General features: G+C 73.7%; 47 protein-coding genes, 2 tRNA genes and 1 pseudogene (2 of these 50 running past the window's edge). 42 read left to right on the top strand and 8 right to left on the bottom strand.

Features of this window, described 5'->3' with window-relative positions; genetic code table 11:
* The 6 genes from R4Z62_RS10415 to R4Z62_RS10390 all read left to right on the top strand — a co-directional run.
* Nucleotides 1–1,827 carry the 3' portion of a hypothetical protein gene (locus R4Z62_RS10415; protein WP_491519646.1) on the top strand. It extends 273 nt beyond the left edge of the window, so 1,827 of the gene's 2,100 nt are visible here — the last part of the coding sequence; its start codon lies beyond the left edge, outside the window; its stop codon occupies nucleotides 1,825–1,827.
* 172 nt (nucleotides 1,828–1,999) lie between these two features.
* The gene (proB, locus tag R4Z62_RS10410; protein WP_491519645.1) at nucleotides 2,000–3,127 is read left to right on the top strand and encodes a glutamate 5-kinase; all 1,128 of its coding nucleotides are present in this window, start codon (nucleotides 2,000–2,002) and stop codon (nucleotides 3,125–3,127) included.
* 143 nt (nucleotides 3,128–3,270) lie between these two features.
* Complete coding sequence (locus R4Z62_RS10405; protein WP_382846805.1) at nucleotides 3,271–3,807, top strand: DUF8830 family protein; 537 nt, start codon at nucleotides 3,271–3,273, stop codon at nucleotides 3,805–3,807.
* A 550-nt stretch (nucleotides 3,808–4,357) separates the two neighbouring features.
* Nucleotides 4,358–5,644, top strand: a complete 1,287-nt coding sequence (locus tag R4Z62_RS10400; protein ID WP_491519644.1) for a glutamate-5-semialdehyde dehydrogenase — start codon at nucleotides 4,358–4,360, stop codon at nucleotides 5,642–5,644.
* A gap of 105 nt (nucleotides 5,645–5,749) precedes the next feature.
* Complete coding sequence (locus tag R4Z62_RS10395; protein ID WP_064533122.1) at nucleotides 5,750–6,331, top strand: SCO2584 family spore wall biosynthesis protein; 582 nt, start codon at nucleotides 5,750–5,752, stop codon at nucleotides 6,329–6,331.
* Nucleotides 6,332–6,454: 123 nt separating this feature from the next.
* Nucleotides 6,455–7,537 carry an SCO2583 family membrane protein gene (locus R4Z62_RS10390; protein ID WP_491519643.1) on the top strand — a complete coding sequence of 361 codons (1,083 nt, stop codon included), beginning with the start codon at nucleotides 6,455–6,457 and terminating at the stop codon, nucleotides 7,535–7,537.
* 114 nt (nucleotides 7,538–7,651) lie between these two features.
* Here the strand turns inward: R4Z62_RS10390 and R4Z62_RS10385 are convergent, their stop codons facing one another.
* A complete protein-coding gene (locus R4Z62_RS10385) occupies nucleotides 7,652–8,800 on the bottom strand; it encodes a M48 family metallopeptidase (RefSeq protein ID WP_389597976.1) in 1,149 nt (382 codons plus the stop codon).
* A gap of 99 nt (nucleotides 8,801–8,899) precedes the next feature.
* Here R4Z62_RS10385 and R4Z62_RS10380 point away from each other — a divergent pair, with 99 nt between their 5' ends.
* The 18 genes from R4Z62_RS10380 (at nucleotide 8,900) to holA (ending at nucleotide 25,970) form a co-directional block, all read left to right on the top strand.
* The gene (locus R4Z62_RS10380; protein ID WP_018570793.1) at nucleotides 8,900–9,064 is read left to right on the top strand and encodes a hypothetical protein; all 165 of its coding nucleotides are present in this window, start codon (nucleotides 8,900–8,902) and stop codon (nucleotides 9,062–9,064) included.
* A gap of 181 nt (nucleotides 9,065–9,245) precedes the next feature.
* Nucleotides 9,246–9,401 (top strand): hypothetical protein, encoded by a 156-nt coding sequence (locus tag R4Z62_RS10375; RefSeq protein WP_173860829.1) that lies wholly within the window; start codon nucleotides 9,246–9,248, stop codon nucleotides 9,399–9,401.
* A 43-nt stretch (nucleotides 9,402–9,444) separates the two neighbouring features.
* Entirely contained in the window at nucleotides 9,445–10,119 is a 675-nt protein-coding gene (gene nadD / locus R4Z62_RS10370) for a nicotinate-nucleotide adenylyltransferase (RefSeq protein ID WP_064533119.1), read from the top strand.
* 16 nt (nucleotides 10,120–10,135) lie between these two features.
* Nucleotides 10,136–12,019 carry an LCP family protein gene (locus R4Z62_RS10365; RefSeq protein ID WP_491519642.1) on the top strand — a complete coding sequence of 628 codons (1,884 nt, stop codon included), beginning with the start codon at nucleotides 10,136–10,138 and terminating at the stop codon, nucleotides 12,017–12,019.
* Nucleotides 12,020–12,095: 76 nt separating this feature from the next.
* A complete protein-coding gene (gene rsfS, locus R4Z62_RS10360) occupies nucleotides 12,096–12,542 on the top strand; it encodes a ribosome silencing factor (RefSeq protein ID WP_064533117.1) in 447 nt (148 codons plus the stop codon).
* Complete coding sequence (locus R4Z62_RS10355; protein WP_064533116.1) at nucleotides 12,533–13,210, top strand: histidine phosphatase family protein; 678 nt, start codon at nucleotides 12,533–12,535, stop codon at nucleotides 13,208–13,210. Before rsfS ends, R4Z62_RS10355 begins: the two co-directional genes overlap by 10 nt.
* A 105-nt stretch (nucleotides 13,211–13,315) precedes the next feature.
* Nucleotides 13,316–13,388: transfer RNA gene (locus tag R4Z62_RS10350), tRNA-Ala, on the top strand.
* 208 nt (nucleotides 13,389–13,596) lie between these two features.
* Nucleotides 13,597–13,776 carry a hypothetical protein gene (locus R4Z62_RS10345; protein WP_018570787.1) on the top strand — a complete coding sequence of 60 codons (180 nt, stop codon included), beginning with the start codon at nucleotides 13,597–13,599 and terminating at the stop codon, nucleotides 13,774–13,776.
* A 3-nt stretch (nucleotides 13,777–13,779) separates the two neighbouring features.
* Nucleotides 13,780–14,013, top strand: a complete 234-nt coding sequence (locus tag R4Z62_RS10340; protein WP_006136074.1) for a hypothetical protein — start codon at nucleotides 13,780–13,782, stop codon at nucleotides 14,011–14,013.
* 160 nt (nucleotides 14,014–14,173) lie between these two features.
* A tRNA-Ala gene (locus R4Z62_RS10335) sits at nucleotides 14,174–14,246 on the top strand.
* A 375-nt stretch (nucleotides 14,247–14,621) separates the two neighbouring features.
* The gene (gene leuS, locus R4Z62_RS10330) at nucleotides 14,622–17,501 is read left to right on the top strand and encodes a leucine--tRNA ligase (RefSeq protein ID WP_491519641.1); all 2,880 of its coding nucleotides are present in this window, start codon (nucleotides 14,622–14,624) and stop codon (nucleotides 17,499–17,501) included.
* 128 nt (nucleotides 17,502–17,629) lie between these two features.
* Entirely contained in the window at nucleotides 17,630–18,400 is a 771-nt protein-coding gene (locus R4Z62_RS10325) for a hypothetical protein (protein ID WP_064533114.1), read from the top strand.
* Between the two features lie 119 nt (nucleotides 18,401–18,519).
* Complete coding sequence (locus R4Z62_RS10320) at nucleotides 18,520–19,365, top strand: DegV family protein (RefSeq protein WP_491519640.1); 846 nt, start codon at nucleotides 18,520–18,522, stop codon at nucleotides 19,363–19,365.
* A 95-nt stretch (nucleotides 19,366–19,460) separates the two neighbouring features.
* Nucleotides 19,461–20,681 (top strand): ComEA family DNA-binding protein, encoded by a 1,221-nt coding sequence (locus R4Z62_RS10315; protein ID WP_491519639.1) that lies wholly within the window; start codon nucleotides 19,461–19,463, stop codon nucleotides 20,679–20,681.
* Between the two features lie 170 nt (nucleotides 20,682–20,851).
* Nucleotides 20,852–23,377 carry a ComEC/Rec2 family competence protein gene (locus tag R4Z62_RS10310; RefSeq protein WP_491519638.1) on the top strand — a complete coding sequence of 842 codons (2,526 nt, stop codon included), beginning with the start codon at nucleotides 20,852–20,854 and terminating at the stop codon, nucleotides 23,375–23,377.
* 221 nt (nucleotides 23,378–23,598) lie between these two features.
* Nucleotides 23,599–24,480 (top strand): YceI family protein, encoded by an 882-nt coding sequence (locus R4Z62_RS10305; RefSeq protein WP_382846779.1) that lies wholly within the window; start codon nucleotides 23,599–23,601, stop codon nucleotides 24,478–24,480.
* Nucleotides 24,481–24,643: 163 nt separating this feature from the next.
* The gene (locus R4Z62_RS10300; RefSeq protein WP_037874304.1) at nucleotides 24,644–24,898 is read left to right on the top strand and encodes a hypothetical protein; all 255 of its coding nucleotides are present in this window, start codon (nucleotides 24,644–24,646) and stop codon (nucleotides 24,896–24,898) included.
* 82 nt (nucleotides 24,899–24,980) lie between these two features.
* On the top strand, nucleotides 24,981–25,970 hold the full coding sequence (holA, locus tag R4Z62_RS10295) for a DNA polymerase III subunit delta (RefSeq protein WP_216826768.1): 990 nt from the start codon (nucleotides 24,981–24,983) through the stop codon (nucleotides 25,968–25,970).
* 168 nt (nucleotides 25,971–26,138) lie between these two features.
* Here holA and R4Z62_RS10290 read toward each other — a convergent pair whose 3' ends face one another.
* Nucleotides 26,139–26,378, bottom strand: a complete 240-nt coding sequence (locus R4Z62_RS10290) for a MerR family transcriptional regulator (protein ID WP_382846782.1) — start codon at nucleotides 26,376–26,378, stop codon at nucleotides 26,139–26,141.
* On the opposite strand from R4Z62_RS10290, the gene R4Z62_RS10285 reads away from it, so the two are divergent.
* Nucleotides 26,368–26,706 (top strand): EthD domain-containing protein, encoded by a 339-nt coding sequence (locus R4Z62_RS10285; protein WP_491519637.1) that lies wholly within the window; start codon nucleotides 26,368–26,370, stop codon nucleotides 26,704–26,706. The genes R4Z62_RS10290 and R4Z62_RS10285 overlap by 11 nt on opposite strands.
* 256 nt (nucleotides 26,707–26,962) lie before the next feature.
* On the opposite strand, the gene rpsT is transcribed toward R4Z62_RS10285, so the two are convergent.
* Nucleotides 26,963–27,229 carry a 30S ribosomal protein S20 gene (gene rpsT, locus R4Z62_RS10280; protein WP_381743205.1) on the bottom strand — a complete coding sequence of 89 codons (267 nt, stop codon included), beginning with the start codon at nucleotides 27,227–27,229 and terminating at the stop codon, nucleotides 26,963–26,965.
* A 222-nt stretch (nucleotides 27,230–27,451) separates the two neighbouring features.
* On the opposite strand from rpsT, the gene lepA reads away from it, so the two are divergent.
* The 4 genes from lepA (at nucleotide 27,452) to hemW (ending at nucleotide 35,689) form a co-directional block, all read left to right on the top strand.
* Nucleotides 27,452–29,320, top strand: a complete 1,869-nt coding sequence (lepA, locus tag R4Z62_RS10275; protein WP_064533107.1) for a translation elongation factor 4 — start codon at nucleotides 27,452–27,454, stop codon at nucleotides 29,318–29,320.
* Between the two features lie 308 nt (nucleotides 29,321–29,628).
* A complete protein-coding gene (locus R4Z62_RS10270) occupies nucleotides 29,629–31,503 on the top strand; it encodes an AMP-dependent synthetase/ligase (protein ID WP_064533106.1) in 1,875 nt (624 codons plus the stop codon).
* Between the two features lie 261 nt (nucleotides 31,504–31,764).
* A complete protein-coding gene (locus tag R4Z62_RS10265) occupies nucleotides 31,765–33,657 on the top strand; it encodes a SpoIIE family protein phosphatase (protein WP_491519636.1) in 1,893 nt (630 codons plus the stop codon).
* Between the two features lie 799 nt (nucleotides 33,658–34,456).
* The gene (gene hemW / locus R4Z62_RS10260; protein ID WP_491519635.1) at nucleotides 34,457–35,689 is read left to right on the top strand and encodes a radical SAM family heme chaperone HemW; all 1,233 of its coding nucleotides are present in this window, start codon (nucleotides 34,457–34,459) and stop codon (nucleotides 35,687–35,689) included.
* Between the two features lie 24 nt (nucleotides 35,690–35,713).
* On the opposite strand, the gene R4Z62_RS10255 is transcribed toward hemW, so the two are convergent.
* Nucleotides 35,714–36,517, bottom strand: coding sequence for a DUF3097 domain-containing protein (locus R4Z62_RS10255; RefSeq protein ID WP_491519634.1), 804 nt, complete (start codon nucleotides 36,515–36,517; stop codon nucleotides 35,714–35,716).
* A 32-nt stretch (nucleotides 36,518–36,549) separates the two neighbouring features.
* Nucleotides 36,550–37,287: an MBL fold metallo-hydrolase gene (locus R4Z62_RS10250; RefSeq protein ID WP_491519633.1), complete on the bottom strand. Its 738-nt coding sequence runs from the start codon at nucleotides 37,285–37,287 to the stop codon at nucleotides 36,550–36,552.
* Between the two features lie 311 nt (nucleotides 37,288–37,598).
* On the opposite strand from R4Z62_RS10250, the gene hrcA reads away from it, so the two are divergent.
* The 13 genes from hrcA to R4Z62_RS10185 all read left to right on the top strand — a co-directional run bounded on the left by hrcA (nucleotide 37,599) and on the right by R4Z62_RS10185 (nucleotide 54,793).
* Nucleotides 37,599–38,615 (top strand): heat-inducible transcriptional repressor HrcA, encoded by a 1,017-nt coding sequence (gene hrcA / locus R4Z62_RS10245; protein WP_491519632.1) that lies wholly within the window; start codon nucleotides 37,599–37,601, stop codon nucleotides 38,613–38,615.
* Entirely contained in the window at nucleotides 38,616–39,752 is a 1,137-nt protein-coding gene (gene dnaJ, locus R4Z62_RS10240) for a molecular chaperone DnaJ (RefSeq protein ID WP_064533101.1), read from the top strand.
* A 132-nt stretch (nucleotides 39,753–39,884) separates the two neighbouring features.
* Nucleotides 39,885–40,982 carry a nitronate monooxygenase gene (locus R4Z62_RS10235; RefSeq protein WP_491519631.1) on the top strand — a complete coding sequence of 366 codons (1,098 nt, stop codon included), beginning with the start codon at nucleotides 39,885–39,887 and terminating at the stop codon, nucleotides 40,980–40,982.
* The gene (locus R4Z62_RS10230) at nucleotides 40,979–41,728 is read left to right on the top strand and encodes a 16S rRNA (uracil(1498)-N(3))-methyltransferase (RefSeq protein ID WP_064533099.1); all 750 of its coding nucleotides are present in this window, start codon (nucleotides 40,979–40,981) and stop codon (nucleotides 41,726–41,728) included. Before R4Z62_RS10235 ends, R4Z62_RS10230 begins: the two co-directional genes overlap by 4 nt.
* Nucleotides 41,729–41,763: 35 nt before the next feature.
* A complete protein-coding gene (locus tag R4Z62_RS10225) occupies nucleotides 41,764–42,156 on the top strand; it encodes a VOC family protein (RefSeq protein ID WP_491521857.1) in 393 nt (130 codons plus the stop codon).
* A gap of 144 nt (nucleotides 42,157–42,300) precedes the next feature.
* Entirely contained in the window at nucleotides 42,301–42,963 is a 663-nt protein-coding gene (locus tag R4Z62_RS10220; RefSeq protein ID WP_491519630.1) for a hypothetical protein, read from the top strand.
* Between the two features lie 114 nt (nucleotides 42,964–43,077).
* Entirely contained in the window at nucleotides 43,078–46,335 is a 3,258-nt protein-coding gene (locus R4Z62_RS10215; protein ID WP_491519629.1) for a S41 family peptidase, read from the top strand.
* Between the two features lie 148 nt (nucleotides 46,336–46,483).
* A complete protein-coding gene (locus tag R4Z62_RS10210; protein ID WP_491519628.1) occupies nucleotides 46,484–46,837 on the top strand; it encodes a histidine triad nucleotide-binding protein in 354 nt (117 codons plus the stop codon).
* Between the two features lie 10 nt (nucleotides 46,838–46,847).
* Nucleotides 46,848–47,753 (top strand): ribonuclease Z, encoded by a 906-nt coding sequence (locus R4Z62_RS10205; RefSeq protein ID WP_355475666.1) that lies wholly within the window; start codon nucleotides 46,848–46,850, stop codon nucleotides 47,751–47,753.
* Between the two features lie 20 nt (nucleotides 47,754–47,773).
* Nucleotides 47,774–48,775: an adenosine deaminase gene (locus tag R4Z62_RS10200; RefSeq protein ID WP_491519627.1), complete on the top strand. Its 1,002-nt coding sequence runs from the start codon at nucleotides 47,774–47,776 to the stop codon at nucleotides 48,773–48,775.
* Nucleotides 48,776–49,697: 922 nt separating this feature from the next.
* The gene (locus tag R4Z62_RS10195; protein WP_385490226.1) at nucleotides 49,698–51,002 is read left to right on the top strand and encodes a glucarate dehydratase family protein; all 1,305 of its coding nucleotides are present in this window, start codon (nucleotides 49,698–49,700) and stop codon (nucleotides 51,000–51,002) included.
* A gap of 428 nt (nucleotides 51,003–51,430) precedes the next feature.
* Complete coding sequence (locus R4Z62_RS10190) at nucleotides 51,431–52,516, top strand: carbohydrate kinase family protein (protein WP_237305535.1); 1,086 nt, start codon at nucleotides 51,431–51,433, stop codon at nucleotides 52,514–52,516.
* Between the two features lie 177 nt (nucleotides 52,517–52,693).
* Nucleotides 52,694–54,793, top strand: a complete 2,100-nt coding sequence (locus R4Z62_RS10185) for a glycoside hydrolase family 31 protein (protein WP_491519626.1) — start codon at nucleotides 52,694–52,696, stop codon at nucleotides 54,791–54,793.
* 814 nt (nucleotides 54,794–55,607) lie between these two features.
* Here R4Z62_RS10185 and era read toward each other — a convergent pair.
* The 3 genes and pseudogenes from era to R4Z62_RS10170 all read right to left on the bottom strand — a co-directional run.
* Entirely contained in the window at nucleotides 55,608–56,561 is a 954-nt protein-coding gene (gene era, locus R4Z62_RS10180) for a GTPase Era (protein WP_064533091.1), read from the bottom strand.
* A 129-nt stretch (nucleotides 56,562–56,690) separates the two neighbouring features.
* Nucleotides 56,691–57,080: a cytidine deaminase gene (locus R4Z62_RS10175; RefSeq protein WP_491519625.1), complete on the bottom strand. Its 390-nt coding sequence runs from the start codon at nucleotides 57,078–57,080 to the stop codon at nucleotides 56,691–56,693.
* A 118-nt stretch (nucleotides 57,081–57,198) separates the two neighbouring features.
* Nucleotides 57,199–57,671 (bottom strand): annotated as a pseudogene (locus R4Z62_RS10170) (helix-turn-helix transcriptional regulator); it runs 350 nt beyond the window's last position.

Raw genomic sequence — 57,671 nt, 5'->3', positions numbered from 1 at the left:
ATGTCGCTCACGAGCGATGTGCCGTTCTACGGCGCGGTCGCCTGCTTCATCGCCTTCTACGCCCTCCAGGTCCCGCACGGAGCGCTGGCCGCCCTGATCCGGCACCGCCGCACCATGCCGGTCGCCACCCGCAACGTCGACCTGGGCTCGCACATACGCATCCCGGACGCGCCGCCGCGCCGGCTGCTGCGCCGCTCCGGCGAGAAGATGCTCCACCTCGACCTCGCCGCCGTCATCGGCCTGCTGGTCGCCGCCGCCACCGACTCGGCCCAGGCCGCCGTCGTCGGCATCTCCGTCACCCTCGGCCTGGGCGCCCTGTACACGCTGGCGCTGCTGCCGTACGCCGGCCGCCGGCGGATGCCCCCCAAGGGCGACAAGGTCAGGGCCGGCCTCGACGCCTGGCTGCGCCAGTACCGGCCCGAGACGGTGCTGTACTTCTCCGGTTCCGACGACGCCGCCTACCAGGTCAACATGTGGCTCGACATGCTGAAGCAGCTGGACACCCGGCCGCTGATCATCCTGCGCGAGCGGGCGATCCTGGAGAACCTCGCGCCCACCACGGTCCCCGTCGTCTGCGTGCCCGGCGGCGTGCACCTGATGAACATGGACCTGCCCACCGTGCGGGTCGCCCTCTACCCGGCCAACGCGGGCAAGAACATCCACATGCTGCGCCTGCCCACCATGAAGCACGTCTTCATCGGCCACGGCGACAGCGACAAGGCCGCCAGCGTCAACCCGTTCAGCAAGGCCTACGACGAGATCTGGACGGCGGGCCGGGCCGGCCGCGACCGCTACGCCGTGGCCGACGTCGGCGTGCGCGACGAGGACATCGTCGAGGTCGGCCGCCCGCAGCTGGCCCCGATCCAGGTGCGCGACGGCGTACCCGAGGGGCGCGTACCCACCGTCCTGTACGCCCCGACCTGGGAGGGCTGGGACGACAACCCGGGCAACACCTCCCTGGTCCTCGCGGGCGAGAACATCGTGCGGCACCTCCTGCGCGCCGACCCGCCGGTCCGGGTGCTGTACAAGCCGCACCCGTTCACCGGCAACCGCAGCGCACGGGCCCGGACCGCGCACCAGCGGATCACCGCCCTGATCGAGAAGGCCGCCGCCGAGCGCGCCGCCGACCCGCGGTTCACCGCCGACACGGCCGCGCACGCCGCGGAGAAGGCCGCCGCCCGCGCCGAGCTGGCCCGGCTGGAGGCGCGGCTCGCCGTGCTGGCCGCCAGCGTCAAGGACAAGGGCGACGAGGCCGAGGCCACCCGCGACAGCCTCGTCGACATCCCTCGGCACGAGGAGGCCGACGAGCTGCGGGCCCGCTGGAACGACGCCTACTGGCGGTCCGTCGGCAGTTGGCAGCACCGCGTCATCACCGGCGCCGCACCGCGGCTGTACGACTGCTTCAACGTCGCCGACGCGATGGTCTCCGACATCTCCAGCGTGGTCTCCGACTACATCGCCAGCGGCAGGCCCTACGCCGTCACCGACTCCGCGGGCCTGGGCCCCGAGGAGTTCAAGCGGCAGAACACCGCGGTCCGCGCCGCCGTGATCCTCTCCAACGACGCGGCCGAACTGGACGAACTGCTGGCCGCGGTGCGGGACCCGGCCGCCGACCGGCTGGCCGAGGACCGCAAGGAGCTCCGGCGCTATCTGCTCGGCCCGGAGAAGCCGACGTCCATCGAGCGGTTCAACGCCGCGGTGGCGCGGCTCGCCCTCAAGGCCGAGACCCGCAACATCGGCCAGGCGATGCGCGCGGAGGCGGCGGCCGGCGTGCCGGGACAGCGCGTCGACTCCGCCGGGGGGACGGGCGGCGTGCCCACCGGCTGACGTCCGTACGGGCGGCTCCGGCCCCGTGAGCCGCCCGTGCCTGCCCACCCGCGGGCCGCCCGCGGTCGGGATCCGCGAGCCGTCCGCAGGCTGGACCGGTGCGCCCTCTGCGCATCGCCTCGCGTAGATTCGTGCTCTCGGACCGGATCTGCGCGAGGGGACGGACAGCAAGGTGGCAGGGGCAAGGCAGGCCGTGCGCGAGGCCCGCAGGATCGTCGTCAAGGTGGGCTCCTCCTCGCTGACCACCGCCACCGGCGGCCTGGACGCCGACCGGGTGGACGCCCTCGTCGACGTCCTCGCCAAGAGCAGCGGCCCGGAGAACAAGGAGGTCGTCCTCGTCTCCTCCGGTGCCATCGCCGCCGGCCTCGCCCCGCTCGGCCTGGCCCGCCGCCCCAAGGACCTCGCCCGCCAGCAGGCCGCGGCCAGCGTCGGCCAGGGGCTGCTGGTCGCCCGCTACACCGCCTCCTTCGCCCGCTACGGCATCCGCGTCGGCCAGGTCCTGCTGACCGGCGACGACACCAGCCGCCGCGCCCACCACCGCAACGCCTCGCGCACCCTCGACAAGCTGCTCGCCATGGGCGCCCTGCCGGTCGTCAACGAGAACGACACGGTCGCCACCGACGAGATCCGCTTCGGCGACAACGACCGCCTCGCCGCCCTCGTCGCCCACCTGGTCCACGCCGACCTGCTGGTCCTGCTCTCCGACGTGGACGGCGTCTACGACGGCGACCCGAGCCGGCCGGGCACCTCCCGCATCACCGAGGTGCGCGGCCCGGCCGACCTCGCGGGCGTCGAGATCGGCAGCGCGGGCAAGGCGGGCGTCGGCACCGGCGGCATGGTCACCAAGGTCGAGGCGGCCCGGATCGCCGCCGCCGCGGGCATCCCCGTGGTCCTCACCAGCGCGGTGCACGCCGCCGACGCCCTGTCCGGCGAGGACACCGGCACCTACTTCCACCCCACCGGGCGGCGCTCCGCCGACCGGCTGCTGTGGCTCCAGCACGCCTCCGCCCCGCAGGGCGCCCTCACCCTCGACGACGGCGCGGTGCGCGCGGTCGTCGAGGGCCGCAAGTCGCTGCTCCCGGCGGGCATCGCCGCCGTCGAGGGCGACTTCACCGCGGGCGACCCCGTCGAACTGCGCGACGCGGGCGGCCACGCCGTCGCCCGCGGCCTCGTCAACTTCGACGCCCGGGAGATCCCCCGGCTGCTCGGCCGCTCCACCCGGGAACTCGCCCGCGAGCTGGGACCGGCGTACGAACGCGAGGTCGTACACAGGGACGATCTGGTGATCCTGGAGCCGTAATGGGCCGAAACGTCCGGCCGGCCGGTCCCTGAAGGTGGGGGACCTTCCGCAAAACCGCCCCACGGAGCCGTACGGCCTGCTGCACTTTGTCCCAGGGACACATTCCGCACGAGCACTGGGTGAAGGAGGCCGTCGTGAGACGAGTGCGCCCTGGGGCGGCGGGGTCCCGCGGTGGTGGCGGCCCGTCCCCCTCCCGCGCGCCCGGTGAGGAGCGGACCCTGACCAGCGTCGCGGCCGGCGACCGCTACGAGCGCGAGCACCGGGAGCACGAAGGCGCGGAGCGCGGGCGGGAGCACGGCACGCGCCGGGCGCACGACGGGCGCCCGGAACCGGCGGACCAGCCCCGGCTGTGGCACATCACCCTGCGGGTCTCCGGAGCCGGCACCCCGCTCCAGGAGGTACGGCGCGGGCTCGAACAGCTCGCCCACGACCACCCCTTCCTGCTGACCAGCCGCTACGCCGACGACCACGCCGAGATCCGCTACTGGGAGGAGGCCCGCGACCTGCACGACGCCGCGGCCGTCGCCTTGCGGCTGTGGGGCGAGCACCGCCAGAGCGCCCAGCTCCCGCCCTGGGAGATCGTCGGCCTGGAAGTCATCGACCGCGAGACCTACCACCAACGCCTCGCCGAGGGCTACGGCCCACCCCCGGCGACCCCGATCGGCGTCCACCCCTTCTGAGGCGACGCGACCGGGCCCGCGGGCATCTGTCCGTTCGAGGCCGATCCGGTCCCGGCCCGTCGCCGGGCGTCTCGTCAGGATCACCGGGCCGCCCAGGTCCGGCCCCGTCCTGCCCAGACCGGGGCCGGCCGGGCGCCCGTCGGGGGCCGGGTCCGCTCCGGGGAGCGAGGCGGGGGCCCGGTCGCAGCACGGCCGGTGTCTCTTCCCCGGTCGGGAGGGAGGGACGCCGGACCGGCAGGTCGGCCGCCCGGCTCAGGAGGGTCCGCCGCTCCAGCCCGGCGACCGGCCGGAGGCGCGAGGCGGACGGCATCGTCGGCCCTCGCCTGTCCGGACTGCCGGTCCCTGCCACCCGGGCCGGGGCCTGTTCCCCGGCGCCGGCCGGTCCGGGCCCGGGACCGGGTACGCGCGGGCCGCCCCGGGCCCGGAGGCACAGGGCCCGCGCCCCCATAGACCCGCGACCCGCGCCCTGCGGACCGCACCCCGCCCCGCCCACGTCTCGCGCTGTGGAACAGCGCGTGAACGCCGCAGCACGGCGCACTACGCTGCCCCCATGACCACGCTCTCGCCGTACGACTCCATGTCCCCGGTGACCCAGGCCGCCTACCGGGCCAAGGCCGCCGCCGCCGACCTCGCGCCGCTGCCGCGCGCCGAGAAGGACGACGCGCTGCTCGCCGTCGCGGACGCCCTGGAGGTCCGTACCAGCGAGATCGTCGAGGCCAATGCGCAGGACGTCGCCGGGGCGCGCGCCGCCGGGACCAGCGAGGCGATCGTCGACCGGCTCACCCTCACCCCGAAGCGGGTGCGGGCCATCGCCGCCGACGTACGGGACGTGGTCGCGCTGCCCGACCCGGTCGGCGAGGTGGTCCGCGGCTCCACGCTGCCCAACGGGCTCGACCTGCGCCAGGTCCGCGTCCCGCTCGGCGTGGTCGGCATCATCTACGAGGCCCGCCCCAACGTCACCGTGGACGCCGCCGCCCTCTGCCTGAAGTCGGGCAACGCGGTGCTGCTGCGCGGCTCCGCCTCCGCCTACGCGTCGAACACCGCCCTGGTCCGAGTGATCCGCGACGCCGTCGGCGGCGCCGGGCTGCCCGCCGACGCCGTCCAGCTCGTGCCCGGCGAGAGCCGCGAGAGCGTACGCGAGCTGATGCGTGCCCGCGGCCTGGTCGACGTCCTCATCCCGCGCGGCGGCGCCTCCCTGATCCGCACCGTGGTCAACGAGTCCACCGTCCCCGTCATCGAGACCGGCACCGGCAACTGCCACGTCTACGTCGACGCCCAGGCCGACCTCGACATGGCCGTCGGCATCCTCGTCAACTCCAAGGCCCAGCGCCCCAGCGTCTGCAACGCCGCCGAGACCCTCCTCGTCCACCAGGACATCGCCGCCGAGTTCCTGCCGCGCGCCCTGGACGCCCTCGCCGACGCCGGGGTCACCGTGCACGCCGACGAGCGCGTCATGGCGTACGCCAAGGACTCCCGCGCCACCGTCGTGGAGGCCACCCCGGAGGACTGGGACACCGAGTACCTCTCCTACGACATCGCCGCCGCCGTCGTCGACTCCCTGGACCGGGCCGTCGCCCACATCCGGCTGTGGAGCTCCGGCCACACCGAGGCCATCGTCACCACCTCGCAGCAGGCCGCCCGCCGCTTCACCCAGTTGGTCGACTCCACCACCGTCGCCGTGAACGCCTCCACCCGCTTCACCGACGGCAGCCAGTTCGGCTTCGGCGCCGAGATCGGCATCTCCACGCAGAAGCTGCACGCCCGCGGCCCCATGGGGCTGCCCGAGCTGACCAGCACCAAGTACATCGTCACCGGCGACGGGCACGTCCGCCGCTGAACCCGGACCGCGCCGGTCGCCCCTGGCGGGCCGGTGCCGTCTCAGCAGGCGGATGAATCTCCCCGCGGTCTGCCCAAAATGACCCCCCAGGTCTACTCTGGATCCGTGCCGGAGGACGTGGGGGGCACGCCGTTCCCTGACGGCTGGGAGCCCGACGACGACCACGACCGCGGGGTGTCGGACGAAGAGTTCGCCTCCGTGGTCTTCGACGAGGCGTTCGTACGGGCGGCCGTGGTGCACGAGCCGACCGCCGTCGAACGCCTGCTGGCCGCGGCCCAGGCAAGAGCCGAGGCGTCCGAGGCGGAGGCGCGCCGCGCCCGCACCAGAGGCGAGCGCCACGACGACCGCTTCGGCGCCGACCGGCACGGCTTCGCCACCCGGCACGGCGCCGACGACCTCGATGACCCGGAGGACGCCGACGACCGCGACGGTCTCGCACACCGCTTCGGCGGTCCCCGGGCCTTCGGCAGACAGGTCCGCTGGCACCGCCCCGTCGCCTGGGTGCTCGCGGTCGTCATGGGCATCGGCATGGTCGCCCTGGCCTTCGCCGCGGTCTACCGCGGCGGCTCCTCCGGCAGCCGCGACCAGGTGCCGCCGCCCGCCTCCACCGGCCTGGAGCAGGGCAGCGCCGCCGCCCCCGCCGAGCACTCCCGGCCGCCGGTGTCCGCGGCCCCCGGCGGCCACTGAGCACCCACCGGCCACCCACCGGCCGCCGACCGGCCGCCGACCGGCCGCCCACGGTGAGCGGCTGTCACAACTTGGCGCAGAGCAGCGCGTTTACCGGCGCTCCGCGCGACCTACCCTGAAAGTATGGGAGGGCCTGGCGACCCGCCTGAAGGGACACCCGAAGGCATCCCCTCAGGCGCGGAGGACGAGTACCGATCCGTCGTCTTCGACGAGTCGTTCGTGCGCGCTGCCCGCCTCCAGGAGTACTCCGCCCAGGAGCGGATGACCGACCACACGCCCGCCGTGCGCCGCCGCCCGCACCTGCGCCGCTCGCTGCCGCGCCAGGCGCTGTTCCTGCTGCTGCTGATCGTGGTCGCCTTCGCCACCGCGATCTACCTGGGCGTGCGCACCCCCTACCGGGACGCGCGGACCCTGCGCCCCGTCGAACAGCTGCGGACGACCGTGATCCCGCTGGCCCCCACCGGAAGGGTGCCCGGGGACAGCGATCCCGCCCGGCTGTACGCGCGCAGTCCCGCCGCCCCGTACGCCACCGGCGCCGAGGGCATCCCCCTGCCCGCCCACCGCGGCACCGCGCACTTCTCGGACAGCCAGGTCGTCGCCGCGCTGACCGGCGCCCGGGACTACATCGTCGCCTCCTCCCTCGACCCGGAGGTGCTCCACGGCGACCGGACCGAGGCGGTGCGGACGCTGCTCGACCCGGACCAACTCGACCAGTTCGACCGCAGCACCGGCGGCCACGCCCCCGCCGACGGACGGCACGAGGCCACCGGCTGGCTGGTCCGCTTCGACCCGCGCCGGGTGGAGCCGGCCGGCGCCCCCATCCGGGCCCAGGGCAGCCTCCAGGTCGTCGAGACCGACCCCTCCACCCTGGAGGTCACCGCCGACCCCGTCCTCGTCTACGCCCTCAGGCCGGCCGGTTCCGCCGCCACGGCGGCGGCCTCGCTCTTCACCGTCCGGCGGGAACTGCGGTTCCGCTTCGACCGCGACGACCTCAGGCTGCACCAGGTGCAACTGGTCACGTCCACCGTCCAGGCGGGCCCGCTGTCCTGCTCCGAGGACGCCACCGCCCGCTTCCGGCCACTGCTGGCCGGCCAGAGCGCCCGGCCCGGGGGCCCCGCCGGAACGGACCCGTACGCGCCGGACGGCACCGCGGCCGTGTGCGGCTCCCTGGCCCCCGACGCCCAGCCCATGGCCCCCAGGAGCTGAGCCGCCGAGGGCCCTGGCACCGGGCCGCCGAGGCCCTGAGACACCGGGCCACCGGGGTTCTGAGACACCGGGCCCCGCCCGAGCCGCCCGCGGCGCCCCCGCGCGGGGGAGGGCTCAGTCCTCCTCGCGGGCCGCCCCACCGGCGGGCGGTTCGTCCCCGCCGCCCTTCGTACCCTTCGTACCCTCGGCGCCCTCGGGGGCGTCCTTGCGCGGCCCCGAGCCGCCGGTGAACCCGCTGAATCCGCGTCGCACCTTCTCGCCGAGGTCGCCCGCGCCGCCCGCCAGATCGGTCACCAGCTTCATCAGCGGGTCCTTGGAGTTCTTCACATGGCCCGCGTAGTGCGCGGCCGACTCGCGGAAGGAGTCGGTGACGGAGGTGTCCTTGTCCTCCTCGCGGCGCGGATAGTGGCCGTCCACGATCCGCTGGTAGTCGCGCGACTCGGCCCATTTCTTCAGCTCGGCCGCCCGCACGGTGGTGAAGGGGTGGGTGCGCGGCAGGACGTTCAGGATCTTCAGGACCGAGTCGCGCAGGTCGCCCGCCGACTCGTACTCCTCGGCCTGGCGCAGGAAGGCGTCCACGTTCATCTCGTGCAGGTGGTTGCCGCCCGCGATCTTCATCAGCCCGCGCATGGAGGCCCGCAGGTCCTGCCCGACCAGCAGCCCCGCCCGGTCCGCCGACAGCTCCGACTTGCGGAACCACTCGCGCAGCGCCGTCACGATGGCCATGATCGCTATGTTGCCCAGCGGGATCCACGCCACCCGCACCGCCAGGCTGGTCAGGAACAGCAGGATCGTGCGGTACACCGCGTGACCGGACAGGGCGTGGCCCACCTCGTGGCCGACGACCGCCCGCATCTCCTCCTCGTCGAGCAGCTCGACCAGACCCGTGGTCACCACGATGATCGGCTCGTCCAGGCCGATGCACATCGCGTTGGGCTGCGGGTCCTGGTTGACGTACATCGGCGGGACCTTGTCCAGGTCCAGGATGTAGCAGGCGTCGCGCAGCATGTCGTGCAGGTGTGAGAACTGCTCGTCCGAGACGCGTACCGAGTCGGACAGGAAGAGCAGCCGCAGGCTGCGCTCGGGCAGCAGGCCGCTGAGGGCCTTGAACACCGTGTCGAAACCGCTCAGCTTGCGCAGCGCGACCAGCGCGGAGCGGTCAGCCGGATGCTCATAGGCACGCGAGGAGATCCCCGGGAAGCGCGCGCGGCGCCGGCCCGGCACCTGCTCGCGCCCGTCGTGCTGGTGGCCGTCGTCGGACATGTCATCCCCCATGCGTCGGTGTCGCCCCATGTGCCCCCGAGGCGGGAGCCAGCCTAGGCGGAGATACCGTGGCGGGCAGTACACCGAAGGAGTCCCGCCATGGAGCACCATCCTCTGGCCGTGCGGCTGGTCGAGGCCGCGAACACCACCTCCCAGCACCAGGGATCGGGCTATCTGCTCAAGGTCGTCCTGGTCGTGATGGTCCTGGGCTGTGCGCTCACCGGCTGGTTCCTGCTGCGCGGCTACAAACGCAACGACGACTGACCCCGCCGGAAGGTTCCCGGCCCGTCCGCCGCCAGGTGCGGAGCACGGCCCGGCGCGCGCCCGCGCACCACCGCGGGGTCCCCCGCGCACAACGGTGGAGTCGGGGTGGGGCACGGGAAGCCGGGCGCTTACGATGGGCGCACATCTTTATCCCGCCCACACCCGGATAGGTCTGCCGAAGATGAGCATCCCCAGCACCGCTGCCCAGTTGGCCACCCTCGCCGAGGCCGAGGGCGGCCACCACGACAGCCTCAACCCCGCGGTGACGGGCGGGGCCGCCTTCATCATCCTGCTGCTCCTGCTGTGGGTCACCACCCGCTTCAACCGCGACCGCTGAGCCCGGCGGGAGCACTCGGGCCGGGCCGGTAGGGTCTGCACGCATGGGAGAGCAGGACACGCCTACCGGTCCGGTGAGCGACACGGTGAAGCACCTCGGGTACGGCCCCGGCAGCGGCCCCTCGTTCACGGGCAAGCGGCGCCTCGGCGTCATGGGCGGCACGTTCGACCCGATCCACCACGGGCACCTCGTGGCGGCCAGCGAGGTCGCCGCGCAGTTCGAGCTGGACGAGGTGGTGTTCGTCCCCACCGGGCAGCCCTGGCAGAAGTCCCACCGCAAGGTCTCCGCGGCCGAGGACCGCTATCTGATGACGGTCATCGCGACCGCCGAGAACCCGCAGTTCTCCGTCAGCCGCATCGACATCGACCGCGGCGGCGCCACGTACACCGTGGACACCCTGCGCGATCTGCGCGCCCTCAACCCCGACACGGACCTGTTCTTCATCACGGGTGCCGACGCGCTCGGCCAGATCCTCACCTGGCGCGACTCGGAGGAGCTGTTCTCCCTGGCGCACTTCATCGGCGTCACCCGCCCCGGCCACAGCCTCACCGACCCCGGTCTGCCCGAGGGCGGTGTCTCCCTGGTCGAGGTCCCCGCGCTGGCCATCTCCTCCACGGACTGCCGGGCGAGAGTCGCCAAGGGAGACCCCATCTGGTACATGGTGCCGGACGGAGTCGTGCGCTACATCGCCAAGCGCGAGCTGTACCGCGGCGAGTGAGCCGAGAGGGGCACCGGTGAACGACCGATACGACGCTGGGTACGAGAGCGAGGGCTACGAGCTCGTCGGCTACGACGAGTACGGCCGTCCCATGTACCGGCAGGTCCCCGTCCAGCAGACTCCCCAGCAGACGTACGACGCCTACGGCAGACAGGGACAGGGGCAGGGCTACGGCTACGACCCGTACGCGGCGGACGGCGGGCGGTCCGCGGCCCCGCCCGCCTACGGCGGCGCCCAGGACACCGGCGCCCAGCAGCCCGTCCCGGCCCCCGGCGACCCGTACCAGGCGTATCACCAGCAGTCGTACGAGCCGTACGAGCCGTACCCGCACCAGACCGGGCAGCAGCCCTACGACGCGCACCAGGGCGGCGGCTACGGTTCCGGCGTCCAGACGGACCCGTACGCGCCCTACGACCCGAGCGGCGGTGGCCACGACCCGTACGGCCGGGCCCCGGGCACCGGGCAGCAGCCCCGTACCGCCGCGCAGCCGCCCCGCGTCCCGCACCAGGCGGGCCCCCCGGCGGACGGCCCGGCGCAGGACGGCCCGGACGCCGCCGGCGGCGCCGGGCACACGGGCGGCCCGGACCGCACCGGCGGCCCGGGGGATGACGACGCGCCGGACTACCGCACCGAGCAGTTCGCGTTCGTCGAGGAGCCCAGCGACGACTCCGAGGACGTCATCGACTGGCTCAAGTTCACCGAGAACCGCACCGAGCGCCGCGAGGAGGCCCGCCGCCGCGCCAGGAGCCGCCTCGTCGCGCTGGCCGTGGTGCTGGCACTGGTCGCGGCCGGCGGCGTCGGCTACCTCTGGTACGCCGGGAAGCTCCCCGGTCTCTCGTCGTCCGGCGGCGGGACCGGCACCGCCGCCGCGGCGGGCGCCCAGAAGCGCGACGTGATCGTCGTCCACCTGCACGACACCGCGGGGGGCGGCACCACCACCGCGCTGCTCGTCGACAACACCACCACCAAGCAGGGCACCACCGTCCTGCTGCCCAACACCCTCGCCCTGGCCTCCGACGACGGCAGCGCCACCACCCTGGCCAAGTCGGTCAAGGACGACGGCTCGGCGGGGACCCGCGACCAGCTCGACACCGTGCTCGGCACCAGCATCCAGGGCACCTGGCGCCTGGACACGCCCTACCTCCAGAACCTCGTCGACCTGGTCGGCGGCATCGAGGCCGACATCGATGCCGACGTGCCCGACCGGGACGCGAAGAAGAAGGGCACCACGCTGCTCGTCCACAAGGGCACGGGCCAGACCCTCAGCGGCCGGATGGCCGTCGCCTACGCCACCTACCTCGGACCGGGGGAGGACCAGAACGCCCAGCTCAAGCGGTTCGGGCAGGTGATGCAGGGCGTGCTGCGCAAGATCTCCTCCGATCCGCAGGCGGCCACCGTCACCGTGCAGACGCTGGCGCAGATCCTCGATCCCTCGCTCACCGACCAGGACCTCGGCACCTTCCTGGCCAAGCTCTCCGAGCTGGCCAAGGGCGGGGACTGCAGGACCGCGCTGCTGCCCGTGCAGAGCGACGGCAGGCTGACCGCGCGGACCAGCGACAGCGTGGTCAAGGACATCCTGGGCGGCACCGCGAAGAGCCCCGGCCAGGGCTCGGCGGTACGGGTCTCGGTGCAGAACGCCTCCGGCACCAAGGGCGACACCGACAAGGCGCGCGTCACCCTCCTCAACGGCGGCTTCACCTTCCTGGACGGGGGCACGGCGTCCGCGGTCCGCCCGGCGTCGGAGGTCGGCTACGCCGACGACGCCCACAAGGACGACGCCACCGAGGCCGCCAAGACGCTGGGCCTGCCCGCGAGCGCCGTGAAGAAGGGGTCGGTCGGCGCGAACGCCGACGTCTCGGTCGTCCTCGGCCAGGACTACAAGCCCGGCTCCGCCCGGTGATCCCGTAATGACGCAGGGGCTGTCGGCGGTCCGTGAGACCCTTGGTGTCAAGTGACCGCCGACGGAAAGCCCTGTAGTGACCGCGACCGACCGTTCCATCGAGCTCATCACCACCGCCGCCCAGGCGGCCGCCGACAAGCTCGCGCACGACATCATCGCCTACGACGTCAGTGACGTCCTGTCGATCACCGACGCCTTCCTGCTGGCGTCCGCGCCCAACGACCGCCAGGTCAAGTCGATCGTCGACGAGATCGAGGAGCGGCTCCAGAAGGAACTGGGCGCCAAGCCGGTCCGCCGTGAGGGCGACCGCGAGGCCCGCTGGATCCTGCTCGACTACGTCGACATCGTCGTCCATGTCCAGCACAGCGAGGAGCGCGTCTTCTACGCCCTGGAGCGGCTGTGGAAGGACTGCCCCGAGCTGGAGCTGCCCGAGGAGGCGAAGGCGACCCGCGGCAAGGCGGCGGAGCACGCCAGGCTCCAGGCCGCCGAGGAGCCGGCGCAGCCGGACGGTGAGTGGCGGTGAGCGGCGCCGCTGAGGCGGCCGTCCGGCCGCCCGGCCGGGGCCGCCGCGTCATCCTCTGGCGGCACGGCCAGACCTCGTGGAACGTGGAGCGCCGCTTCCAGGGCTCCACGGACGTCGAGCTGACCGAGGCCGGCGTCGGCCAGGCCCGCCGGGCCGCCCGTCTGCTGGCCTCCCTCGGCCCGGACGCGATCGTCTCCTCCGACCTGAAGCGGGCCGCGCGCACCGCCGACGAGCTGGCCGCCCTCACCGGTCTTGAGGTCGCCCGCGACGAGGGTCTGCGCGAGACCTACGCGGGCGTGTGGCAGGGGCTCACGCACGAGGAGATCATCGCCCGGTACGGCGAGGAGTACGCCGCGTGGAAGCGCGGCGAGCCGGTGCGCCGGGGCGGGGGCGAACTGGAGAGCGAGGTCGCCGACCGCGCCGCCCCCGTGGTGCTGCGGCACGCGGACAAGCTGCCCGAGGACGGCACGCTGGTGGTGGTCAGCCACGGCGGCACCATCCGTACGACCATCGGGCGTCTGCTCGGCCTGGAGGCCCGTCACTGGGAGAGCCTGGGCGGGCTGTCCAACTGCTGCTGGTCGGTGCTGGGCGAGGGCGCCCGCGGCTGGCGCCTGCTGGAGCACAACGCCGGCACGCTCCCGGAACCGGTCCTCGGCGACGACACCTGAGCCCGCCCCGGGGCGGCCGTCCCCCGCGGGGACCCGGATTTCACTTTCCGGCAGGTCGCAGGCTAAAGTTCTTCTTGTTCGCCCCGCAGCGCGGGGAGCGAACGAGGGGCTATAGCTCAGTTGGTAGAGCGCCTGCATGGCATGCAGGAGGTCAGGAGTTCAATTCTCCTTAGCTCCACTGATCGGTCCTCCGCGAGGAGAGCCAGAGATCGGTGAAGAGAATCCCGTCCCGCAAGGGGCGGGATTCTCTGCTTTGCGCCCCCTCCTGCCCCGGATCGGCCGGGGTCCGGGGACGTACACCTCTGCTACCTCTGCGAAGAGGCCCGGTGGCCGTGGCAGAATCAAACGGCCGGAAGGGGGCGCGGCCCGACTGGGAGGGAGTGGCGATGCCTGCGAGCATCCTCGAGGAGGGCGGACACCTCCTCGGTGCGGCGTCGATACGCGCCACCGCCACCGCCACCCGCCTGGTCTGCCCCTCCTGCGGTTCCCTCCATGTCGCCCAGGTCCTCGGCGACAACGGCGGGGTCTCGTACGTGTGCACGGCCTGCGGCCACAGCTGGAGCTGATCGATGGGTGCCCACAGGCGTAAGTGCGACTGGTGCGGCAGCGGTACGCCGATCGTCCGTGACATGGAGCCGATCAACCCCGACTACCAGTACTGGTGCGAGGAGTGCGCGCGGGCGCTGATCATAAAAGGCGACCCGATCGAGACGTACCGCGAGCTGGAGGGCGAACCGATCTACGGGCGGCTCCTGGAGGAGCACTGCACGCTGAAGCGGTTCTACTCGTTCGTCACGGCATGATGATCCGACCGGTCGACCGGTCGACCGACCGACCGATCCGACTGGTCAAATTGGTCGCTATCGGTCATCTCGGGCGAAGCGGAAACGGATTTGGTGAAGCACCCCCTGGACCGTGTAATGTTGGCGTCGCCGCCAGGGAAACCGGGCGGAAGCAGGACAAGGGGCTATAGCTCAGTTGGTAGAGCGCCTGCATGGCATGCAGGAGGTCAGGAGTTCAATTCTCCTTAGCTCCACAGGGATCGAAGGCGGGTCGTCCGGACGGGCGGCCCGCCTTCGGTATATCCCTGCGGGTGCTTCTGCCGGCGCCCCTGTTGGTGCTCCCTGCGGGTGGCTCCGGCCCCCGCCACCGTGCCCCCCCCGCCACCGTGTCCCCCCGGCGGCCCTCGCCCGGTCGTCCACAAGCCTGTCGCGGGCCGCTCGACGGCTGCGGTACCCTGACGCCATGCGTGCCGTACGCCTTCTGCTTAGCGAGCCGCGCTGATCACTCCCGACCGCCGGGCCAATCGGTGGGTCGGCATCGGCGCGGCGTCCCCTCCTGTGCGAGGGGATTTTTCATTTCCGGAAAGTCGCAGCCGCGGGCAGAGACGATCGATGGAGCTTTGAGGATCATGAGCGAGACGAACCCCGCAGCCACCGCCGGCCCGGCGGAGACTGCGCCGCACCGCTACACGGCCGCCGTGGCGGCCGACATCGAGGCACGCTGGCAGGACTTCTGGGACGCCGAGGGCACCTACGCCGCGCCGAACCCCACCGGCGACCTGGCCGGGGACCCGGAGCTGGCCGCCCGCCCCAAGAAGTTCATCATGGACATGTTCCCGTACCCCTCCGGTGCGGGCCTGCACGTCGGCCACCCCCTGGGGTACATCGCCACCGACGTCTACGCCCGGTTCCAGCGGATGAGCGGCCACAACGTGCTGCACACCCTGGGCTTCGACGCCTTCGGCCTGCCCGCCGAGCAGTACGCCGTGCAGACCGGTACGCACCCGCGCGTGTCCACCGAGGCCAACATGGAGAACATGAAGGCCCAGCTGCGCCGGCTGGGCCTGGGCCACGACAAGCGCCGGTCGTTCGCGACGATCGATCCGGAGTACTACAAGTGGACCCAGTGGATCTTCCTGCAGATCTTCAACTCCTGGTACGACGACGAGGCGCGGCAGGCCCGCCCGATCGCCGAGCTGGTCGCGCGCTTCGAGTCCGGTGAGCGCCCGGTACCCGGGCACACGCGCGCGTGGAGCGAGCTGACCGCCGCCGAGCGCGCCGACGTCCTGGGCGGCTTCCGCCTGGCCTACGCCTCCGACGCGCCCGTCAACTGGTGCCCCGGCCTGGGCACCGTGCTGGCCAACGAGGAGGTCACCGCCGACGGCCGCTCCGAGCGCGGCAACTTCCCCGTCTTCAAGGCCAAGCTGCGCCAGTGGAACATGCGCATCACCGCCTACGCCGACCGGCTGCTGGACGACCTAGAGGAGCTGGACTGGCCCGAGGCCATCAAGCTCCAGCAGCGCAACTGGATCGGCCGCTCGGAGGGCGCCCGCGTCGACTTCCCGATCGACGGCGAGCGCATCACCGTCTTCACCACCCGCCCCGACACCCTGTTCGGCGCCACCTACATGGTGCTGGCCCCCGAGCACCCGCTGGTCGAGAAGTTCACCCCGGCCGCCTGGCCCGAGGGCACCCACGAGGTGTGGACCGGCGGCCACGCCACGCCCGCCGAGGCCGTCGCCGCCTACCGCGCGCAGGCCGCCGCCAAGTCCGACGTGGAGCGCCAGGCCGAGGCCAAGGACAAGACCGGCGTCTTCATCGGCGCGTACGCCACGAACCCGGTCAACGGCGAGCGGGTGCCGGTGTTCATCGCGGACTACGTCCTGATGGGCTACGGCACCGGCGCGATCATGGCCGTCCCGGCGGGCGACCAGCGCGACTTCGAGTTCGCGCGCGCCTTCGAGCTGCCGATCCACTGCGTGGTCGAGCCCACCGACGGCCGCGGCACCGACACCGCCACGTGGGAGGACGCCTTCGGCTCCCACGACGCGAGGATCATCAACTCCGCCAACGACGAGATCTCCCTGGAAGGCCTGGGCGTCGCCGAGGCCAAGGCGCGCATCACCGAGTGGCTGGAGCGCACCGGCACCGGCGAGGGCACCGTCAACTTCCGCCTGCGCGACTGGCTGTTCAGCCGCCAGCGCTACTGGGGCGAGCCCTTCCCGATCGTCTACGACGAGGACGGCATCGCGCACCCGCTGCCCGAGTCGATGCTGCCGCTGGAGCTGCCCGAGGTCGAGGACTACAGCCCGCGCACCTTCGACCCGGACGACGCCGACACCCAGCCCGAGACGCCGCTGTCGCGCAACGAGGACTGGGTCAACGTCACCCTGGACCTGGGCGACGGCCCGAAGAAGTACCGCCGCGAGACCAACACCATGCCCAACTGGGCCGGTTCCTGCTGGTACGAGTTCCGCTACCTGGACCCGCACAACGACCGCGCGCTGGTCGACCCGGAGATCGAGCGCTACTGGATGGGCCCGCGCGAGGGCATGCCGCACGGCGGCGTCGACCTGTACGTCGGCGGTGCCGAACACGCCGTGCTGCACCTGCTGTACGCGCGCTTCTGGTCCAAGGTCCTCTTCGACCTGGGGTACGTCTCCTCCGCCGAGCCGTTCCACAAGCTGTTCAACCAGGGCATGATCCAGGCGTTCGTCTACCGCGACAGCCGCGGCATCGCGGTGCCGGCCGCCGAGGTGGAGGAGCGCGACGGCGCGTACTACCACGCGGGCGAGAAGGTCTCCCGGCTGCTGGGCAAGATGGGCAAGTCCCTGAAGAACGCGGTCACCCCGGACGAGATCTGCGCCGAGTACGGCGCCGACACCCTGCGCCTGTACGAGATGGCGATGGGCCCGCTGGACGTCTCCCGGCCGTGGGACACGCGCGCGGTGGTCGGCCAGTACCGGCTGCTCCAGCGGCTGTGGCGCAACATCGTCGACGAGACCACCGGTGAGGTCACCGTCTCCGCCGCCGAGCCCGACGAGGAGACGCTGCGGGCTCTGCACAAGGCGATCGACGGTGTGCGCCAGGACCTGGAGCATCTGCGCTTCAACACCGCCATCGCCAAGATCACCGAGCTGAACAACCACCTGACGAAGACGGGCGGTCCGCTCTCCCGCGCGGTGGCCGAACCGCTGGTGCTGATGGTGGCGCCGCTGGCCCCGCACATCGCCGAGGAGCTGTGGCACCGGCTGGGCCACAGCGACTCGGTCGTCCACCGCGACTTCCCCGTCGCCGACCCGGCCTACGTCGTGGACGAGACCGTGACCTGCGTCGTCCAGATCAAGGGCAAGGTCAAGGCCCGCCTGGAGGTGCCGCCGGCCATCTCCGAGGACGAGCTGGAGAAGGTGGCGCTCGCCGACGAGAAGGTCGTGGCGGCGCTGGCCGGCGCGGGCATCCGCAAGGTGATCGTCCGCGCGCCGAAGCTGGTGAACATCGTGACCGCGTGATCCGCGGCGCGGCCTCGGGGTAGTCCCCTACGGGCAGGTTCGGGGTTTTCATGGAACCCCGGACCTGCCCGCTGCGTTTACCGTGGAGGGGCGGCGCTCAGCGCGCCGCCGAGCCGAGGAGGAGCATCGTGGAAGCAGTCATCGCGGTCTTCGCCGTGCTCTTCCTGCTCTGCCTGGGCGTGGGCGCCTACGCCACGGTCAAGGCGGTCGGCGCCGCCAAGCGCGGCGTGGACCGCACGATCCACCAGGCACGCCGCGCGGTGGAGGACCAGACCCTGCGCGCCAAGTCCTTCGCCCAGCCGGGCCCGGCCGGCGAGCTGGCCCAGCTCCGGCTCGCCCTGCGCACCTCCATGCGCGCCACCCAGGACGCCCTGTACGCGGGCGCCACCGAGGACGAGTCCCTCAAGGAGTCCGTCGCCCTGTTCGAACGCCTCAGCGTCCACGGGCGCGAACTGGACCACGAACTCAAGCGGCTGGAGAGCGAGCCGAACCGGGCGACGCTCGCCGAGCGGCTGCCGTCCCTGGCCGAGCGGACCCGGCGCGTCACGGATTCGGCCGACGCCCTGCGCTGGGCCGCCCACGACCGCGCCCGCCGCTTCGCCGACGACGACCTGGACGTGCTGAGCGACCAGATCGGCGTGGAGGCCGACGCCCTGCGCCACTGGACCAGCACCGGCGGCGCCCACGGCAGCGGCGTCGGCGCCGCCGGTGCGGGGACCGCACGCCCGGACGAGGGCGCCTTCCGGCCGTCCCCCGCCGAGGAAGCCACCCGGCCGGCCCCGGACCGGGAGCGGGACCGGGGCCCGGACCGCGGAGGGGACCGTCCCGCCCTCACGGAGCCGGTGCGCCGCCCTACCTACTCCTGGCAGAAGAAGCCCCGCCCCGAGAGCACCACCTGAGCCGCCGAGCCCGCCGAATCCCGCTGCGCCCCGCCCGCCGCACCTGTTCCGGCCACCCGCGCACCCGGTCAGAGGGGCTGGACTGCCACCCGGACGCTACGGCAGGTAACCTCCAGCTCATGTCCCGCCATGTCGCGATCGTCACCGATTCAACGGCCTACCTGCCGCAGCGGACGATGGAGCGTCACGGCATCACCGCGGTCCCGCTGACCGTGGTCCTCGGCGACCGGGCCATGGAGGAGGGCACCGAGATCTCGACCCGCTCCCTCGCCCAGGCCCTCCAGAAGCGGCGCTCCGTCACCACCTCGCGCCCCAGCCCCGAGCGCTTCGCCGAGACCTACCGCCGGCTCGCCGAGTCCGGCGCGACCGGCATCGTCTCCCTGCATCTGTCGGCGGAGCTGTCGGGCACCCATGACGCCGCCGTGCTCGCCGCCCGCGAGGCGCCGGTACCGGTCCGCGTCGTGGACACCGGGATGGTCGCGATGGCCCTCGGTTTCTGCGCCGTGGCCGCCGCCGAGACCGCGGAGGCCGGCGGCACGGTGGACGAGGCGGTCGCGGCCGCCGAGAAGCGCGCCGCGGGCACCTCCGCGCACTTCTACGTCGACACGCTCGACTATCTGCGCCGGGGCGGACGCATCGGCACCGCACAGGCCCTGCTCGGCTCCGCGCTCGCCGTGAAACCCCTGCTGCAACTCCAGGACGGCCGGATCGAGCTGCTGGAGAAGGTACGGACCGCCTCCCGGGCCATCGCCCGCCTGGAGGAGATCGCGACCGAGCGCGCGAACGGCGAGGGCATCGACATCGCCGTCCACCATCTCGCCGCCCCCGACCGGGCCGCGGCGCTCGCCGACCGGCTGCGGGCCCGGGTGCCGGGCCTCGCCGACCTGCATGTGAGCGAGGTCGGCGCGGTGATCGGCGCGCACACCGGGCCGGGGCTGCTGGGGGTCGTGGTCTCCCCGCGCTGACCCGTGTGGGGGACGCGGTTGTCCACAACCGGCGGGTAGTCCCCGGAAATCGAGCAAGATCACCGCGAAGTGACGGGCTGTCCGATGCTGACGCCATGGCACTTCGACCGCATCCACGCCCCGCGACGGCGACCAGCGGCCCGGGTCGCGCCCCCGGCTCGGACAGCCGCACCCATGGCCGTCGCCACCGCCCCGTTCCCACCCGTTCCGGCCCCCGCCGCCATCAGGCCCCGGCCGAGGACCTGCGCCGCCGCGCCGAGGCCCTGTTCGCCGCTTCCCCCGCCCGCGCGGAGCAGGCGGGGGAAGCGGAGGAATCGGGGAGCGGGCCTCCGGGCGGCGACGATCCCGGGGCTGTGCGCGACAGCGCCTCCCGGTCCACGTACTGGGTGCCGCCGGGCGCGCCACGGGCCAGGCCGGTCCCGCCCACGGCGCCCTCGGTCCCGCCCCCGGCGTCCCCGGCTCAGCCGACCGCGTCCGTGATGTCTTCGGCGGTGCCTGCGGACACCGCCCCTGGTACGGCTGCCGCGACCGGCTCCGCGGAGGAGGCGGCACGGACCCGGCGGAGCCCGGCAACCCTCGCCCTCGCCCTGCGCGAGCGACTGCCGCTGTGGCTCCAGGCGCGGTGCGGGGTCGAGCGCAGGCATGCGATCGCGCTGACGGTGGTGCTCGTCGCCGCCGCTGTCCTCGCCGCGCAGCACTTCTGGACCGGCCGCACCCGGTCCGTCGCGGCACCCGAGGTGGTCCGGGCGGCAGCGTCCCGGCCGGGCCGCGCCGCCGACGACGACCGGAGCGCCGCGCCGGACTTCCCGGTGGCGTCGGACGCCTCGGCCGCCGCGGCGCCGGAAGCCGCTGCCCCGGCCGGGGCCCGCCAGATCATGGTGGACGTGAGCGGCAAGGTCCGGCACCCCGGCGTCCACCGCCTCCCGGCCGGCTCACGGGTCACCGACGCGCTCCGGGCGGCCGGCGGCGCACGGCCCGGGACCGACCTCGACGGACTCAACCAGGCAAGGTTCCTCGTGGACGGCGAGCAACTGGTCGTCGGCGGACCGCCACCGGCCACCGGACCGGGGACGGCCGCGGGCGCGGGCGCGGGGACCGCCCCGGGCGCCGCCGGGGCACCGGCGGGTCCGGTCTCCCTCAACACCGCCACCGCCGACCAGTTGGAGACACTGCCCGGTGTCGGCCCGGTACTGGCCCAGCACATCGTCGACTACCGCAGCCGGCACGGCGGCTTCCGCTCGGTGCAGGAACTGCGCCAGGTCACCGGCATCGGTGACCGCCGCTTCGCCGACCTGCGCGGCCTGGTGACGGAATGAACCCGCCCGCGACCTCCCGGCCCCCCGAAACCCGGCCCCCCGGAACCCGGCCCGCCACCCGCGCTCCCGGTATCCGGCCCGCGGCCACCCGCGTCCCCGGCCCGCCACCGGGCCCGACGGCGGCCCCGGGGACCTCGCGCACCGACACCGCCCCCCGCCCCCGCTCCCCGGTGCACCTCGCCTCCGGCCATCGGCTCGGTGCCTCCCACCCCCGGCAGGAGGGCCCGCCCGACCTGCGGCTGGTGCCTCCCGCCCTCGCCGCCTGGGCGACCGCGGCCCTGGCCCTGGACGCCTCCGTGCGCCAGGTGACGGCAGCCGTCGTGGCCTGCCTCGCCGTGGGAGCCCTGCTCCTCCTGCGCCGACCCCACCGGGACCGCCGCCCGACCCCCTGGCTGCGCACCGCCACCGCGCTCGCGCTGCTCGCCGCCGCGGCGGCCGCCGCCTCCGCGGGACTGCACGCCGCGGACGTGCGGAGCGGACCGGTCCCCGGCCTGGCGCGGCAGTACGCGACGGTGACCGCCGAGGTGGAGCTGACCTCCGATCCCCGGCTCACCCGGCCCCGGGTCAGCGGCGACCACATGGCACCGGTCTCCGTGCTGGCCGAGGCGGAGGTACGGCGGATCCAGCGACCGGGCGGAGCCGCGGCGACGACCCGCGCGCCGGTGCTGGTCCTCGTGAGCACCCGCGCTCCGGCCGCCGAGCACAAGGCGACCACCGGACCGCGCACGGACGGATCCGAGGCCCGGAACACATCCCCCTGGCTGGGACTGCTGCCGTCGACCCGGCTGCGGGTGACCGGGCGGCTGGCGCCCCCGCTGACGGGCGGCGACCGGATCGCGGCGGTGCTGCGGGTCCAGGAGGCCGGGGCGGGCGGGGCGGCCCCCGAGGTGACCGAGGGCCCCTCCGCGCCACAGCGCCTGGCGGGCCGGCTGCGGGCCGGTCTACGCGCGGCGACGGACGGCCTGCCGGGGGACGCGCGCGCCCTGTTGCCGGGACTGGTCGTCGGGGACACCTCGCGGATCACACCCGAGCTGGACCAGGCGTTCAAGGACACGGACCTCGCCCATGTGCTGGCCGTCTCCGGGAGCAATCTCACGATCCTGCTCGCCCTGCTCATCGGCCCGCCCGGCCTCGCCCCGCACGCCGAACGCCGGGGCCTGGCACCGCGGCTCGGCCTGCCGCTGCGGGCCACCGCGCTGGCGGGCTCGGTGCTCACCCTGGGGTTCGTCGTGGTGTGCCGGCCCGACCCGAGTGTGCTGCGCGCCGCGGCCTGCGGATCGGTGGTGCTGCTCGCCCTCGCCACGGGACGGCGCCGGTCGCTGCTCCCGGCCCTGGCGGCGGCCGTCCTGCTGCTGGTGCTCTACGACCCGTGGCTGGCCCGCAGTTACGGCTTCCTGCTGTCGGTGCTGGCCACCGGAGCGCTGCTCACCCTGGCTCCCCGGTGGAGCGCGGCGCTGCGGCGGCGCGGGGTGCCCGCTCGCCCGGCGGAGGCGCTGGCGGCGGCGGCCGCCGCCCAGGCGCTCTGCGCGCCGGTGGTCGCCGTGCTGTCGGCCCGGGTGAGCCTGGTGGCGGTGCCGTGCAACCTGCTGGCGGAGATCGCGGTGGCGCCCGCGACGGTGCTGGGCTTCGCGGCCCTGGCGTGCGCACCGGTCGCGATGCCGGTGGCCGAGGCGCTCGCCCGGTGCGCGCGCTGGCCCGCCGCCTGGATCGCGTGGGTGGCCAGGACCGGCGCCGCGCTGCCCGGCGGGGGAGTGGACTGGCCGGGGGACTGGACCGGGGCGCTGCTGCTGGCGGTGGTCACGGCCGTACTCGTCCTGCTGGGCCGGCGGTTGCTGCACCGGCCCTGGCTGTGCGCCGCCTGCGGGCTGCTGCTCCTGGTCGCGGTGGTGCAGCCGCCGCCGCTGGCCCGGGTGCTCACCGGCTGGCCGCCGCCGGGGTGGCGGTTCGCGATGTGCGATGTGGGGCAGGGCGACGCGACGGTGCTGGCGGCGGGCCCCGGCGCCGGTGTGGTGGTGGACGCCGGCCCCGACTCCCGCCGGGTGGACCGCTGTCTGCGCGCGCTCGGCGTCACCCGGGTCCCGCTGCTCGTGCTGACCCACTTCCATGCCGATCATGTGACGGGTCTGCCCGGTGTGCTGCGAGGGCGCCGGGTGGGCGAGATCGAGACCACGGCCTACGAAGAGCCTCCCGAACAGGCGGCGTTCGTCCGGCGGGAGGCGGCGCGGCGGGGCATCCCCCTCACCCGCGCCGTCGCGGGCGAGGAGCGGCGCACCGGCGATCTCGCCTGGCGGGTGCTCTGGCCGCCCGCCCGCCCGGCTGTCGCCCCGGCCGGCCCCAACGACGCCAGCGTCACCCTGCTCGTCCGCTCCGGCTCCCTGAGCCTCCTGCTCCTCGGCGACCTGGAGCCTCCCGCCCAGCAGCAGTTGGCCCACTCGCCCGACGCGGCCCGGCTGGCCCGCGTCGACATCCTCAAGGTCGCCCACCACGGCTCGGCGTACCAGGACCCCGAGCTGACGCGCCTCGTCTCCCCGAGAGCGGCCCTCATCTCCGTCGGCGCGGGCAACACCTACGGCCACCCGTCCCCGCGTACGGTCGCCGCCCTGCGCGCCCAGGGCGCCGCGGTCCTGCGCACCGACCGCGACGGCGCGCTCGCGGTCACGGGCGAGGGAGCGGGGGTGCGCGTGGTGCGGGACTGACGGGGCGTGGGGTGACGCACGGCACCCGCCGACGCACCCCCGGGCGCGGGGCGAAACCGTTCCCTGAACGGGAAATTCAGGTCACACCCGGCTACTCGTGCGAGAGGCGTCACATGTGTTGGTTTCCCATGATGTGTCACCGTGTTGCCTCGAATACCTCAACGGTGATCGAATGATTCTTCGGAAACAGGTGTTGTCACATCGTGCAGAGGGTGTCGTAGATGATCGGCCGCTTGCTGGGAAGCCGTACGAAGCGAGTGCAACGGACGAGTCCCCTGGCGGCGGTGCGGACCCCACCGGACGCCGGGGTGCTCAGCTGCCGGGTGCTCGATCCGGTCAGCCAGCCGGTGCCGCAGGCGGAGTTCGCGGTGATGGACAGCGCGGGGCGCAAGGTGGTCGGCGGCGGGACGGACCCGTTCGGCTCGTTCGTGGCGGCGGTGCCCGCGGGGGAGTACCGGCTCGCCGTGTCCGCCGAGGGGTACGCGCCCTACCGGGCCGCCGCGACCGTCACGGAGAGCTCGCTCACCTCTCTCGGCGATGTGACGTTGCAGGTCGCGCAGCCGCCCGAGCTGCCCGCGCCGGGCGACTGGGACATCGAGCCCACGCACTCCTCGATCGGCTTCACCGCCCGGCACATCGGACTGGCCCGGATCCACGGCCGGTTCAACTCCTTCGCCGGGGTGCTGCGGGTCGCCGAGGACATCGAGCAGTCGGCGATGCACGTGGTGATCGACGCGGCGTCCATCGACACCAACGTCAGGATGCGCGACGACCACCTGCGTTCGCCGGACTTCCTGGACGTGGCGCGGTTCCCGACGCTGGAGTTCTACGGTGACCGGTTCGCGCACCGCGGCGGCAACCGGTGGGCGATCACCGGCGCGCTCTCCCTGCACGGTGTGACCCGCACGGTCACCCTGGACACGGACTACCTGGGCCTCGGCCACGGCATGGAGGGCGAGGTGCGGGCGGCCTGCCGCGCCACCGCCGAGCTGCACCGCGACGACTTCACCGTCAGCTGGCAGACGATGCTGGCGCGCGGCATCGCCGTGGTCGGCCCCACCATCAAGGTCGAACTCGACATGCAGATCGTGCCCAAGGGCTGAGACCGGTCGGCTCGCCGGTGCCGGGGGGCGGCGGCGGTGACGGCCGGGGGCGGGTCCGGGGCCGGTGCCCGGCGGCGGTGCTGCTCCACCGCGTCCAGCGCATCCAGCGCGTCTGCCCCGTCCGCCGCGTTCGCAGCGTTCGCAGCGTTCTCCATGTCCGACAATGGCGTGCGTGAGTGACGTGAGACATGTCCTGGTGCTGCCCGACCGCGATGCGGCCCAGGAGGCGGCCGAGGAACTGGCGGAGCGGTTCGGCATCAGCGAGGAGCCGCAGCTCGTACGGGACGCGCTGGCCGGTGAGGACGACGCCGAGGACGCCCAGTGGCTCGTCGTCCTGCGCGACGAGGAGGAGCGGCTGGACGCGGCGGAGCTGGACGCGTTCGCGGGCGAGTGGGACGGCTGGCGCGAGGAGCCGTAGCGGCCGGAGCGCGCACGGAGCGTCCGGCCGCGGCGGGTGCGCGGCGCGGGCGTTGTCAGTGGCCCGTGGGATGCTTGTCGCGATGGCCAGGAAGACTGCGAATGACGACCCTCTCGCTCCGCTGACGCTCGCCGTGGGCCAGGAGGAGCTGCTGCTCGACCGCGCCGTGCGGGAGGTGGTGGCCGCCGCCCGCGCCGCCGACGCCGACACGGACGTACGGGACCTCACCCCCGACCAGTTGCAGCCCGGCACCCTCGCCGAGCTGACCAGTCCCTCGCTCTTCGCCGAGCGCAAGGTCGTGGTCGTACGCGCGGCGCAGGACCTGTCGGCCGACACCGTCAAGGACGTGAAGGCGTATCTGGCCTCGCCCGCCGAGGAGATCACGCTCGTGCTGCTGCACGCGGGCGGCGCCAAGGGCAAGGGACTGCTGGACGCGGCCCGCAAGGCGGGCGCGCGGGAGGTGGCCTGCCCCAAGATGACCAAGCCCGCCGACCGCCTCGCCTTCGTGCGCGGCGAGTTCCGGGGTCTGGGCCGCTCGGCGACGCCCGAGGCGTGCCAGGCGCTGGTCGACGCGATCGGCAGCGATCTGCGCGAGCTTGCGTCGGCGGTGTCCCAGCTGGTCGCCGACGTGGAGGGGACGATCGACGAGGCCGTCGTCGCCCGGTACTACACGGGCCGCGCCGAGGCCTCCAGCTTCACCGTCGCCGACCGGGCCGTGGAGGGCCGCGCGGCCGAGGCCCTGGAGGCGCTGCGCTGGTCGCTGGCGACCGGGGTGGCGCCCGTGCTGATCACCAGCGCGCTGGCGCAAGGCGTGCGCGCCATCGGCAAGCTGTCCTCCGCGCGCGGCGGACGCCCCGCCGATCTGGCGCGCGAGCTGGGCATGCCGCCGTGGAAGATCGACCGCGTACGCCAGCAGATGCGCGGCTGGACCCCGGACGGGGTCGCCGTGGCCCTGCGCGCCGTCGCCGAGGCGGACGCCGGGGTGAAGGGCGGCGGCGACGACCCCGAGTACGCGCTGGAGAAGGCCGTGGTGATTATCGCCCGCGCGGCCCGTTCCCGGGGACGCGGCTAGGACCTGTCCGGCCGGTCATGGCGAAGACGCGGGGTGCGGCACGTACATCCGCGCCCACAAGGCACTGTTGCCTCCCTTCACCATGATTGGCCGGACTCCACGTCGCAGGTGTCTTCCTGTGGTCCGCTGTCTTCCTGTCGTCCGCGCGCTGATCCGATCACCCCCGCGTCACGGACCGTCGTCCGCCGACCGGGTCAGGTAGGCGTGGTTGTCCTCAATGAGGTGGTCCAGCGCGGTCCTGGCGGCAGCGAGGCCGTCGATGGCCTCGGACAGCCGGGCCCGCTCGCGGCCCATGATTCTCAGTGCCTGCCGCGCCCTGTCCTCGGTCGGCTCGGACATGCAGGGCGCCATCTCGGCGATGGTGCTGCTGGGCACGCCTGCTGCCAGGAACGCCTGTATGAGGCGCACCCTCATCTTCATGATCAACCGCGTCGAGGGAATGTCGCACGAGCGTTTCGTCGAACACCACCGCAACCAGCACGCGCCGCTGTTCACCTCCATCCCGGAGGCGGAGCGCTACGTGCGCAAGTACACCGTGTCCCACCCGGTCCCCGCCGAGAACTATCCGCCCCGGGCCTACGACGGCCTGACGGAGATCTGGTTCGAGAACTGGGAGGATCACGACGCCTTCTTCGCCTCCGAGAACTACCGGACGCTGGTCAACCCCGACGAAGCACGCTTCATCGACATGGAATCGGTGGCCGTGATGGTCACCGAGGAGAAGAAGGTCATGTGATGGGCTGACTCGACAGACGGATACCGGCTCAGCTCCCACAGCCGGCCCCACGTGCACGTTGACACCCGGGCCTACGGGGGGGCACACCGAAGGCCCCGGACGCGCTCCCTGGGGAAGGGAGGCGGCCGGGGCCTTCGGTCATGCTGGTGAGCCCATGCCCGCGTGGCGAACGCAGGCCGCGCACAGGCTCTGGGTGCCGTCCGGGGGCGGATGAGAGAGGGCCCGCCCGGGTCCGTCCGGCGTCAAGTCAGGGAGTTCAGCCCTTGAGGGTCGCGACCTTGATGGCCAGCGCCGACTTCTTGTTGGCGGCCTGGTTCTTGTGGATGACGCCCTTCGAGACGGCCTTGTCGAGCTGACGCGCGGCAGCGCGCTGGTACTCGGTGGCCTTCTCGACGTCACCCGCGGCAGCGGCCTCGCGGGCCTTGCGGATCGCGGTCTTCAGGGAGGACTTGACGGCCTTGTTGCGCAGCCGAGCCTTCTCGTTGGTCTTGATCCGCTTGATCTGGGACTTGATGTTCGCCACGAATGAGCCTTCTCTTTCGAAAATTTTCCGGTGTGCCTCGCGCCGAGAGGGCATGAGACACAGCCCCCCACGTTACCAGCGCCCCGTTCCACGGCCCAAACCGGTCGCCGCTCCCCGGCCGCCGCCGGACATGGGACCATGGAAAGACTACGTATCGATCCGACCCGAGACCGCAGACGGACAAGCACACGTATGCGGACGCCTCAAGAATCAGGACCCTGCGTGCCCGCGACCCCCAGCCATGTGCCCGAGCCGAGCCGTACCGACCCGGCGCTGATCCGCAACTTCTGCATCATCGCGCACATCGACCACGGCAAGTCCACTCTCGCCGACCGGATGCTCCAGCTCACCGGTGTGGTCGAGCAGCGGCAGATGCGCGCTCAGTACCTCGACCGCATGGACATCGAGCGCGAGCGCGGCATCACGATCAAGTCCCAGGCGGTGCGACTGCCGTGGGCGCCGACCCACGACCCCGGCAACACGCACATCCTCAACATGATCGACACGCCGGGGCACGTCGACTTCACCTACGAGGTCTCCCGCTCGCTCGCCGCCTGCGAGGGGACGATCCTCCTGGTCGACGCCGCCCAGGGCATCGAGGCGCAGACCCTCGCCAACCTCTATCTGGCGATGGAGAACGACCTCACGATCATCCCGGTCCTCAACAAGATCGACCTGCCGGCCGCGCAGCCGGAGAAGTTCGCCGAGGAACTGGCGAACCTGGTCGGCTGCGACCCGGACGACGTGCTGAAGGTCTCCGCCAAGACGGGCCTCGGCGTGGAGGCGCTGCTCGACCGTGCGGTCGAGCGCATCCCCGCCCCGGTCGGCGTCAAGGACGCCCCGGCCCGCGCGATGATCTTCGACTCGGTCTACGACTCCTACCGGGGCGTGGTGACGTACGTCCGAGTCATCGACGGCCAGCTCAACAAGCGCGAGCGGATCCGGATGATGTCCACCGGCGCCACGCACGAGCTGCTGGAGATCGGCACCAACTCCCCGGAGATGCTGCCGGCCGACGGCCTGGGCGTCGGCGAGGTGGGCTATCTCATCACCGGGGTGAAGGACGTCCGCCAGTCCAAGGTCGGTGACACCGTCACCAGCCAGCACAAGGGCGCCACCGAGGCCCTCGGCGGGTACAAGGACCCCAAGCCGATGGTCTTCTCCGGCCTGTACCCGCTGGACGGCTCCGACTACCCGGAGCTGCGCGAGGCGCTGGACAAGCTCCAGCTCAACGACGCCGCGCTGGTCTACGAGCCGGAGACCTCCGCCGCGCTCGGCTTCGGCTTCCGCGTCGGCTTCCTCGGCCTGCTGCACCTGGACGTGATCCGCGAGCGCCTGGAGCGCGAGTTCGGCCTCGACCTGATCGCCACCGCTCCCAACGTGGTCTACCGCGTGATCATGGAGGACGGCAGCGAGATCACCGTCACCAACCCGAGCGAGTTCCCCGAGGGGAAGATCGCGGAGGTGTACGAGCCGGTCGTGCGCGCCACGATCCTCGCGCCCACCGAGTTCATCGGCGCGATCATGGAGCTGTGCCAGACCCGGCGCGGCACCCTGCTCGGCATGGACTACCTCTCCGAGGACCGGGTCGAGATCCGCTACACCCTGCCGCTCGCGGAGATCGTCTTCGACTTCTTCGACCAGCTGAAGTCCAAGACGCGCGGCTACGCCTCCCTGGACTACGAGCCCACCGGCGAGCAGAGCAGCTCCCTGGTCAAGGTCGACATCCTGCTGCACGGCGACAAGGTGGACGCGTTCTCCGCGATCACCCACAAGGACCAGGCGTACGCGTACGGCGTGCGGCTCGTCGCCAAGCTGCGCGAGCTGATCCCGCGGCAGAACTTCGAGGTGCCCGTCCAGGCCGCCATCGGGTCGCGCGTGATCGCCCGCGAGACCATCCGCGCCATCCGCAAGGACGTCCTCGCCAAGTGCTACGGCGGTGACATCTCGCGTAAGCGCAAGCTGCTGGAGAAGCAGAAGGAGGGCAAGAAGCGCATGAAGATGGTGGGTTCCGTGGAGGTTCCCCAGGAGGCGTTCATCGCGGTGCTCTCCAGCGACGACAGCGGGGCGTCGGCCAAGAGCAAGAAGTGACCGCGCGGCTTCGCCGTGCCCGGCCGCCGCGGCGGCGGAGCGGGTGCGGAACCGGGTGAAAAGGGGCCCGTCGCACGACAGTGCGGCGGGCCCCTGCGCATGCGCGTGGTAGCGCTCTGTGGGAAGTCTCAGGCCACAGCCCCTTACGCGGTGGCCGGTCGCCCTCTACCCTGATGCCTGCCCGCTAGTTACTCGTGAGTTAAACAAGCCGGCTCCGCCGGCCGGACCACCAGCCCAGCCACCACCCGTGAGTCAACCCAGCCGCACCTGAGCCAGCCGCCGCACTGCCGCGGGCCCCGGAGGATGTCGTGAGCGACGCACAGACCCTGATCGAGAACCGTCCGCCGTCCGTGGCGGCCCTCTTCCTGGAGCGCGTGGCGGCCACACCGGACGCCGAGGCCTACCGCTACCCCGTGCCGCCCTCCTCGGGCGAGGGCCCCGACGAATGGCGCTCGCTGAGCTGGGCGCAGGCCGCCGAGCGGGTGCACGCCATCGCCGCCGGCCTCATCGAACTGGGCGTACGGCCCGAGGAGCGCGTCGCGCTCGCCTCGTCCACGCGCGTGGAGTGGCTGCTCGCCGACCTCGGCATCATGTGCGCGGGCGCGGCCACCACCACGGTCTACCCGCAGACCAACGCCGACGAGTCCGCCTTCATCCTCGCCGACTCCGAGAGCCGGGTGCTGATCGCGGAGAACGCCGAGCAGCTGGCCAAGGCGGCGGACCGGCGCGCCGAGCTGCCCGACCTGCACCACGTCGTCGTGATCGACCCGGCGGGCGTGGAGAGCGGCGAGTGGGTGCTGACCCTCGCCGAGCTGGAGGAGCGCGGCGCCGCCTACCTGGAGAAGCACCCGGAGCTGATCAAGGAGCGGGTCGGCGCGATCACCAAGGACCAGCTCGCCACCCTCATCTACACCTCCGGCACCACCGGCCGCCCCAAGGGCGTCCGCCTGCCGCACGACAACTGGTCGTACATGGCCAAGGCCATCGCCTCGACCGGTCTGCTCGGCCCCGACGACGTGCAGTACCTGTGGCTGCCGCTCGCCCATGTCTTCGGCAAGGTCCTCACCTCCGGACAGATCGAGCTGGGGCACGTCACCGCCGTCGACGGCCGTGTCGACAAGATCATCGAGAACCTCCCGGTGGTCCGGCCGACCTACATGGCCGCCGTGCCGCGCATCTTCGAGAAGGTCTACAACGGCGTCGCCGCCAAGGCACGCGCCGGCGGCAACGCCAAGTACAAGATCTTCCAGTGGGCCGCCGAGGTAGCGCGCGAGTACGGCAAGGTCACCCAGGACAACTTCAGGCGCACCGGTGTGCACACGGCGCCGTTCGCGCTGGCCGCCCGGCACAAGGTCGCCGACGCGCTCGTCTACGCCAAGATCCGCGACGCGTTCGGCGGGCGGCTGCGCGCCTGCATCTCCGGCAGCGCCGCCCTCGCCCCGGAGATCGGCTACTTCTTCTCCGGCGCGGGCATCCACATCCTGGAGGGCTACGGCCTCACCGAGTCCTCCGCCGCCTCCTTCGTCAACCCGGGCGAGGCATACCGCACCGGCACCGTCGGCAAGCCGCTGCCCGGCACGGAGGTACGGATCGCCGGGGACGGCGAGATCCTGCTGCGCGGCCCCGGCATCATGCAGGGCTACCACAAGCTGCCCGAGAAGACCGAAGAGGTGCTGGAGTCCGACGGCTGGTTCCACACCGGAGACATCGGCGAGCTGTCCCCGGACGGCTATCTGCGCATCACCGACCGCAAGAAGGACCTCATCAAGACCTCCGGCGGCAAGTACATCGCGCCCGCCGAGGTCGAGGGCCAGTTCAAGGCGGTCTGCCCGTACGTCTCGAACATCCTCGTCCACGGCGCCGACCGGAACTTCTGCACCGCCCTCATCTCGCTGGACGAGCCCGCCATCCTCGAATGGGCCGCGGAGAACGGCCTGCGCGGCCGCTCCTACGCCGAGGTCGTCGCCGCCCCGCAGACCGTGGAGCTGATCGACGGCTACGTCCGCCAGCTCAACGAAGGTCTCCAGCGCTGGCAGACCATCAAGAAGTTCCGCCTCCTCCCGCGCGACCTCGACGTCGAGCACGGCGAGATCACCCCGTCCCTCAAGCTCAAGCGGCCGGTGGTGGAGCGGGCGTACAAGCATCTGATCGACGACATGTACGCGGGGACCCGGGAAGCCTGACCGCCCCGCCGCCCCACCCGCGCGGCTCCGCCGGACGCCCGGTCGCAGTCGGCCGTCCCGGGCCGCAGCCGGACGCCCCGGATCGCCTACGCCCCCTCGGAACGGTCCCGAAGTGGCCGGAAACGTTCGGGTCCGTGCGCTCCCCGGCGGAGTTCTCGCGTGGGGCGGTCCAGTTCGGTAACCCGGTGCTTCGGAGCGTGGTCGGTCTGTCACCCTGGCGGCGATGACCGACCTTTCGTCCGATTGCTCGGGGAGCTGTAGATGGGGGCCATTCCGACGCAGCGGGAGACGGGGTTCCGCGCCGGTGAGCCGGGCGCACGCCGGTGCGCGGAGGCAGCCGGGGAGGTGTGCGCGACCCTGCCCGGCAGCCCGGTGGCACCCGGCTCCGCCCGCGCGCTGGTGCGCACCGCGTTCACGAAATGGCGCGATCTCGGCCTCGCCGTCCCGGAGCGGCTGGCCGACGAGATCCTGGTCGTCGTCAGCGAACTGGTCACCAACGCCGTCGTGCACGCGGGCACCCAGGCCGAGCTGAGCTGCCGCCGGGAGCCCGACACCGGCGCGTGCGTGGTGGAGGTCACCGACCGGCACCCCTCGCGCGCCCCCCGCGGCCACGGCCAGGAGACGGCGTACGAGCCCCCGGAGTACGGCCGCGGCCTGCGGCTGGTCGCCGCGCTCGCGCAGGAGTGGGGCATCACCTACCGGACCGGCGCCAAGACGGTGTGGGCGCGGCTCTCCGCCGACGAGCGGCAGCCGGACGAGGAGGGCGCCGCCGCCGGGCCGGGCACCGAACCCTGCCTCGGCGTCGCCGAGATCCTCGCGCCCGAACCGCAGCGCGCCGAACGCGACCGCGAGTGGCTGGGCCGCGGCGCCCTGTCCTTCCTCGCCGAGGCGTCCGACCTGCTCGCCGGGCAGCTCGACGAGGACCTCGTCGCCTCGCTCACCGGCCAGCTCGTCGTGCCGCGCCTGGCCGACTGGTGCGCGGTGTGGCTGGAGGACGAGTCCACGGCGCGCGGCGGTCTGTGGGGCGACGGCACCGGCGCGCCCGGCGGCCGCCTCGCCCGCGTCTGGCACGGCAGCGAGAACCACCTGGAGCAACTGCGCCTGGCCCTGGAGAAAGACCCGCCCCGGCCCGCGGACGACGCGCCGGGCTCCGGTCCCGTGCCCTACCCGTGGCCCGGGGCGGCCCTGGGCCCGCGCGAGGCGGACGGCGCCGCGCTCGCCTACCGGCTGGTCGCCGGGGGCCGCCCGCTGGGCACCCTCGTCATCGGCCGGGTCGGACTGCCCCGCTTCCCCGACGAGATCACCGGCCTGGTGGAGGACCTCAGCCGCCGGGTCGCGCTCGGCATCGGCGCGGCCCGCCAGTACGCCCGGCAGGCCACCATCAGCGCCGTCCTCCAGCGCGGACTGCTGCCCGGCGCGGTCGCCGAGATCCCCGGGCTGCGCAGCGCCCTCGTCTACGAGCCGTGCGACCAGGGCGGCCCGAGCGGCGACTTCTACGACCTCTTCCCGGCGGGCGACGGCCGCTGGTGCTTCGCCGTCGGCGACGTCCAGGGCAAGGGCCCGGAGGCCGCCGTGGTCATCGGGCTCGCCCGGCCCTGGCTGCGGCTGCTGGCCCGCGAGGGCTACGGCGTCCCCGACGTCCTGGACCGCCTCAACCAGCTCCTCCTTGACGACGCCACCGAGGCCGCCGACGCCGCCGCCCGCGCCCTGGCCGGCCCCGTCGCCCCCGGCGACGCGCCGCAGACCCGCTTCCTGTCCCTCCTCTACGGCGAGCTGGCCCCCTTCGAGGGCGGTGTCCGCTGCACCCTCGCCTGCGCCGGGCACCCGCTGCCGCTGCTGCTCACCCGGGGCGGCGACGTCCGCACGGTCGCGCACCCGCAGACCCTGCTCGGCGTCATCGAGGACGAGACGTACCTGTGCGACAGCTTCGAGCTGGCCCCGGGAGACTCCCTCCTCTGCGTCACCGACGGGGTGACCGAGCGCCGCTCCGGCTCCCGCCAGCTCGACGACGGCGACGGCCTCGCCGCCGCCCTCGCCGACTGCGCGGGCCTGGACGCCGACCTGATCGCCGACCGCATCCGAGACCTCGTGCACGGCTTCGGCGAGTCCCCTCCCGAGGACGACCTGGCCCTGCTGGTGCTCCAGGCCCAGTGACGGGGCCCGAGGCGGTCGGAGGAACACCGGTCACACCCCGCGCCTGTCGGTCCTGCCCGCCGACCGTGCTCCGGTGGGCGGGCAGGACTCCGACGGCGCCGCGGGCGGCGAGCGGGACGCCGGGTGCCGGTGGTGCCTCGGTCCGGCCGTGTGAGCGCCGTGCGTGCCCCGCTGCCCGGAGAGCGGACGGCCCACGCACGGCCGGGCCGTGCCCGTGACCGGCGTACGGTCGCCGCCCGGGGCGCGCGGCCGGTGCCCCGCCCGACGACAGGAGCGTGACGAGCGCAGAGCCTTCCGTCCGGAAGCACCCGGCGTCCGGCCTGCCGACCGGAGCACGGCCGGCGTTCGACCAGTGGACCGGGCCCCCTCGCCCGCGCCCGCCCACCGCCCGGAGCATGGCCGGCATCGGCCCGCCACCCCGAGCCGACGCCGGTCGTGCCCCCGGCGGCAGGCGGGACATCGATCACGCTCCGGGCGGCAGGCGGACAGCGCTCATGCTCCGGGCGGCAGGCCGTCACCAGCGATGCCCCGGCCCGCCGGTCGCGAGCCGGACACACCCCCGGCCTCCGACGCGTCGCCGTTCCTGCCCGGCTCACCGGCCGACCGCCGCTCACGCTCGCGGGCGGCCGACGGAACCCCGTTCCTGCCCAGGCTCCCCGGCCGACCGCCGCTCCCGGCCTCCCGGCCTCCCGCTTCCCGGTCTTCCGGCCTCCCGGCTCCCCGGCCTCCCGGCTCCCCGGCCTCCCGGCCGACTCCCGTCGCGTCCGGTCCACCGGTCCGATGCCGGACAATGGAAGGCATGCCTTCCGCACTCCCCGACGGCGAGCCCGTCCCCGCCGACGGCGCGCTGCCCGTCTCCGCGCTCACCGGCGCCGCAGGCCGGCCGCTCGGGTTCTATCTGCACGTCCCGTACTGCGCCACCCGCTGCGGCTACTGCGACTTCAACACCTACACCGCCACCGAGCTGCGCGGCACCGGCGGTGTCCTCGCCTCCCGCGACAACTACGCCGAGACCCTCGTCGACGAGGTCCGGCTCGCCCGCAAGGTCCTCGGCGACGACCCGCGCCCGGTCCGCACGGTCTTCGTCGGCGGCGGTACGCCCACCCTGCTCGCCGCCGGTGACCTGGTCCGGATGCTGGCCGCGATCCGGGACGAGTTCGGTCTCGCGCCCGACGCGGAGATCACCACGGAGGCCAACCCCGAGTCGGTCGGCCCGGCGTATCTGGCGGCCCTGCGGGAGGGCGGCTTCAACCGGATCTCCTTCGGCATGCAGAGCGCCCGGCAGCATGTGCTGAAGATCCTCGACCGCACCCACACGCCCGGCCGCCCCGAGGCGTGTGTCGCCGAGGCCCGCGCCGCCGGTTTCGAGCATGTCAACCTCGATTTGATCTACGGCACACCCGGCGAGTCCGACGACGACTGGCGTGCCTCCCTGGACGCGGCCCTCGGCGCGGGCCCCGACCATGTCTCCGCCTACGCGCTCATCGTCGAGGAGGGCACCCAGCTGGCCCGCCGGATCCGGCGCGGCGAGGTCCCCATGACCGACGACGACGTGCACGCCGACCGCTATCTGATCGCCGAGGAGACGCTGTCCGCCGCGGGCTTCGAGTGGTACGAGGTGTCCAACTGGGCGACCTCCCGGGCCGCCCGCTGCCTGCACAACGAGCTGTACTGGCGCGGCGCGGACTGGTGGGGCGCGGGCCCCGGCGCGCACAGCCACGTGGGCGGCGTGCGCTGGTGGAACGTCAAGCACCCCGGCGCGTACGCGGCGGCCCTCGCCCAGGGGCGCTCCCCGGGCGCCGGGCGCGAACTCCTCACCGAGGAGGACCGCCGGGTGGAGCGGATCCTGCTGGAGCTGCGGCTGCGCGAGGGCGTACCGCTGGACCTGCTGCGCGAGGCGGGCCTCGCGGCCTCCCGCCGGGCGCTGTCGGACGGCCTGCTCCAGCGGGAGCCGTACGACGCCGGGCACGCGGCGCTCACCCTGCGCGGCCGGCTGCTGGCGGACGCGGTGGTGCGGGACCTGGTCGACTGAGCGACCCGGGCCGGCCAGGTGGCTCTACGCCGGCTCCGTCACGAAATCGATCAGTTGCTCGACCCGCCCCAGCAGCTCCGGCTCCAGATCCCTGTACGACCGCACCCGCCCGAGGATCCGCTGCCAGGCCGCGCCCGTGTGGTCCGGCCAGCCCAGGGCGCGGCAGACCCCGGTCTTCCAGTCCTGGCCGCGCGGGATCCGGGGCCACGCCTCGATGCCCAGCGAGGACGGCTTCACGGCCTCCCAGACGTCGATGTACGGATGCCCGACGACGAGCGCGTGCTCACTGGTGACCGCCTCGGCGATCCGCCACTCCTTGCTGCCCGGGACGAGATGGTCGACGAGGACGCCGAGACGGGCGTCCGGGCCGGGCGCGAACTCCTCGACGATGGCGGGCAGGTCGTCCACGCCCTCCAGGTACTCCACGACGACGCCCTCGATGCGCAGGTCGTCGCCCCACACCTTCTCGACCAGCTCGGCGTCGTGCCGCCCCTCCACGTAGATGCGCCCGGCGCGGGCCACGCGCGCGCGTGCGCCGGGGACGGCGACCGAACCGGAGGCGGTACGGGTGGGACGTACCGGACCCGAGGCGGGCCGCACCAGCGTCACCGGGCGGCCCTCCAGCAGGAAGCCCCGGGGCTGGAGCGGGAAGACGCGGTGCTTGCCGAAGCGGTCCTCCAGGGTCACCATGCCCGCCTCGCAGCGGATCACCGCCCCGCAGAATCCGGTCGCCGGCTCCTCCACCACGAGCCCCGGCTCGGCCGCCACCTCGGGCACGGCCCGCGGCTTCTTCCAGGGCGGGGTGAGGTCGGCGGAGTACTGGCGCATTCGAGTGACGATAGGGAGATCCGGGGCCGCGGTCAGCGCGACACGCCGAAGCGGTCGGCCAGCGCGTCGCGCTGGGCCCGGACGAAGGCGGCGTCGACCACCGCACCGTGCCCGGGGACGTAGAGCGCGTCCTCGCCGCCCAGCGCGAGGAGCCGGTCCAGCGCGGCGGGCCACCGGGACGGCGCCGCGTCCGGGCCCGCCTGCGGCTCGCCGGACTCCTCGACCAGGTCGCCGCAGAAGACCACCGGCCGTCCGCCCGGCACCGGCACCAGCACCGCCAGGTCGTGCGTGCTGTGCGAGGCGCCCAGCTCTGCCAGTACCGCCTCCCGGCCGCCGCCCAGCGGCAGGGCCAGCCGCCCGCAAACCTCGCGGCCGGGGACCGGGAGGGCCGCCGCGGCCTCCTCGGCCGCCGCCGCGTCGAGCCCCTGGCGCACCGCGTCCTCGCGCAGCTCCGCGCGCCCGCGCGCGTCGCCGAGCACCGTGCGCGCCCCCTCGGCGGCGAGGATCTCGGCGCCGTCGAACGCCGCCGCCCCGAGCACATGGTCGAAGTGGGGGTGTGTCAGCGCGAGATGTGTCACATCGCCGCCGGTCAGCTCGCGCGCCCGCGCACGCAGCCGCGCGCCCTCGGCGAGGGAGGAGCCCGCGTCCACCATCAGCGCCGCCCCGGCTCCGGCGACCAGCCCGACCGTGCAGTCCCACCCCGGGAGCCGCACCCGCCCCACGCCGTCCGCCAGCCGCTCCCACCCGAGCTCTTCCCAAGTCACGGTCATACCGGAACGCTAGGGCCTCTCGTTCGGATCATGCCGGGCTCGCGTGCCCTGGTGCCGTCCCTCGCGGCGTTGTCGTCGGTTGCCATGGCTCCGCCATGCCGCCCTCCTCCGCCTTGCGAGGCACGGCACCAGACCCCGCTCCCTCATCCGGCCTGATCCGAACGAAAGCCCCTGGCCTTCCCCGGACCGGTCACCTGGACCAGTCTTGCCCCCGGCGTACCCCACGGCCGTACACTGGGCCGGGGAATGCTGGCACTCGAATGCGCCGAGTGCCAGGCGGAAGCCGAGGGACGACTCTGGAGGTGTGCGCGATGCTCAGCGAGCGACGGCTTCAGGTGCTGCGCGCCATCGTCCAGGACTACGTCGGCACCGAGGAGCCGGTGGGCTCCAAGGCCCTCACCGAGCGGCACAACCTCGGCGTCTCACCGGCCACGGTCCGCAACGACATGGCGGCCCTGGAGGACGAGGGCTTCATCGCCCAGCCGCACACCAGCGCGGGCCGGATCCCCACCGACAAGGGGTACCGCCTCTTCGTCGACAAGCTGGCCGGGGTCAAGCCGATGACCGCGCCCGAGCGGCGCGCCATCCAGAACTTCCTCGACGGCGCCGTCGACCTCGACGACGTGGTGGCCCGCACGGTGCGGCTGCTGGCGCAGCTGACCCGGCAGGTCGCCGTGGTGCAGTACCCGTCGCTGACCCGTTCGACCGTGCGGCACGTGGAACTGCTCGCGCTCGCACCCGCGCGCGTGATGCTCGTGCTGATCACGGACACCGGCCGGGTCGAGCAGCGGATGATCGACTGCCCGGCGCCCTTCGGCGAGACGTCCCTCGCGGACCTGCGGGCGCGGCTGAACAGCCGGGTCGCGGGCCGCCGCTTCGCGGATGTGCCGCAGCTGGTCGAGGACCTCCCCGACGGGTTCGACCTGGAGGACCGGGGCGCGGTCGCCACCGTGCTGTCCACCCTCCTGGAGACCCTCGTCGAGGAGAACGAGGAGCGGCTGATGATCGGCGGCACCGCCAACCTCACCCGCTTCGGACACGACTTCCCCCTCACCATCCGGCCCGTGCTGGAGGCGCTGGAGGAGCAGGTCGTCCTGCTGAAGCTGCTCGGTGAGACACAGGACCAGGGCATGACCGTGCGCATCGGTCACGAGAACGCCCACGAAGGACTCAACTCCACGTCCATCGTGTCGGTCGGTTACGGTTCGGGCGGCGAGGCAGTGGCCAAGCTCGGCGTGGTCGGACCGACCCGCATGGACTACCCGGGAACGATGGGAGCGGTACGCGCAGTGGCACGGTACGTCGGACAGATCCTGGCGGAGTCGTAAGTGGCCACGGACTACTACGCCGTTCTCGGCGTGCGCCGCGACGCGTCGCAGGATGAGATCAAGAAGGCGTTCCGCCGGCTCGCGCGCGAGCTGCACCCGGACGTCAACCCCGATCCGAAGACCCAGGAGCGGTTCAAGGAGATCAACGCCGCCTACGAGGTGCTGTCGGACCCGCAGAAGAAGCAGGTCTACGACCTCGGCGGGGACCCCCTCTCGCAGTCCGGCGGGGCCGGCGCGGGCGGCTTCGGCGCCGGTTCCTTCGGCAACTTCTCCGACATCATGGACGCGTTCTTCGGCACGGCCTCGCAGCGCGGACCGCGCTCGCGCACGCGCCGCGGCCAGGACGCCATGATCCGGCTGGAGGTCGAGCTGGACGAGGCGGCCTTCGGCACCACGAAGGACATCCAGGTCGACACCGCCGTCGTCTGCACCACGTGCAGCGGCGAGGGCGCGGCCCCGGGCACCACCGCCCAGACCTGCGACATGTGCCGCGGCCGCGGTGAGGTCTCGCAGGTCACCCGGTCCTTCCTGGGCCAGGTCATGACCTCGCGGCCCTGCCCGCAGTGCCAGGGTTTCGGCACCGTGGTGCCCACCCCGTGCCCGGAGTGCGCGGGCGACGGCCGCATCCGCGCCCGCCGCACCCTGACGGTGAAGATCCCGGCGGGCGTGGACAACGGCACCCGCATCCAGCTCGCGGGCGAGGGCGAGGTCGGCCCCGGCGGCGGCCCCGCCGGCGACCTCTACGTCGAGATCCACGAGCTGCCGCACTCCTCCTTCCAACGGCGCGGCGACGACCTGCACTGCACGGTCACCCTGCCGATGACGGCGGCGGCCCTGGGCACCAAGGTGCCGCTGGAGACGCTGGACGGCCTGGAGGAGGTCGACATCCGGCCGGGCACCCAGTCCGGGCAGTCGATCCCGCTGCACGACCGGGGCGTCACGCATCTGCGCGGCGGCGGCCGGGGCGACCTCATCGTGCACGTCGAGGTGCAGACGCCGACCAAGCTCGACCCCGAGCAGGAGCGCCTGCTGCGGGAGCTGGCCGAGCTGCGCGGCGAGGAGCGGCCCCAGGGGCAGTTCCAGCCCGGCCAGCAGGGCCTGTTCTCGCGGCTGAAGGACGCGTTCAACGGACGCTGAGCGGGTCCGCCCGGCCGCGTCCGGGCGGGGAAGCGCTCCCAAGGGCAGCCACCGGTATCGGTGGCTGCCTTTGGCATATGCCAGAGGACGCCCGGATGCGGCGGCGTGCCGCGGACGTGACACCATGCGGTCATGTCCTCCGCATTGTCCGCGCTGACCGATCTCTTCCCTCGGCCGATCGTGCAGGCCCCGATGGCGGGCGGCCCCTCCGGGCCGCAGCTGGCCGCCGCGGTCTCCGAGGCCGGCGGACTGGGCTTCATCGCCGCCGGCTACAAGACGGCGGACGGCATGTACCAGGAGATCAAACAGGTGCGCGGGCTGACCGGCCGCCCCTTCGGCGTCAACGTCTTCATGCCCCAGCCCGACCTCGCGGAGTCCGGCGCCGTCGACCTCTACGCCCAGCAGCTGGCGGGCGAGGCCACCTGGTACGAGACGGAGCTGGGCGACCCCGAGTGCGGGCACGACGACGGCTACGACGTGAAACTCGCCGTCCTGCTGGACGACCCGGTCCCCGTGGTCTCCTTCCACTTCGGCGCCCCCACCCGTGAGGTCGTCGACTCCCTGCACCGCGTCGGCACCTACGTCCTGGTCACCGCGACCACCGTCGACGAGGCGCTGGCCGTGGGCCGGTCCGGCGCGGACGCGGTGATCGCCCAGGGCGTGGAGGCGGGCGGCCATCAGGGCACCCACCGCGACCAGCGGGAGAACGACGGCGCGGGCATCGGCGTACTCTCCCTGGTCGCGCAGGTCAGCGAGGCGGTGGAGCTGCCGGTCATCGCCGCGGGCGGCATCATGCGCGGCAGCCAGATCGCCGCCGTCCTCGCCGCCGGCGCGAGCGCCGCCCAGCTCGGCACGGCCTTCCTCGCCACCCCCGAGTCCGGGGCGCACGCCCTGCACAAGCAGGCCCTGACCGACCCGCTGTTCCCGCACACGGAACTGACCCGCGCCTTCTCCGGACGGCCCGCCCGCGGCCTGGTCAACCGCTTCATGCGCGAACACGGCCCCTACGCCCCGGCCGCCTACCCGCAGGTCCACCACCTCGCCTCCCCGCTGCGCAAGGCGGCGGCGCAGGCCGGTGACCCGCAGGGCATGGCGCTGTGGGCCGGACAGGGCCACCGCCAGGCCCGCGCCCTGCCCGCCGGGGAACTGGTCCAGGTCCTGGCGGCCGAACTGGACGCCGCCAGCGGCGCGTTGTCCGCCCGGCCGCGGACCGGAGGCGACCCCCGATGACCGCACCGGTGTTCGTCGCCGAGGGATTGGCCGACGAACCGGCCGACGCCCGCGGGGAGTTCGTGCTGGACGGCCCCGAGGGGCGGCACGCCGTCTCGGTGAAGCGGCTCCAGCCCGGCGAGCGGGTGGTGCTCACCGACGGCGCCGGCCGCCGGGCCGAGGGCGAGGTCACCGCGGCCGAGGGCAAGGACCGGCTCGTCGTACGGCTGGACGCGGTGACCGAGGAACCCGCGCCCTCGCCCCGGATCACTGTCGTCCAGGCCCTGCCCAAGGGCGACCGCGGCGAACTGGCCGTGGAGACCATGACGGAGGTCGGCGTCGACGCGATCGTGCCCTGGGCCGCCTCGCGCTGCATCACCCAGTGGCGGGGCGAGCGGGGTCTGAAGGCGCTCGGCAAGTGGCGGGCGACCGCCCGCGAGGCCGGCAAGCAGTCCCGCCGGGCCCGCTTCCCCGAGGTCGCGGACGCCGCCACCGCCAAGCAGGTCGCCGCGCTCGTCGCCGGGGCCGACTTCGCCGCCGTCCTGCACGAGAGCGGCCACGACCCGCTGGCCACCGCCGACCTGCCCGCCCACGGCGAGATCGTGCTGATCGTGGGCCCCGAGGGCGGCGTGTCCCCCGAGGAGCTGGCGCTCTTCGCGGAGGCGGGCGCGCGGATCTGCGTCCTCGGGCGTACGGTGCTGCGTACATCGACCGCGGGGACCGCGGCGGCGGCCCTGCTGATGGGGCGTACGGGCCGCTGGTCCTGAGTCCGCGGTCACCGACCGCACAGGGGGACATGACCGTGGAACTCGCCCAGGTCCGGCTGCTCGTCACCGACTTCGCCGCCTGCTACCGCTTCTACGCCGACGTGCTCGGCCTCAAGCCGCAGTCGGGCGCCGAGCAGGGCCCGTACGAGAAGTTCAGCCCGGCCACCGGTTCGGCGGGCATCGCCCTCCAGGACCGGGCGATGATGGCCGAGGTGCTGGGGGAGCTGGGGGAGACCGCGACCGGGCACCGCTCGCTGGTGGTGCTGCGCGTGGACGACCTGGACGCCTACTGCGCGCAGCTCACCGCCCGCGGCGCCCGACTGGCCCACGGCCCGGCGCCGATGGGCGACCGGATGCGCGTCGCCCACCTCAAGGACCCGGAGGGCAACCTCGTGGAGTTGCAGGAGTGGCTGCTGCTGCGCTCCTGAGCATGCGCCGTGCGCCGTGCGCCGTGCGCCATGCCTGCGCTGCACGCCGTGCCCTGCGCTGGGCGTCGTGCGCGGGCGCGCACGGCGCGCGCGTGGCCGTATGCGCTCTACCGCCGGGGGCGGGCCGGTGGCATTCTGCCGGGTATGCGGGTATCGAGGCGGATCCGGCACCTGCCGCGCGGGCGGCGGACGATGGCCGTGGCGGCGCTCGTGGCCGCCGCGGTGGGCGGCCTGGCCGCCTGCGACCCCGGCGGCGGCCTGAGCACCACGACGGTGTCGTACACGACCGACCGCACGGCCACCGCCGAGCTGAACCGGCGGCATGTCTCCGTGAGCTGGTTCAGCTGCACCGCCCGCTCCCGGGACGGCGGCAAGGCGTCCGCGCCGGACCGGCAGAGCGGCCCCTCGCCCGCCGCGTCCCGGTCCGTGCTCGCCTCCGTGGACTGCCAGGGCCGTACGAAGGACAACCGGAAGATCACCGTCACCGGGCAGGTCGACGGGACCGTCGACGGCGCCTGCGTGCGCGGGGACCTGACCGCGAAGGTGGGCGGCAAGGTGCTCTTCCACGCCGACGGCCTCGGCGACTGCCGCGCGACCACCGTCCCCACGTACCGGCCGTCCACGTACCGGCCGTCCACGTACCGGCCGTCCACGTACCGGCCGACCACCTACCGGCCGCCCACCCGCCTGCCGACCACCTACCAGCCGCCCGCGCCCCGGCAGCCGGGGCCGACGGTCACGGTCACCGTCACCCGCACGGTGTGGTGCGGCACCGATCCCGGATGCCCGCCCGTCCGGGGCAAGTAGCGGCGCCGGGGCCCGCCGTGCCGGGACACGCGGACCCGGGGAGACCCGGGGAAGTGATCGGCGAAGTGATCCGTCCCCCTGTCCGGGACCGCGGGCGCTGCGTAGGGTGACCGGGTGACTCAGTCAGCATCGTCTGCATCGACCGTACCGTCCGCGTATCTCCGCTTTCCGCACCTGCACGGGGAGTTGGTCGCCTTCACCGCCGAGGACGACGTGTGGCTCGCGCCGCTGGACGGCGGGCGGGCCTGGCGGGTCAGCGCCGACAACGTGCCGGTGAACCACCCGCGCATCTCGCCCGACGGCACCACCGTCGCCTGGACCTCCACCCGCGACGGCGCCCCCGAGGTGCATGCCGCGCCCGTCGCCGGCGGCCCCGCCACCCGCCTGACCCACTGGGGCAGTTGGCGCACCCTGGTGCGCGGCTGGACCCCCGGCGGCGAGGTCCTCGCGATCAGCACCCAGGGCCAGGCCAGCCTGCGCCGCAGCTGGGCCCGCGCCGTCCCGCTGGACGGCTCCGAGGCCGCCGTCCTGCCCTACGGCCCGGTCGGCGACGTCGCGTACGGGCCGCACACCGTGCTGCTGTCCGCGCCCATGGGCCGCGAGGCGGCCTGGTGGAAGCGGTACCGGGGCGGCGGCGCCGGAAAGCTGTGGATCGACCCGGAGGACACCGGCGAGTTCGTCCGGCTGCACGCGGACCTGGACGGCAACATCGAGTACCCGCTCTGGGTGGGCGACAGGATCGCGTTCCTCTCCGACCACGAGGGCACCGGCGCGCTGTACTCCTCCCTCGCCGACGGCTCCGACCTGCGCCGCCACACCCCCGCCGAAGGCTTCTACGCCCGGCACGCCGCCACCGACGGCATCCGCGTCGTCTACGCGAGCGCCGGTGAACTGTGGCTCCTGGACGACCTGGAGGACGCCGAGCCGCGCCGCCTGGACATCCGGCTCGGCGGCCCGCGCACCGACCTCCAGCCCTACCCGGTCAACGCCGCCCGCTGGTTCGGGTCCGCCGCCCCCGACCACACCGCGCGCGGCAGCGCCGTCTCGGTGCGCGGCGCCGTCCACTGGGTCACCCACCGCTCCGGCCCGGCCCGCGCGCTGGCCGCCGAGCCCGGCGTGCGCAACCGGCTGCCGCGCACCTTCCGCGCCGACGGCGAGGAGTGGGCGGTGTGGGTCACCGACGCCGAGGGCGAGGACGCCCTGGAGTTCGCGCCCGCCACCGGCCTCGCGCCCGGCGCCACCGCGCGCCGGCTGGCCGCCGGGCAGCTCGGCCGGGTCCTGGAACTGACCATGGCCCCCGACGGCAGCCGGGCCGCCGTCGCCGCCCACGACGGCCGGCTGCTGCTCGTCGAACGCGAGAGCGGCGAGGTCCGCGAGGTCGACCGCAGCGACAACGGCGACGTCACCGGCCTCGCCTTCTCGCCCGACTCCGCCTGGCTCGCCTGGTCGCACCCCGGCCCGAGCCCGCTCAGCCAGCTCCGCCTGGCCAACACCACCGACCTGTCGGTCACCGAGGCCACCCCGCTGCGCTTCCACGACTACGCGCCCGCGTTCACCCTGGACGGCAAGCACCTCGCCTTCCTCTCGCACCGCTCCTTCGACCCCGTCTACGACGAACACGTCTTCGACCTGGCGTTCGTGGAGAGCTCCCGCCCGCATCTGATCACGCTGGCCGCGACCACCCCGTCGCCGTTCGGGCCGCAGCGCCACGGCCGCCCCTTCGAGACCGCCGACAAGGACGAGACCCCGGACAGCGAGGGCGCCCCGGCCACCCGGATCGACCTCGAAGGGCTCGCCGACCGGATCGTGCCCTTCCCGGTCGAGGCCGCCCGCTACTCCAACCTGCGCGCCGCCCGCGACGGCGTGCTCTGGCTGCGCCACCCGGTGACCGGAGTGCTCGGCGCCGCCCGCGCCACCCCGGACGACCCCGACCCCAAGACCGAGCTGGAACGCTACGACCTCGCCCAGCAGCGCCTGGAGCATCTGGCCGCCGACGCCGACCACTTCGAGGTCAGCGGCGACGGCAAGCGCGTCCTGCTGTGGTCCGACGGCAAGCTCCGGGTCGTGCCCAGCGACCGGCGCGCCTCCGGCGACGAGGACAGCGACTCCAACATCACCGTCGACCTCGGCCGGGTGCGGCAGTACGTCGACCCGGCCGCCGAGTGGCGGCAGATGTACGAGGAGACCGGCCGCATCATGCGGGACCACTTCTGGCGCGCCGACATGAGCGGCGTCGACTGGGACGGCGTCCTGGACCGCTACCGGCCCGTCCTGGACCGCGTCGCCACCCACGACGACCTGGTGGACCTGCTGTGGGAGGTGCACGGCGAACTCGGCACCTCGCACGCCTACGTCACCCCCTACGGCGCCTTCGGCGACGGCGCCCGGCAGGGGCTGCTCGGCGCGGACATCTCCCGGCACGAGGACGGGAGTTGGCGGGTCGACCGGATCCTGCCCTCGGAGACCTCCGATCCGCACGCCCGCAGCCCGCTCGCCGCGCCCGGCGCCGCGGTGCGCGCCGGGGACGCCGTCGTCGCGGTCGCAGGCCGCCCGGTGGACCCGGTGGCCGGACCCGGACCGCTGCTGGTGGGCACCGCCGGGAAGCCCGTCGAGCTGACGATCTCACCGGCCGGCGGCGGGGACGTACGGCACGCGGTCGTGGTGCCCCTCGCCGACGAGGAACCGCTGCGCTACCACGCCTGGGTGACCGACCGCCGGGCCTACGTCCACGAGCGGTCCGGCGGGCGGCTCGGCTATCTGCACGTGCCCGACATGCAGGCGCCCGGCTGGGCGCAGATCCACCGCGACCTGCGCGTCGAGGTGGCCCGCGAGGGCCTGGTGGTGGACGTGCGCGAGAACCGCGGCGGGCACACCTCCCAGCTGGTGGTGGAGAAGCTGGCCCGGCGGATCGTCGGCTGGGACCTGCCGCGCGGAATGCGTGCGGAGAGTTATCCGCGCGACGCCCCGCGCGGCCCGGTCGTCGTCGTCGCCAACGAGTTCTCCGGTTCGGACGGCGACATCGTCAACGCGGCCGTCAAGGCGCTGGGCATCGGCCCGGTCGTCGGCACCCGCACCTGGGGCGGCGTGATCGGCATCGACAGCCGCTACCGGCTGGTCGACGGCACCCTGATCACCCAGCCCAAGTACGCGTTCTGGCTGGAGGGTTACGGCTGGGGCGTGGAGAACCACGGCGTGGACCCGGACGTGGAGGTCCTCCAGCGCCCGCAGGACCACGCGGCGGGCCGCGACCCCCAGCTCGACGAGGCGATCAGGCTGGCCCTCGAAGCGCTGGAGGCGACCCCGGCCAAGACCCCGCCCGCGCTGCCCGGACAGGGGGACCGACCCCGCACAGCGGAGAGCGCGGGGGACTGACCCGCACCGTGGGGAGCGCGGGGGACTGATCCGCACCGTGGGGAGCGCGGGCGGGCCGCGCACCGGCCCGTGCACCGGCCCGCGCTCCCCACGGCCGACCGACTACGATGCCCCGTACCAGCTCACCGGTCCGAAGGAGCGCACGCGTATGGCAGGGGAAGCGCAGGACGACTGCCTGTTCTGCAAGATCGTCGCGGGTCAGGTCCCCGCGACCGTCGTCCGCGAGACGGACACGACCGTCGCCTTCCGCGACATCAACCCCCAGGCGCCCACCCACGTCCTGGTGATCCCCAAGGCGCACTACAAGGACGCCGCCGCGCTCGCCGCCGCCGCCCCGGAACTCGCCGCCGACGTGCTGCGCGAGACGCGGGCCGTCGCCGACGAGGAGAAGCTGGAGAGCTACCGCACCGTCTTCAACACCGGCGCGGGCGCCGGGCAGACCGTCTGGCACGCCCACGCGCACGTCCTCGGCGGCCGCGGCCTCCAGTGGCCGCCCGGCTAGGCAACCGGTCATGTCCGTACGCGAACTCGTCGTCCTCGGCACCGCCAGCCAGGTCCCGACCCGGCACCGCAACCACAACGGCTATCTGCTGCGCTGGGACGGCGAGGGCATCCTGTTCGACCCGGGGGAGGGCACCCAGCGGCAGATGCTGCGCGCCGGGGCCGCCGCCCACGACCTGAACCGGATCTGCGTCACCCACTTCCACGGCGACCACAGCCTGGGTCTGGCCGGGGTGATCCAGCGCATCAACCTCGACCGGGTCCCGCACGAGATCACCGCGCACTACCCGCGCTCCGGCAAGCGCTTCTTCGACCGGCTCCGGCACGCCACCGCCTACCGCGAGACGGTCGCCCTCACCGAGGCCCCGGTGGACGCCGACGGCGTCCTCGCCACGACACCGGCGTACACCCTCGAAGCCCGCCGCCTCTCCCACCCGGTGGAGTCCTACGGCTACCGGCTCGTCGAACCCGACGGGCGCCGTATGCTGCCCGACCGGCTCGCCGCGCACGGCATCACCGGCCCGGACGTGGGCCGGATCCAGCACGAGGGCTCCCTTCGCGGGGTGCCGCTGGAGGCGGTGAGCGAGGTGCGGCGCGGGCAGCGGTTCGCGTTCGTCATGGACACCCGGCTGTGCGAGGGGGCACGGGAGCTGGCCGAGGACTGCGATCTGCTGGTGATCGAGTCGACCTTCCTCGACGAGGACGAGACGCTCGCCACCGAGCACGGCCACCTCACCGCCGGGCAGGCCGCCCGCCTGGCCCGGGACGCGGGCGTACGGCACCTGGTCCTCACCCACTTCAGCCAGCGCTACTCCGAGCCCGCCGAGTTCGAACGGCAGGCGCGGGCCGCCGGCTTCGAGGGCGAGCTGACCGTGGCCCATGATCTGCAACGGGTGCCGGTTCCGAAACGTCGGTGAAGGCGCCGTACGATTCTTTGATGCCCCTGCCCAAAGCTGAACTGCACCTCCATATCGAAGGCACCCTGGAGCCTGAGCTGGCCTTCGAGCTGGCCGCGCGCAACGGTGTGACGCTGCCCTACGCGGACACCGAGGCCCTGCGCGAGGCGTACCGCTTCCAGGACCTCCAGACCTTCCTGAACCTGTACTACGAGCTGATGGCCGTCCTGCGCACCGAGCAGGACTTCGCCGACCTCGCCGACGCCTATCTCGCGCGGGCCGCCGCGCAGGGCGTACGGCACGCGGAGATCTTCTTCGACCCGCAGGCGCACGCGGCGCGCGGCATCGGCATGGGCACGGTCGTCGAGGGGCTGTGGCGGGCGCTGGGCCGCAGCGAGGAGCGGCACGGCGTCTCGACCCGGCTGATCCTGTGCTTCCTGCGCGACGAGTCCGCCGCGTCCGCGCTGGAGACCCTGGAGGCCGCCCGGCCGTACCTGGACCGGATCACCGGCATCGGGCTCGACTCGGCCGAGGTCGGGCACCCGCCGGCGAAGTTCCGCGAGGTGTTCGAGCGGGCCGCCGCGCTCGGTCTGCGGCGGGTGGCGCACGCGGGGGAGGAGGGGCCGCCGCAGTACATCACCGAGGCGCTGGACGTGCTCGGCGTCGAGCGCGTCGACCACGGGCTGCGCTGCGTGGAGGACCCCGCGCTGGTCGGCCGGCTGGTCCGCGAGCGGATACCGCTGACCCTGTGCCCGCTGTCCAACGTCCGGCTGCGCGCCGTCGACACCCTCGCCGATCATCCGCTGCCCGCCATGCTGGAGGCGGGGCTGCTGTGCACGGTCAACTCCGACGACCCGGCCTACTTCGGCGGGTACGCGGGCGACACCTTCGACGCCGTCCACCGCGTCCTCGGCCTGTCCGAGGAACGGCTGCGCGAGCTGGCCCGCAACTCCTTCCTCGCCTCCTTCCTGGAGGACGACGAGGAGCGCAGGCGGCGGTGTCTGGCGGAGGTGGAGGCGTACGAGTTTTCCGGGGACGCCTGACGCGTCGCCCTGCCTTCTCGCCCACCCGCCCACCCGACTCGGTGGGCCGTGAGGCCCCGCCACGGGGCTCCGCCCCGGCCCCCGGCGGGGGCTCCGCCCCCTGCGCCCCCGGGCTTATCCGCCCGCCCGTCCGATGCGGTGGGTCGTGGGGTTCCGTCATGGGGCCCTGCCCCACCCCCGGCGAGGCTCCGCCCCCTGCGCCCTGGGGCTTGTCCGCCCGCCCGTCCGATGCGGTGGGTCGTGGGGTTCCGTCACGGGGCTCCGCCCCGGTCCCTGGCGGGGCTCCGCTCCCTGCGCCCTGGGGCTTGCCCACCTGTCCGTCCGATGCGGTGGGTCGTGGGGTTCCGTCGCGGGGCTCCGCCCCGGTCCCTGGCGGGGCTCCGCTCCCTGCGCCCTGGGGCTTGCCCACCTGCTCGCCCGATGCGGTGGGTCGTGGGGTTCCGTCGCGGGGCTCCGCCCCGGTCCCCGGCGAGGCTCCGCCCCCTGCGCCCCAGGGCCTGCCCACCTGCCCGCCCGACGCGGTGGGTCGTGAGGCCCCGCCACGGGGCTCCGCCCCGGCCCCCGGCGGGGGCTCCGCCCCCTGCGCCCCGGGCTTGCCCACCCGGCCGCCCGGCTCGGTGGGTGAGAGGGGCCCATCACGGGGCCCTGCCCCGGACCCCGGCGGGGGCTTTGCCCCCCGCCCCCTGGGGCCCGCCCGACGCGGTGGGCCGGGAGGTTCCGCCACAGGACTTCGCCCCCCGTCCCGGTCACCGTGCAGGGGCCCCGCCGGCCCCGCCCCTTACCCCCTCCGGGAGCGGGCCCCGGTGTGGATCCATTGACGGGGCCTGTTCGCCTACCTAGTCTCCATTCTCATACATGGACAGCGTTGAGGCGGGCGGCCGGCCGGCCGGGCGGGCGGGTGGGAGGCAAGGTGGGGAACAAGGTGTCCGATCTCGGGGCCGGGCTCACGATCGCCGGGGTGCGGCTGACGCCGATCCTGGTCGCCGATCCGCCGCTGCTGAACACGCAGGGTGTGCACCAGCCGTACACGCCCCGGCTGATCGTCGAGGTGGAGACGGCAGGGGGCGTCACGGGGGTCGGGGAGACCTACGGCGACACCAAGTACCTGGAGCTGGCCGCGCCGTTCGCCGCGCGGCTCGAAGGGCGCCGGGTCAGTGATCTGAACGCGCTGTTCGCGCTCGCGGACGAGGTCGCCGTGGACGCCTCCCGGGTGGAGGACGCCGTGGACGTCGGCGGGCTGCGCGGCGCCCAGACCGCCGACAAGCTGCGCCTGTCCGTCGTCTCCGCCTTCGAGGTCGCCTGCCTGGACGCGCTCGGCAGGACCCTCGGCCTGCCGGTGCACGAACTGCTCGGCGGCAAGCTGCGCGACCGCGTCGAGTACAGCGCCTACCTCTTCTACAAATGGGCCCGGCACCCGGCGGGCGTCCCCGCCGAACCCGACGACTGGGGCGCCGCCCTCGACCCGGCCGGAGTCGTCGCGCAGGCCCGGCGGTTCAAGGAGCGGTACGGCTTCACCTCCTTCAAGCTCAAGGGCGGAGTGTTCCCGCCCGAGGAGGAGGTCGCCGCGATACGGGCCCTGGCCGAGGCGTTCCCCGGGCACCCGCTGCGCCTCGACCCCAACGGCGCCTGGTCCGTCGCCACCTCGCTGGAGGTGGCCGGTCAGCTCGCCGGTGTCCTGGAGTACCTGGAGGACCCCGCGCTCGGCACCCCCGCCATGGCCGAGGTCGCCGCCCGCACCGGGGTGCCGCTGGCCACCAACATGTGCGTGACCACGTTCGCGGAGATACCCGAGGCGTTCACCCGCGGCGCCGTGCAGGTCGTCCTGTGCGACCACCACTACTGGGGCGGACTGCGCAACACCCGCCAACTCGCCGCGCTCTGCCGCACCTTCGGCGTCGGCGTGTCCATGCACTCCAACACCCACCTCGGCATCAGCCTCGCCGCCATGACCCACGTCGCCGCGACCCTCCCCGGCCTCCACCACGCCTGCGACTCCCACTACCCCTGGCAGTCCGAGGACGTCCTCACCGAACGGCTCGCCTTCACCGACGGCTGCGTCACCGTGCCGGACGGTCCCGGCCTCGGCGTCGAACTCGACCGCGACCGGCTGGCGTTCCTGCACCGGCGCTGGCTCGACGACGACGGTGCACTGCGCGACCGCGACGACACGGCGGCCCTGCGCGCCGCCGACCCCCGGTGGACCGCCCCGCCCGTACCGCGCTGGTGACAGGCCCGCGGGCCCGCCCGTACCGCGACGGCGACGGACCCGCCGCACCCGCGCGCCCGGTGCGCCGGCGGCCACCGCGTCCCGTCCCCGACGAGCACACCCCCGTACTTACCGAGGTATCGCCCCACCCGGCGTGACACCCCCGCCGGGTGCGCGCGGTGGTGCACACTGGCTGGATCCGCACCATGCCAGGGGAGCGCACCGTGACCGCGTCCAACACGCCCGCCGGAGAAGGACCGGAGCAGCCGGAACACCCGGAACACCCGGGAGCGCACGCGTACCGGGACGAGCGGCCGGCCGGCCGGGAGCACCCGGACGCCCGGCGGGTCCCGCCGCGCCGCGAGACGCCCGAGTCCCGCGAGTATCCGCAGGACCGGGAGTACGTCGTCGGGGCGCCGCACGCCCCCGGCGCCCCGCAGCTCGACCCGCTGGCCGGGCTGCGCACCACGGACGACCCGCCCTGCGACGTCTACCTCACCGGGACCGTCTTCCTCGACATCATCTTCACCGGCCTCGACTCCGCCCCGGTGCGCGGCACCGAGTCCTGGGCGCGCGGCATGGGTTCGAGCCCCGGCGGCGTGGCCAACATGGCGACCGCCCTGGCCCGCCTCGGCCTGCGCACCTCGCTCGCGGCGGCCTTCGGCGACGACCACTACGGGGAGTACTGCTGGGACGCGCTGGAACAGGGCGAGGGCATCGACCTCACCCCCTCGCGCACCGCCCCCGGCTGGCACTCGCCGGTCACCGTCTCCATGGCGTACGAGGGCGAGCGCACCATGGTCTCCCACGGCCACGAGCCGCCCCCGGAGGAGGTCCTCCTCCCGGACCTCCAGGACGGCACACCCCTGTGCCTGCCGTCCGCGCGTGCCGCCGTCGCCTCCCTGACGCCCGGCAGGCGCGAGCCGTGGATCGCCGAGGCCGCCCGGCAGGGGACCCGGGTCTTCGGGGACGTCGGCTGGGACGACACCGGCGCCTGGGACCTGGCCGGCCTCGCCGACCTGGAGCACTGCGAGGCGTTCCTGCCCAACGCCGAGGAGGCGATGCGCTACACCCGCACCGACTGCCCGCGCGCCGCGGCGCACGCGCTCACCGCGTTCGTGCCGGTCGCGGTGGTCACCCTCGGCGCGGAGGGCGCCTACGCCGTGGACCGGCGCACGGGGGAGAGCGCCGAGGTGCCCGCCATCGCGGTCGAGGCGCTCGACCCGACCGGCGCGGGCGATGTCTTCGTGGCCGGATTCGTCACCGGCAGTCTGGCCGGCTGGCCTCTGGCCGACCGGCTCGCCTTCGCCGGGCTCACCGCCGCGCTGTCGGTACAGGAGTTCGGCGGTTCGCTGTCGGCGCCGGGCTGGTCCGAGATCGCGGCCTGGTGGCGCCGGGTCCAGTCGGTACCGGGCCAGGACCCGGCCGCGCTGCGCCGGTACGCCTTCCTGGACCGGCTGCTGCCCGAGGCGTGCGCGGAGCCCTGGCCCCGCCGCCGGGCGGTGCCCACCATCGGTTTCGGCCGCTCCGCGTGACCCGTCGCGCCCGCGTGCGCCGCAACTCCCGGGCCCGGGTACGCCATTGACAGATGACGTTTGCTGCTCAATTATCGGCGGGATCAAGCACGATTTTGCACGCAGCACGGTTTTGCACGGGCCCGCACTTCCAGACCCATGGCTCCCTCCTGACCGCTCCGTCGAAGGACATGCGTCGTGCGCAGACCATCACGCAGCCCCCGAGTGCTCCTCGCCGCCCTCGCCCTGGCCCTCGCCCTCCCCGTGGGACTCACCGCGCAGGACCAGGCCCAGGCCGCCCAGGCGACCCCCGCCGCCCCCGCTCCCCGCCTCACCTCGTCCCCGGCCGAGCTGACCCTCACCGTCCCGCGCGGCCGCACCGCGCCCGGCTACCGCCTGACGGTGACGACCGCCCAACTCGCCCTCACCACCAGCCGGTCCGGTGCCACCGTCCTGGCCACCGCCCCGGCCGGCACGGGCGCCCTGCGCTTCCGCGCCGACGGAACCTGGCAGCACGCCACCCGCGTCACCGACTGGACCTGGCGCCACGGCACCCTCACGCTCACCGCGGCCACCACCGCGCCCGGCACCAGCGTCCAGGCCCGCATCACGCCCGCCGCCGACCGCTACCAGCTCGACTGGCAGGTCACCGGGCAGGCCGTCCCCGACCGCCTCGGCCTCGCCTACGCCCTCTCCTCCGCCGGCCACTGGTACGGCCACGGCGAGGCCCAGACCACCTCCGGCGGTCCCGGCACCGACCAGCCCTGGCCGCTGGACACCGGACAGGTCGCACACACCAACTTCGGCCCGGCCTCGTACTACATGGTCGACCCGTTCTGGTACACCTCGCGCTCCACCGGGCTGCGCGTGGACACCGGGCACGTCATGGACGTCGCCCTCAACCAGGGCGGGGACGGCCTCGGCCGCTTCGACATCGAGTCCGCCGAACCGTACAGGGCGACCGTCTTCGTCGAGTCGACGCCCCTTGACGTCTACCGCGACTACATCGGCATCGTCGGCAAGCCCGCCAAGAGCGATGCCACCTACCGGCAGTACGCCGAGCCCGTCTGGAACTCCTGGGCGCAGTTCTACACCGACGTCGACCAGGCCAAACTGCTCGACTACGCCCAGGAACTGCACGACAACGGCATCGGCGGCCACACCCTCCAGCTCGATGACAAGTGGGAGTCCGACTACGGGAACATGACCTTCGACCCGAAGGCGTACCCGGACCCCGCCGCCATGTCGAAGAAGATCCACGACCTCGGCTTCGACTTCGGCCTCTGGGTCACCCTCTGGATCAACCTCGACTCCGACCAGTACGGCTATGCCGCCGACCACGGCTACCTGCTGAAGTCGGCCACCGACACCACCAAGCCCTGCACGGTCACCTGGTGGAACGGCACGGCCGGCATCGTCGACCTCGCCAACCCGGACGCCAAGGCCTGGTACGAGGGCCGCCTGAAGTCTCTCATGAGCGCCTACGGCGTCGACGGCCTGAAGTTCGACACCCGCTTCATCGACGAGAAGTGCGCCCCGCACGAGGGCTACAAGCCCACCGACTACCAGCGCCTCGGCGCACAGCTCGCCGACGAGTACGACCTCCAGGGCGTCGGCATCCGCGTCCACTGGGACACCACCGCCCACCGGGCCGGATTCGTCACCCGCCAGGAGGACAAGGGCACCGGCTGGAACTCCCTGCGGGCCTCCGTCTCCCAGAACCTCGCCATCTCCACCATCGGCTACCCCTTCGTCACCACCGACATGATCGGCGGCTCGCTGGGCCAGCCGGCCCCCACCAAGCAGGTCCTGGTCCGCTGGGCCCAGTCGGCGTCCCTGATGCCCCTGATGTACGCCTCCACGTCCCCCGTCGAGACGAACGACCCCACCACCGGCCAGAAGGTCGTCTACGACCAGGAGACCATCGACCTCTACCGCGCCGCCCTCGCCCGCCACGCCCGCCTGGCCCCCTACATCTGGGACCAGGTCCAGGCCACGCTGCGCACCGGCGACCCGATCATGCGCCCCCTCTTCTTCGACTTCCCGAAGGACCGGGCCGCCTACACGGCCACCGACGAGTGGATGCTGGGCCCGGCCGTCCTCGCCGCCCCCCAGCTCACCGACGCCCCCACCCGTTCCGTCCACCTCCCCCCGGGCACCTGGTACGACGTCGCCCACCACAGGACGATCCCCGGCAACCGCACCCTCACCTCCTACAGCACCCCCCTGGGCACGGCCCCCGTCTTCGTCAACCTCCACGCGAAGGGAGCCCAGCAGGCCCTGCGCGCCCTGCGCTGACCCCCACCCCGACCGACGGGCCGAGCGCACGGCGCTCGGCCCGTCGGTCGTGAGGGAAACCGGGGTCCGTGGGAAGACGCGGCCGGGCCGGGACCCCGGGCGAGCGTCGGGGGCGAGGGGCCGGGGGCGAGCCGCGCGACGCGACCTCCCGGCCGACCGAGGACGATCGAGCGCCGGGGTGGAGGAAGCCGGAGCCCCGTGGGAGACTTCCCGGCCCACCGGGTCGGGCGGTCGGGTGGGCGAGTTCAGGGGTGCAGGGGGCGGTGCCCCTGAGGGGGTTCGGGATGGAGCTCCGTAAGGGGCCTCCTGGCCCACCGGTCGGGTGCCAGGTGGGCGAGTTCAGGGGTGCGGGGGGCGGAGCCCCTGAAGGGGGCCGGGGCGGAGCTCCGTAAGGGGCTTCCTGGCTCACCGGTCGGGTGCCGGGTGGGCGAGTTCAGGGGTGCAGGGGGCGGAGCCCCCGCCGGGGTCCGGGGCGAAGCCCCGTGGCGGAGTCTTCTCGCCCACCGCGTCAGGTGGGCTCGGGGGGCGCGGGGGGCGGAGCCCCCGCGGGGGCCAGGGGCGGAGCCCCGTGACGGGACCGTCCTACCTACCGAGTCGGGCGCCGGGTGGGCGAGTTCGGGGGCGCAGGGGGGCGGAGTCCCGCGGGGGCCGTGGCGGGGCCCCGTGGCGCGGCCTTTCCACCCACCGAGTCGGGCGGGTGGGTGGGCGAGTCCGGGGGTGCTGGGGGCGGAGCCCCCGCCGGGGTTCGGGGCGGAGCCCCGTGGCGGGGCCTTTTCACCCACCGAGTCGGGTGGGCGGGTGGGCCGAGGAACCCTCAGAAACCGAGCCGACGCAACTGCTTGGGATCCCGCTGCCAGTCCTTCGCGACCTTCACATGAAGGTCGAGGAACACCGGCGTACCGAGCAACGCCTCGATCTGCTTGCGCGACTTGATCCCGACCTCCTTCAACCGCTTCCCCTTCGGCCCGATGATGATCCCCTTCTGGCTGGGCCGCTCGATGAAGACGTTCGCGTGGATGTCGAGCAGCGGCTTGTCCTCCGGCCGGTCCTCCCGCGGCAGCATCTCCTCGACGACCACGGCGATGGAGTGCGGCAACTCGTCCCGCACCCCCTCCAGCGCCGCCTCGCGGATCAGCTCGGCCACCATCACCTGCTCGGGCTCGTCGGTCAGATCCCCCTCGGGATACAGCGCGGGCCCCTCCGGCAGCAGCGGGATCAGCAGATCGGCGAGCAGATCCACCTGCCGGCCGGCCGTCGCAGACACCGGTACGATCTCCGCCCACTCGATCCCCAGCTCCTTGCCCAGCTGGTCGATCGCGATGAGCTGCTCGGCGAGCGCCTTGCCGTCCACGAGGTCGGTCTTCGTGACGATCGCGACCTTCGGCGTCTTCCTGATCCCCGCCAGCTCCTTGGCGATGAACCGGTCACCGGGCCCGATCTTCTGGTCGGCGGGCAGGCAGAAGCCGATCACGTCCACCTCGGCCCACGTGGTCCGCACCACGTCGTTCAGCCGCTCGCCCAGCAGCGTCCGCGGCTTGTGCAGCCCCGGCGTGTCCACGAGGATCAGCTGCGCGTCCGGCCGGTGGACGATGCCGCGCACGGTGTGCCGGGTGGTCTGCGGCCGGTTGGAGGTGATCGCCACCTTCTGCCCGACCAGAGCGTTCGTGAGGGTGGACTTGCCCGCGTTGGGGCGGCCCACGAAACAGGCGAAGCCGGCCCGGTGGGCAGCCTCGGCGGACTGCTCGGATGACTGGGTACGAACGCTCATGGCGCCCATTGTCCCTGATCCACGACCCCCCGCCGAACAGGGCACCGCGACCGGCGCCCCACCGCCCCCGGAAGACGCCCCACCACCCCGGACGCGCCCAGCCGCCCAGCCGCCCAGCCGCCCGCGCCGCTACTCCGCCGTCTCCGCCGTGTCCGCCGTGTCCGCCGTCAGCGTCACCCGCACGGCGCCGTCCGGCCCGGCCAGCAGCACCGGCGTACCCGCCCCGCCCAGGTCGGCCACGGCCGCCAGGTCCTCCGGCGGCAGCCCCTGAGCGGCGCTGACCACGGCCGCCGCCTCCAGCGAGGTCGCCCCGGACGCCACCGCCATCGCCACCGCGGTGCGCAGCGCGCTCAGCTCCAGCGAGGCCAGCCGCACCGACCCGGCGGCGTAGGTGCGGCCCGTCTCGTCCCGTACCGCCGCGCCCTCCGGCACGCCGTTGCGGGCCCGTACCGAACGGGCCAGGGTGACGATCTTGCGGTCCTCGGCGTCCAGCGCGCTGCTGTCGGTGCTCTCGCTCATGGCCCCGAGCATACGGAGCCCCACCGACAGCCCTCCCGACGGCCCTCCCGTGCACCCCGGCCCCCGCCACACCCGGCCCCCGCCGACCCACACCCGGCCCCCGCTCCGCGGCGGAACCTCACCCCGCCACCGGATACATCGCCCCGCGCCGCCCCTCCGGCGAGGCCAGCCACTCCAGCTTCGCCGCGGTGTTCGCCTCGTCCAGCGGCGTGTGCAGCACCACCGTGAGATCCGGCCGGGCCGGCACCTTCATCGCCGTGGACTCCACGCACAGCAGCCCCACCAGCGGATGTTCCAGCTCCTTGCGCACCTGCCCCGGCTCCTCGACGTCCCACTCCTCCCACAGCGCCGTGAACTCCGCGCTGGCCCGCGAGACCCGCTCCAGCACCGCCTGGTACCCCTCGTCGCCGGGCCGGGCGGCGCACGCGGCCCGGAACTGCGCGACGACGGTACGGGCGTTGCGCTCCCAGCTGTGCGAGCGGGCGCGGTACAGCGGGTCGGTGAAGAAGTCGACGAGGCAGTTCTGCGTGATGTCCGGGCGCATGCCCAGCACCACCGCGGCGGCGTCGTTGTACATCACGCAGTTGTAGT

The sequence above is a fragment of the Streptomyces sp. PL-25 genome (genome assembly GCF_058344915.1).
This window is presented reverse-complemented; position numbering and strand designations above follow the sequence as displayed.

Excerpts from the sequence above, each read along its gene's own strand:
- R4Z62_RS10400 (WP_491519644.1), top strand. The coding sequence starts at position 4,358 with ATGACCACGCTCTCGCCGTACGACTCCATGTCCCCGGTGACCCAGGCC.
- R4Z62_RS10390 (WP_491519643.1), top strand. The coding sequence starts at position 6,455 with ATGGGAGGGCCTGGCGACCCGCCTGAAGGGACACCCGAAGGCATCCCC.
- R4Z62_RS10385 (WP_389597976.1), bottom strand. The coding sequence starts at position 8,800 with ATGTCCGACGACGGCCACCAGCACGACGGGCGCGAGCAGGTGCCGGGC.
- R4Z62_RS10380 (WP_018570793.1), top strand. The coding sequence starts at position 8,900 with ATGGAGCACCATCCTCTGGCCGTGCGGCTGGTCGAGGCCGCGAACACC.
- R4Z62_RS10375 (WP_173860829.1), top strand. The coding sequence starts at position 9,246 with ATGAGCATCCCCAGCACCGCTGCCCAGTTGGCCACCCTCGCCGAGGCC.
- nadD (WP_064533119.1), top strand. The coding sequence starts at position 9,445 with ATGGGAGAGCAGGACACGCCTACCGGTCCGGTGAGCGACACGGTGAAG.
- R4Z62_RS10345 (WP_018570787.1), top strand. The coding sequence starts at position 13,597 with ATGCCTGCGAGCATCCTCGAGGAGGGCGGACACCTCCTCGGTGCGGCG.
- R4Z62_RS10340 (WP_006136074.1), top strand. The coding sequence starts at position 13,780 with ATGGGTGCCCACAGGCGTAAGTGCGACTGGTGCGGCAGCGGTACGCCG.
- leuS (WP_491519641.1), top strand. The coding sequence starts at position 14,622 with ATGAGCGAGACGAACCCCGCAGCCACCGCCGGCCCGGCGGAGACTGCG.
- R4Z62_RS10320 (WP_491519640.1), top strand. The coding sequence starts at position 18,520 with ATGTCCCGCCATGTCGCGATCGTCACCGATTCAACGGCCTACCTGCCG.
- R4Z62_RS10315 (WP_491519639.1), top strand. The coding sequence starts at position 19,461 with ATGGCACTTCGACCGCATCCACGCCCCGCGACGGCGACCAGCGGCCCG.
- R4Z62_RS10305 (WP_382846779.1), top strand. The coding sequence starts at position 23,599 with ATGATCGGCCGCTTGCTGGGAAGCCGTACGAAGCGAGTGCAACGGACG.
- R4Z62_RS10300 (WP_037874304.1), top strand. The coding sequence starts at position 24,644 with ATGGCGTGCGTGAGTGACGTGAGACATGTCCTGGTGCTGCCCGACCGC.
- holA (WP_216826768.1), top strand. The coding sequence starts at position 24,981 with ATGGCCAGGAAGACTGCGAATGACGACCCTCTCGCTCCGCTGACGCTC.
- R4Z62_RS10285 (WP_491519637.1), top strand. The coding sequence starts at position 26,368 with ATGAGGCGCACCCTCATCTTCATGATCAACCGCGTCGAGGGAATGTCG.
- R4Z62_RS10265 (WP_491519636.1), top strand. The coding sequence starts at position 31,765 with ATGGGGGCCATTCCGACGCAGCGGGAGACGGGGTTCCGCGCCGGTGAG.
- hemW (WP_491519635.1), top strand. The coding sequence starts at position 34,457 with ATGCCTTCCGCACTCCCCGACGGCGAGCCCGTCCCCGCCGACGGCGCG.
- R4Z62_RS10255 (WP_491519634.1), bottom strand. The coding sequence starts at position 36,517 with ATGCGCCAGTACTCCGCCGACCTCACCCCGCCCTGGAAGAAGCCGCGG.
- R4Z62_RS10250 (WP_491519633.1), bottom strand. The coding sequence starts at position 37,287 with ATGACCGTGACTTGGGAAGAGCTCGGGTGGGAGCGGCTGGCGGACGGC.
- hrcA (WP_491519632.1), top strand. The coding sequence starts at position 37,599 with ATGCTCAGCGAGCGACGGCTTCAGGTGCTGCGCGCCATCGTCCAGGAC.
- R4Z62_RS10235 (WP_491519631.1), top strand. The coding sequence starts at position 39,885 with ATGTCCTCCGCATTGTCCGCGCTGACCGATCTCTTCCCTCGGCCGATC.
- R4Z62_RS10230 (WP_064533099.1), top strand. The coding sequence starts at position 40,979 with ATGACCGCACCGGTGTTCGTCGCCGAGGGATTGGCCGACGAACCGGCC.
- R4Z62_RS10220 (WP_491519630.1), top strand. The coding sequence starts at position 42,301 with ATGCGGGTATCGAGGCGGATCCGGCACCTGCCGCGCGGGCGGCGGACG.
- R4Z62_RS10210 (WP_491519628.1), top strand. The coding sequence starts at position 46,484 with ATGGCAGGGGAAGCGCAGGACGACTGCCTGTTCTGCAAGATCGTCGCG.
- R4Z62_RS10205 (WP_355475666.1), top strand. The coding sequence starts at position 46,848 with ATGTCCGTACGCGAACTCGTCGTCCTCGGCACCGCCAGCCAGGTCCCG.
- R4Z62_RS10200 (WP_491519627.1), top strand. The coding sequence starts at position 47,774 with ATGCCCCTGCCCAAAGCTGAACTGCACCTCCATATCGAAGGCACCCTG.
- era (WP_064533091.1), bottom strand. The coding sequence starts at position 56,561 with ATGAGCGTTCGTACCCAGTCATCCGAGCAGTCCGCCGAGGCTGCCCAC.
- R4Z62_RS10175 (WP_491519625.1), bottom strand. The coding sequence starts at position 57,080 with ATGAGCGAGAGCACCGACAGCAGCGCGCTGGACGCCGAGGACCGCAAG.